Source organism: Arthrobacter sp. GQ119, assembly GCF_059759125.1.
Genome location: NZ_JCAXEA010000013.1, coordinates 1 through 57671, shown reverse-complemented (window position 1 = coordinate 57671; position 57671 = coordinate 1). Strand labels below are relative to the sequence as shown.

General features: G+C 66.0%; 50 protein-coding genes and 1 tRNA gene (1 of these 51 running past the window's edge). 23 read left to right on the top strand and 28 right to left on the bottom strand.

Annotated features, from left to right (window positions below):
- From AC6CH3_RS13230 to ssd, 4 genes are all read right to left on the bottom strand, one after another.
- On the bottom strand, positions 1–596 hold the 5' portion of the coding sequence (locus AC6CH3_RS13230; RefSeq protein ID WP_498132874.1) for a type II secretion system F family protein. The gene continues 16 nt to the left of window position 1, outside the view; 596 of the gene's 612 nt are visible here — the first part of the coding sequence; it begins with the start codon at positions 594–596; the stop codon falls past the left edge of the window.
- Positions 597–678: 82 nt separating this feature from the next.
- A complete protein-coding gene (locus AC6CH3_RS13225) occupies positions 679–1515 on the bottom strand; it encodes a hypothetical protein (RefSeq protein ID WP_498132873.1) in 837 nt (278 codons plus the stop codon).
- Positions 1512–2729 (bottom strand): TadA family conjugal transfer-associated ATPase, encoded by a 1218-nt coding sequence (locus AC6CH3_RS13220; RefSeq protein WP_498132968.1) that lies wholly within the window; start codon positions 2727–2729, stop codon positions 1512–1514. Before AC6CH3_RS13220 ends, AC6CH3_RS13225 begins: the two co-directional genes overlap by 4 nt.
- 86 nt (positions 2730–2815) lie before the next feature.
- On the bottom strand, positions 2816–3874 hold the full coding sequence (ssd, locus tag AC6CH3_RS13215) for a septum site-determining protein Ssd (protein WP_498132872.1): 1059 nt from the start codon (positions 3872–3874) through the stop codon (positions 2816–2818).
- A gap of 314 nt (positions 3875–4188) precedes the next feature.
- Here ssd and AC6CH3_RS13210 point away from each other — a divergent pair, with 314 nt between their 5' ends.
- Together AC6CH3_RS13210 and AC6CH3_RS13205 are read left to right on the top strand one after the other, a co-directional pair.
- On the top strand, positions 4189–5943 hold the full coding sequence (locus AC6CH3_RS13210; protein WP_498132871.1) for a bifunctional 3'-5' exonuclease/DNA polymerase: 1755 nt from the start codon (positions 4189–4191) through the stop codon (positions 5941–5943).
- A gap of 216 nt (positions 5944–6159) precedes the next feature.
- The gene (locus tag AC6CH3_RS13205) at positions 6160–6357 is read left to right on the top strand and encodes a YegP family protein (RefSeq protein WP_498132870.1); all 198 of its coding nucleotides are present in this window, start codon (positions 6160–6162) and stop codon (positions 6355–6357) included.
- 25 nt (positions 6358–6382) lie between these two features.
- Here the strand turns inward: AC6CH3_RS13205 and AC6CH3_RS13200 are convergent, their stop codons facing one another.
- From AC6CH3_RS13200 to AC6CH3_RS13190, 3 genes are all read right to left on the bottom strand, one after another.
- Positions 6383–7060: an NUDIX hydrolase gene (locus tag AC6CH3_RS13200; protein WP_498132869.1), complete on the bottom strand. Its 678-nt coding sequence runs from the start codon at positions 7058–7060 to the stop codon at positions 6383–6385.
- Positions 7057–7842 carry an endonuclease III gene (nth, locus tag AC6CH3_RS13195; protein ID WP_498132967.1) on the bottom strand — a complete coding sequence of 262 codons (786 nt, stop codon included), beginning with the start codon at positions 7840–7842 and terminating at the stop codon, positions 7057–7059. The genes AC6CH3_RS13200 and nth overlap by 4 nt, the downstream gene beginning before the upstream one ends.
- Positions 7843–8028: 186 nt before the next feature.
- Positions 8029–9540, bottom strand: coding sequence for a hypothetical protein (locus tag AC6CH3_RS13190; protein ID WP_498132868.1), 1512 nt, complete (start codon positions 9538–9540; stop codon positions 8029–8031).
- A gap of 408 nt (positions 9541–9948) precedes the next feature.
- Between AC6CH3_RS13190 and acs the strand changes: the two genes are divergently transcribed.
- Positions 9949–11976 carry an acetate--CoA ligase gene (gene acs / locus AC6CH3_RS13185; protein ID WP_498132867.1) on the top strand — a complete coding sequence of 676 codons (2028 nt, stop codon included), beginning with the start codon at positions 9949–9951 and terminating at the stop codon, positions 11974–11976.
- Positions 11977–12145: 169 nt separating this feature from the next.
- Entirely contained in the window at positions 12146–12928 is a 783-nt protein-coding gene (locus tag AC6CH3_RS13180; RefSeq protein ID WP_498132866.1) for a DeoR/GlpR family DNA-binding transcription regulator, read from the top strand.
- A 10-nt stretch (positions 12929–12938) separates the two neighbouring features.
- On the opposite strand, the gene AC6CH3_RS13175 is transcribed toward AC6CH3_RS13180, so the two are convergent.
- Both AC6CH3_RS13175 and AC6CH3_RS13170 read right to left on the bottom strand, forming a co-directional pair.
- A complete protein-coding gene (locus AC6CH3_RS13175) occupies positions 12939–13958 on the bottom strand; it encodes a LacI family DNA-binding transcriptional regulator (RefSeq protein ID WP_498132865.1) in 1020 nt (339 codons plus the stop codon).
- A 14-nt stretch (positions 13959–13972) separates the two neighbouring features.
- Positions 13973–15175: a Gfo/Idh/MocA family protein gene (locus AC6CH3_RS13170; RefSeq protein ID WP_498132864.1), complete on the bottom strand. Its 1203-nt coding sequence runs from the start codon at positions 15173–15175 to the stop codon at positions 13973–13975.
- A gap of 214 nt (positions 15176–15389) precedes the next feature.
- On the opposite strand from AC6CH3_RS13170, the gene AC6CH3_RS13165 reads away from it, so the two are divergent.
- The 8 genes from AC6CH3_RS13165 (at position 15390) to AC6CH3_RS13130 (ending at position 25177) form a co-directional block, all read left to right on the top strand.
- Positions 15390–16328: a carbohydrate ABC transporter permease gene (locus AC6CH3_RS13165; RefSeq protein WP_498132966.1), complete on the top strand. Its 939-nt coding sequence runs from the start codon at positions 15390–15392 to the stop codon at positions 16326–16328.
- Between the two features lie 10 nt (positions 16329–16338).
- Positions 16339–17265 carry a carbohydrate ABC transporter permease gene (locus AC6CH3_RS13160; protein ID WP_498132863.1) on the top strand — a complete coding sequence of 309 codons (927 nt, stop codon included), beginning with the start codon at positions 16339–16341 and terminating at the stop codon, positions 17263–17265.
- A gap of 51 nt (positions 17266–17316) precedes the next feature.
- Positions 17317–18657, top strand: a complete 1341-nt coding sequence (locus tag AC6CH3_RS13155) for an ABC transporter substrate-binding protein (protein ID WP_498132862.1) — start codon at positions 17317–17319, stop codon at positions 18655–18657.
- Positions 18658–18825: 168 nt separating this feature from the next.
- Entirely contained in the window at positions 18826–21009 is a 2184-nt protein-coding gene (locus AC6CH3_RS13150) for an alpha-galactosidase (RefSeq protein ID WP_498132861.1), read from the top strand.
- 95 nt (positions 21010–21104) lie between these two features.
- Positions 21105–22079 carry a UDP-glucose 4-epimerase GalE gene (gene galE / locus AC6CH3_RS13145; RefSeq protein ID WP_498132860.1) on the top strand — a complete coding sequence of 325 codons (975 nt, stop codon included), beginning with the start codon at positions 21105–21107 and terminating at the stop codon, positions 22077–22079.
- Between the two features lie 61 nt (positions 22080–22140).
- Positions 22141–23421, top strand: coding sequence for an ABC transporter substrate-binding protein (locus AC6CH3_RS13140; protein ID WP_498132859.1), 1281 nt, complete (start codon positions 22141–22143; stop codon positions 23419–23421).
- On the top strand, positions 23421–24287 hold the full coding sequence (locus tag AC6CH3_RS13135; RefSeq protein WP_498132858.1) for a carbohydrate ABC transporter permease: 867 nt from the start codon (positions 23421–23423) through the stop codon (positions 24285–24287). Before AC6CH3_RS13140 ends, AC6CH3_RS13135 begins: the two co-directional genes overlap by 1 nt.
- Positions 24284–25177: a carbohydrate ABC transporter permease gene (locus AC6CH3_RS13130; RefSeq protein WP_498132857.1), complete on the top strand. Its 894-nt coding sequence runs from the start codon at positions 24284–24286 to the stop codon at positions 25175–25177. The genes AC6CH3_RS13135 and AC6CH3_RS13130 overlap by 4 nt, the downstream gene beginning before the upstream one ends.
- 89 nt (positions 25178–25266) lie before the next feature.
- On the opposite strand, the gene AC6CH3_RS13125 is transcribed toward AC6CH3_RS13130, so the two are convergent.
- From AC6CH3_RS13125 to AC6CH3_RS13105, 5 genes are read right to left on the bottom strand one after another with little or no spacing between them, the layout of a single operon-like run.
- Positions 25267–26466: a glycerate kinase family protein gene (locus AC6CH3_RS13125; RefSeq protein ID WP_498132856.1), complete on the bottom strand. Its 1200-nt coding sequence runs from the start codon at positions 26464–26466 to the stop codon at positions 25267–25269.
- A gap of 29 nt (positions 26467–26495) precedes the next feature.
- Complete coding sequence (locus tag AC6CH3_RS13120; protein WP_498132855.1) at positions 26496–28007, bottom strand: SLC13 family permease; 1512 nt, start codon at positions 28005–28007, stop codon at positions 26496–26498.
- Positions 28004–28663, bottom strand: coding sequence for a response regulator transcription factor (locus AC6CH3_RS13115; protein WP_498132854.1), 660 nt, complete (start codon positions 28661–28663; stop codon positions 28004–28006). The genes AC6CH3_RS13120 and AC6CH3_RS13115 overlap by 4 nt, the downstream gene beginning before the upstream one ends.
- On the bottom strand, positions 28660–30231 hold the full coding sequence (locus AC6CH3_RS13110) for a sensor histidine kinase (protein ID WP_498132853.1): 1572 nt from the start codon (positions 30229–30231) through the stop codon (positions 28660–28662). Before AC6CH3_RS13110 ends, AC6CH3_RS13115 begins: the two co-directional genes overlap by 4 nt.
- On the bottom strand, positions 30228–30620 hold the full coding sequence (locus AC6CH3_RS13105) for a hypothetical protein (protein WP_498132852.1): 393 nt from the start codon (positions 30618–30620) through the stop codon (positions 30228–30230). The genes AC6CH3_RS13110 and AC6CH3_RS13105 overlap by 4 nt, the downstream gene beginning before the upstream one ends.
- Before the next feature lie 88 nt (positions 30621–30708).
- On the opposite strand from AC6CH3_RS13105, the gene aroQ reads away from it, so the two are divergent.
- The gene (aroQ, locus tag AC6CH3_RS13100; RefSeq protein WP_498132851.1) at positions 30709–31185 is read left to right on the top strand and encodes a type II 3-dehydroquinate dehydratase; all 477 of its coding nucleotides are present in this window, start codon (positions 30709–30711) and stop codon (positions 31183–31185) included.
- 54 nt (positions 31186–31239) lie between these two features.
- Here aroQ and AC6CH3_RS13095 read toward each other — a convergent pair whose 3' ends face one another.
- A complete protein-coding gene (locus AC6CH3_RS13095) occupies positions 31240–32424 on the bottom strand; it encodes a MarP family serine protease (protein ID WP_498132850.1) in 1185 nt (394 codons plus the stop codon).
- Positions 32425–32618: 194 nt separating this feature from the next.
- Between AC6CH3_RS13095 and AC6CH3_RS13090 the strand changes: the two genes are divergently transcribed.
- A complete protein-coding gene (locus AC6CH3_RS13090; protein WP_205652417.1) occupies positions 32619–33296 on the top strand; it encodes a Crp/Fnr family transcriptional regulator in 678 nt (225 codons plus the stop codon).
- Positions 33297–33402: 106 nt separating this feature from the next.
- Here AC6CH3_RS13090 and AC6CH3_RS13085 read toward each other — a convergent pair whose 3' ends face one another.
- Genes AC6CH3_RS13085 through sp36 form a run of 3 tightly spaced genes read right to left on the bottom strand, consistent with a single transcriptional unit; the run spans position 33403 to position 35020 of the window.
- Positions 33403–34314, bottom strand: coding sequence for an NUDIX hydrolase (locus AC6CH3_RS13085; protein WP_498132849.1), 912 nt, complete (start codon positions 34312–34314; stop codon positions 33403–33405).
- Between the two features lie 15 nt (positions 34315–34329).
- The gene (locus AC6CH3_RS13080; protein WP_498132848.1) at positions 34330–34863 is read right to left on the bottom strand and encodes a RidA family protein; all 534 of its coding nucleotides are present in this window, start codon (positions 34861–34863) and stop codon (positions 34330–34332) included.
- A gap of 1 nt (position 34864) precedes the next feature.
- Positions 34865–35020 (bottom strand): Sp36 family protein, encoded by a 156-nt coding sequence (sp36, locus tag AC6CH3_RS13075; protein ID WP_205652420.1) that lies wholly within the window; start codon positions 35018–35020, stop codon positions 34865–34867.
- Between the two features lie 37 nt (positions 35021–35057).
- Here sp36 and AC6CH3_RS13070 point away from each other — a divergent pair, with 37 nt between their 5' ends.
- The 5 genes from AC6CH3_RS13070 to AC6CH3_RS13050 all read left to right on the top strand — a co-directional run bounded on the left by AC6CH3_RS13070 (position 35058) and on the right by AC6CH3_RS13050 (position 42355).
- Positions 35058–37412 carry a transglycosylase domain-containing protein gene (locus AC6CH3_RS13070; protein ID WP_498132847.1) on the top strand — a complete coding sequence of 785 codons (2355 nt, stop codon included), beginning with the start codon at positions 35058–35060 and terminating at the stop codon, positions 37410–37412.
- Between the two features lie 2 nt (positions 37413–37414).
- The gene (locus AC6CH3_RS13065) at positions 37415–38362 is read left to right on the top strand and encodes a metallophosphoesterase (protein WP_498132846.1); all 948 of its coding nucleotides are present in this window, start codon (positions 37415–37417) and stop codon (positions 38360–38362) included.
- Between the two features lie 142 nt (positions 38363–38504).
- A complete protein-coding gene (locus tag AC6CH3_RS13060) occupies positions 38505–40328 on the top strand; it encodes an ABC transporter ATP-binding protein (protein ID WP_498132845.1) in 1824 nt (607 codons plus the stop codon).
- Positions 40325–42190 (top strand): ABC transporter ATP-binding protein, encoded by a 1866-nt coding sequence (locus AC6CH3_RS13055; RefSeq protein ID WP_498132844.1) that lies wholly within the window; start codon positions 40325–40327, stop codon positions 42188–42190. Before AC6CH3_RS13060 ends, AC6CH3_RS13055 begins: the two co-directional genes overlap by 4 nt.
- Before the next feature lie 88 nt (positions 42191–42278).
- A tRNA-Pro gene (locus AC6CH3_RS13050) sits at positions 42279–42355 on the top strand.
- A 66-nt stretch (positions 42356–42421) separates the two neighbouring features.
- Here the strand turns inward: AC6CH3_RS13050 and AC6CH3_RS13045 are convergent.
- Together AC6CH3_RS13045 and AC6CH3_RS13040 are read right to left on the bottom strand one after the other, a co-directional pair.
- Positions 42422–42766: a hypothetical protein gene (locus AC6CH3_RS13045; RefSeq protein ID WP_498132843.1), complete on the bottom strand. Its 345-nt coding sequence runs from the start codon at positions 42764–42766 to the stop codon at positions 42422–42424.
- A 129-nt stretch (positions 42767–42895) separates the two neighbouring features.
- Positions 42896–43090 carry a hypothetical protein gene (locus AC6CH3_RS13040; protein ID WP_498132842.1) on the bottom strand — a complete coding sequence of 65 codons (195 nt, stop codon included), beginning with the start codon at positions 43088–43090 and terminating at the stop codon, positions 42896–42898.
- 129 nt (positions 43091–43219) lie between these two features.
- Here AC6CH3_RS13040 and AC6CH3_RS13035 point away from each other — a divergent pair, with 129 nt between their 5' ends.
- Entirely contained in the window at positions 43220–44482 is a 1263-nt protein-coding gene (locus AC6CH3_RS13035) for a helix-turn-helix domain-containing protein (RefSeq protein ID WP_498132965.1), read from the top strand.
- Here the strand turns inward: AC6CH3_RS13035 and AC6CH3_RS13030 are convergent.
- Together AC6CH3_RS13030 and purD are read right to left on the bottom strand one after the other, a co-directional pair.
- Positions 44479–45426, bottom strand: coding sequence for a phosphoribosylaminoimidazolesuccinocarboxamide synthase (locus AC6CH3_RS13030; RefSeq protein ID WP_498132841.1), 948 nt, complete (start codon positions 45424–45426; stop codon positions 44479–44481). The two genes, AC6CH3_RS13035 and AC6CH3_RS13030, sit on opposite strands and share 4 nt — an antisense overlap.
- Positions 45427–45428: 2 nt before the next feature.
- Positions 45429–46748: a phosphoribosylamine--glycine ligase gene (gene purD, locus AC6CH3_RS13025; protein ID WP_498132964.1), complete on the bottom strand. Its 1320-nt coding sequence runs from the start codon at positions 46746–46748 to the stop codon at positions 45429–45431.
- A gap of 139 nt (positions 46749–46887) precedes the next feature.
- Between purD and AC6CH3_RS13020 the strand changes: the two genes are divergently transcribed.
- The 3 genes from AC6CH3_RS13020 (at position 46888) to AC6CH3_RS13010 (ending at position 49995) form a co-directional block, all read left to right on the top strand.
- A complete protein-coding gene (locus AC6CH3_RS13020) occupies positions 46888–48471 on the top strand; it encodes a molybdopterin-dependent oxidoreductase (RefSeq protein ID WP_498132840.1) in 1584 nt (527 codons plus the stop codon).
- A gap of 80 nt (positions 48472–48551) precedes the next feature.
- On the top strand, positions 48552–49568 hold the full coding sequence (locus AC6CH3_RS13015; RefSeq protein ID WP_498132839.1) for an asparaginase: 1017 nt from the start codon (positions 48552–48554) through the stop codon (positions 49566–49568).
- Between the two features lie 49 nt (positions 49569–49617).
- Complete coding sequence (locus tag AC6CH3_RS13010; RefSeq protein ID WP_498132838.1) at positions 49618–49995, top strand: sterol carrier family protein; 378 nt, start codon at positions 49618–49620, stop codon at positions 49993–49995.
- A 55-nt stretch (positions 49996–50050) separates the two neighbouring features.
- Here AC6CH3_RS13010 and AC6CH3_RS13005 read toward each other — a convergent pair whose 3' ends face one another.
- From AC6CH3_RS13005 to AC6CH3_RS12980, 6 genes are all read right to left on the bottom strand, one after another.
- A complete protein-coding gene (locus AC6CH3_RS13005) occupies positions 50051–50698 on the bottom strand; it encodes a LysE family translocator (RefSeq protein ID WP_498132837.1) in 648 nt (215 codons plus the stop codon).
- Positions 50699–50795: 97 nt separating this feature from the next.
- A complete protein-coding gene (gene dctA / locus AC6CH3_RS13000) occupies positions 50796–52292 on the bottom strand; it encodes a C4-dicarboxylate transporter DctA (protein ID WP_498132836.1) in 1497 nt (498 codons plus the stop codon).
- A 175-nt stretch (positions 52293–52467) separates the two neighbouring features.
- Positions 52468–53244 (bottom strand): SDR family oxidoreductase, encoded by a 777-nt coding sequence (locus tag AC6CH3_RS12995; protein WP_498132835.1) that lies wholly within the window; start codon positions 53242–53244, stop codon positions 52468–52470.
- A 69-nt stretch (positions 53245–53313) separates the two neighbouring features.
- Positions 53314–54804 carry an NCS1 family nucleobase:cation symporter-1 gene (locus tag AC6CH3_RS12990; protein WP_498132834.1) on the bottom strand — a complete coding sequence of 497 codons (1491 nt, stop codon included), beginning with the start codon at positions 54802–54804 and terminating at the stop codon, positions 53314–53316.
- 181 nt (positions 54805–54985) lie between these two features.
- Positions 54986–55729, bottom strand: coding sequence for an aspartate/glutamate racemase family protein (locus AC6CH3_RS12985; protein ID WP_498132833.1), 744 nt, complete (start codon positions 55727–55729; stop codon positions 54986–54988).
- A gap of 34 nt (positions 55730–55763) precedes the next feature.
- Positions 55764–57332, bottom strand: a complete 1569-nt coding sequence (locus AC6CH3_RS12980; RefSeq protein ID WP_498132832.1) for an NCS1 family nucleobase:cation symporter-1 — start codon at positions 57330–57332, stop codon at positions 55764–55766.
- Between the last annotated feature and the right edge of the window lie 339 nt (positions 57333–57671).

The window sequence follows — 57671 nt, the reverse complement described above, 5'->3', positions numbered from 1 at the left end:
ACCAGGGCGAGGAGCACAGGGACGACGCCAAGACAGATAAACGCCGGGAGGGAGCAGAGGCCCAGGGGAATCACCAGTTTGACGCTGAGGGATGCGGCGCGCTTTTCCGCAGAACGGAACCGTTCACGGCGCATCCTGGCAGCCTGGGCGTAAAGGATGGCGGACGATGGCGCACCGGTCAGCGCGGCGAATCCCAGTGCGTCCCGCAGTGCCAGTACTTCGGCGGAGTGCCCCTCGGAACTCCGCCAGGACGTTTCCCAATCAGCCCCGATGGCCAAGGCAGCCACCACAGGCCTCAACGAATTGCGGTACGAAGGTGAGGCGGCCGCCGCGACGAGCTCCAGGGAGCGGCCGATTCCGCATCCTGCGTCCAGCATGGCGGCGACCAGCTCGAGCATCATTGCCGGATCTCGCAGTCCGGCTTCCTGCCAGGCTGGACCCGACCTCCCCGCGTCGTCAGTCATGGTGTCGTCCAGCAGCACGCCGACCTTGGCCAACAGGCGCCTTCGCATGCGTGAGCGTCCGGACAAGGCGAGTGACGCCGCCAACGCCATCAACGACGCAATCAGCACAGCGGACAGTATCGGTTCCGTCATGTCCGTGCCGCACCCCTGCGCCGGGTCAGGTCATGCCGCCCCGCTTCACATCGCAGGCCGGTCACACCATCTCCAAGGACGCTCACGCCACTGCCGCGCCGGCGGCCGCCCGCACGAGCCTGGCGGACCAGATCCGGCCGACGATTGTCAGCAGGACGCCGGCGATCAGGGCCGCGATACCGACAGGCGTGCCGGCCAGCATTGCCAATGGGTCCACGCCGAGGCATATCCCCAGCCCGAGTCCGAGCAGGGGCAGCCACGTCAGCAGGGTGACCGTCGCCTTGGGGCCGGCGAGGGCGGTTTGGCGTGCCGCTTCGGCGTCGTCCTCTACTTCCAGCTGCGCGGCGAACCGGGTCAGGACGTCCGCCAGAGGGCAGCCGCTGGCTTCCGCGATATCGAAGCAGGCGGCAAGGTCCGCCCAGATCCGGGGTTCGTGGCCGTTCGTTCTGTGGCCTGCGGACCGTGCGGTCAGACGTATGGCTTCAGCCACGGGGGAACCACGCAGTGCCGCCCCTCTTGCGGCCGCCAGAATCACCGTCGAGGCCGTGCCGAGGCGCTGGCCATCGGCCGTCCCCATGGCCTGGCCGGATCCCGCGTACACGAGCCACAGTTCGTCCCAGAGCCGGGACGGTCTCCGGCCGCCCTTCAGCAGGGCAGCAAGCTGCTGGACTACCACGGTGAGCGGCACCTCCCCGTCCTTGCCGCGCCTGGCGGCCCGGCGTCCACGGAGGAAGGGACGGCTGCGGTACCGACCGCCTCCGCCGTTTCCGGACCCCTGGCCGCGCGTGCCGGACCCGTGGCCGAGCCCGCCGCGCGTGCTGCCGTGAAAGGCCCTCCGGACCCTGCCGCTCACGCCACGCGGCGGCCGCAGAATCAACCACAGAGCCAGGCCGAGCGCAACCACGAGAACGGCGATCATGCCCCGGCTCCCGTGGGGTGCGGCGGCCGGGGCATTGCAGGATCCAGGCCGAGCCTCCCGGCTAGCGTCTCCCACGCCGGGCCGGTGACCAGCTGACCACCTGTGACCTCCAAGGCAGCGGAAACGCCAAGGTTCCCGGCACTCTGCTGCATCAATCCTATGCAGGCCACATGCCGCCCTTCCCGGTGCCTGGCGACATGGACGACAACGTCCAGGGCACTGGCAACCTGGAGCCGCACGGCATCCGGCCCGAGCCCTGCCAGGGCACCCAAGGCCGTGAGGCGCGCTGGCACGGCACCGGCGGTGTTGGCGTGGATCGTCCCGCCGCCGCCGGTATGGCCGGTGTTCATGGCCGTCAGGAGTTCCCGCACCTCGGCGCCCCGGCATTCCCCCACGACCAGCCGGTCGGGCCTCATCCTCAGGGCCTGACGAACGAGCTCGCCCAGATCCACCGCGCCGCCACCTTCCAGGTTGCCATGCCGCGATTCAAGGGCGACGACGTGCGGGTGCACCGGGTTCAGCTCCGAGGCATCCTCGATCAGGACGAGCCGCTCGCCCGGATGGCACAGCCCGAGCAGCGTGGACAGCAGAGTGGTCTTGCCCGATCCGGTGGCGCCGCTGACCAGGAAGCTCAGCCGACGGTCCACCATCTGCTCCAGAACCGACTGGATCAGCGGCCCGAACATCCCGCCGTCCCTGAGCTCGTCCATGGAGAAGACCTGCTCACGGCGGATCCGGATGCTCAGCAGGGTCCCGGCCGTGGAGATGGGCGGCAGAACCGCGTGAACCCGGTAGCCGCCGTCGAGCCGCACGTCAACGCACGGTGAACCGTCGTCCAGGCGGCGTCCGCCTGCGGCCACAAGCCGTGATGCGAGGGCCCGGAGCTGCGTCTCTCCCGCAAAGGCCACAGGTGCCCGTTCTATTCCCCGCCCCCGGTCCAGCCATACGGCATCCGGCGCATTGACGAAGATGTCGGTGACCGAAGGATCCCTGACAAGCTGCTGCAGCGGCCCCAGACCATTCAGTTCAGCGCTGATGCGTTCAACAGCCGCGAGGGAACCGGCCGTGCCGAGCAGCTTTCCCGTGGCCTGCACGGCCGCTGCCACACGCGAGGGCGTCACCGGCCCGGCATCTGCCATGACAGATTCCCGCACACTCTCGAGGAGCCCGGAATCCAACGCCCTGGGTGCACGCCGCCGCCGGCTTCCCTCCATCGGAGCCGCCCTGCCAGCTGCCGGCCTGGAACCGGAAAATGCGGGATCGGAGAAGGTGCTTCGTCCCGGGACGTCTGAATGCCCGCTCACTGCGCATCCTTGGCCGGCAGCCCGCCGTCGAGCAGCTCGAGGACGGACGCGGCGAACCGGCGAACGCTCCTCCGCTTGCCCTGCTCCAGCAGGCGGCCGAGCTCGGCTGCCCCGGCTGTGCCGCGCACTTCGGGCATGGCGCCATGCAACGGAAGGCCCACGGACTCTGCGATCAGCGTCCCGTCCAGGGCAGCACCTGCCCTGCCGCGGATGACCAGCGCTGAATCCACGGGCGGAAGCTCCTGAAGCAGGCGGGCGGAGGCCACGGCCGCCTTCAACTGTGCGGGGACCACAACAAGCAGGCGGTCGCAGTCCCATGCAAACGTCCGCAGTGGTTCGGCGTTTCGGCCGATGTCTACGACAACAAGTTCATAGCCACGCCGTGCGGCATCGAGCACGCCGCCGGCGGTGGCGGAGTCCACGGCAGGCGGCCGCTCCCTGCTTCCCGGCCATGACAGGAACGAGAAGCCGCCGGCCACGGGCAAGGCATCCGCGAGCTGGCCGGGATCGATGCTGCCGCTCGCGTCAGCGAGATCCGGCCAGCGGAGACCCGGTGATTCTTCCGCCGCCAAGGCGAGTTCGAGTCCTCCTCCCCACGGATCGGCGTCCACAAGCAAGACGCGCACGCCAAGGTTCGCGGCCGCCTGCGCAATCCAGATGCCGGCCGTGGTGGCACCCGCACCCCCGCAGCCGCCGGTGATACCCAGTACCGCGCCGCCCGCCTCCGGGGAGCGCGAACGGCTGAGGTATTCAGCCAGCCAGGCCGCGGCGTCGGGAAGAACGGCGACCCGCTGCGCTCCAATCGCCGCCCCCAAATGCCAAAGGCTGTCCCCTTCCCCGCTAAGACCCACCAGAACCGCTGGTGCCCGGCGCCGCGGGGGCAGCTCACGGATATCACTTCCGACCAGGACGGCAGCAGCGGAATCCCAGTACGGTGCGGCCTCTGCAATGTTGGCGGCAACGCGCAGCGCTCCGCCTGCCGCGGCCACAATCCTTTCCACCTCCCCTTGGAGAAATTCAAAGCCCGTGACCAGCAGCACGTCGTCGGCTCCCACCGGAAGCCACGCGCCCTGACCCGGTTCCGCCTGACCCGGCTCCGGAGGCCGCAACGGCGCGGCCCGCACGGGAGTCTCTGGCAAAGGAAAACCCGCCAACGCCGCCGTATCCGGTCCCGACGACGCTCCTTGATTACGTGCATGATGCCTGCTCATGGAGCAACTCTGGCGGGAACCCGTCCCACACGGCAGCGGCCCACGACGCTATGTGGACAACCCCACTGGATGCAACCATGTGGAGGGGAAGTCGGGCACGGCATGTGAAACATGCGTCCCCGCACGGGGCAGCGACAAAATCAGGGCAGAATAAAGCCATGTTTCTGTTGCTGGCTGCCCACGCTGACGGAGCGGCCCTGCAGGAGCTGACGGCCGACGGCCTTCCGAGCCCGCGCAATCCCCACCCTCGGATCATCAGCCGCGCCGCCATGGCAGCCGCTAACCCCGACGGATCCCCCGGCGGAAGCGCAACTGGGCTTCCCGCCGTCGTGCGTGAACTCGAACAGCAGCGTCCGCGCTGGATCTGGCACCGGACGCAGGACTGGTACCCGGCGCTGCTGGCGGCGGGCGTCGAGCTGGAGCGGTGCTACGACCTCTCGCTGTGCGGCGCGATCCTGGCTCATTCCGAGTTCACCGCGCACACACCCTATGCCCAGCGCGCGGAGAAGGTGACGCAGGACGACGACCTCCAGCAACCCCCGCGGGTGCTCCAGCCGCCCCCGCCGCCAGCCGATCAGGGAGCGCTCTTCGACGATCCCGGATTGCGCGCAGAGCAGTTGCCCGCCATTGAAGACCTGCGCGCCGAATACGCCGCCCAGCAGGAAGCCTTGGCAGGCGCCGCCACGGACGGCAACCGCCGGCAGCGCCTCCAGTTGCTTCTTGCCGCAGAGTCCGCCGGCGCCATGATCGCGGCCGAGATGCAGCACGCCGGCGTGCCCTGGCGTGAAGAGCTGCATGAAAAGATCCTCGCCGATCATCTGGGTCCCCGCCCGCCGGCAGGTCACCGCCCCGCCAAACTGGAGGCACTCAACACCGAACTCCGCACGCTGCTGCGCTCGCCGGCATTGAACCCCGATTCGCCGCAGGAGCTGATGCGTGCCCTCCACCGGAACGGCATAGAGGTGAAGACGACACGGCAGTGGGAACTGAAGGAGTCCACCCACCCCGCCATTGAACCGCTGCTGGCATATAAGAAACTGGCGCGGCTGCACGCGGCGAACGGCTGGGCGTGGCTGGACGCATGGGTCAGGAACGGGCGCTTCCAGCCGGAATACGTGGTGGGCGGCGTTGTCTCGGGCCGGTGGGCGTCGCGCGGAGGCGGCGCGCTACAGATTCCGCGCCAGGTCCGCGGCGCCGTACACGCCGATCCGGGGCACAAGCTGATCGTTGCAGACGCCTCGCAGCTGGAACCGCGGGTGCTTGTGGCGCTTGCACAGGATTGCACGATGGCCGAGGCCGCGAGGGACCAGGACCTTTATGCGGGCATCGCGGCCAAGGGATTCGGCGGCGACCGCGCCAAGGCCAAGATTGCCCTGCTCGGCGCCATGTATGGCGCCACCTCGGGTGAAGCAGGCCGTCTGATGCCGCAGCTGGCGCGCACCTATCCGCGCGCCGTCGGCTTTGTGGAACAGGCAGCCCGCGCGGGCGAGGCGGGGAAAACTGTCACCTCACGGCTCGGCCGCAGCAGCCCGCCGCCGTCCGAACGATGGTTCCGCAGCCAGCAGTCCACCTCAGCTGAGGAGCAGCGCCGCGCCGACTCTCTCGCCCGCTCACGCGGCCGCTTCACGCGCAACTTCGTGGTGCAGGGCTCGGCGGCGGACTGGGCGGCCTGCTGGCTTGCGGAATTACGACGCCGGCTGCGCGCCCTGCGTGCCGGCGGTTCAGCTTCCGGTGAGCTCGTCTTCTTCCTCCACGACGAAGTCATGGTCCACGCCCCGGACGCGGCGGTTGAGAGCTGCGTCCGGGCTATCGAAGACGCCGCCAACGCCGCAAAGGAATTGCTCTTCGGCCGGATTCCGGTGGAATTCCCGGTCAGTGTGGCGATAGTGGACTCGTACGACAACGCGAAGTAGGCCGGGCCCCCAAGGCGGAGAACGGACAGTATACCGTCGGCGGCCGGAACTGAAGTCACATGCGCCGCACGCCGCAACGCAGCGTTTCAGAAAGTAATGTACCCGCGGGTAGTTCGCGCAGGTGCCGAACATCACATTACTCTCATGTGTAACCGGGCAGTGGCAGTGAGTTGGCCCGGCAAGTGCAAGGAAGCATATCAGGGGGGGTCCCGGCCGATGGCGGGCAAATTTGAAGTACACCAGGACAACGAGAAGTTCTACAAGTTCCGGCTCAAAGACGGAGACGGCAACGTAGTGGCGGAGTCGCCACGGTTCAAGAGCCTTTCCGGCGTAGTAGCGGGCATCAATGCCATGCGGGAGAACGCCGCAACGGGAGTCGTGGTGGATCTGCGGCAGCCGCAGCACCAGAGCTAGCCCGCATCACGACCAACCGGATTAGCTACACCTTCAGCGGGTGCAGCCGCGTCCGGTCCCACGGGACGGACCAGCCCAGCTGGTCAAAGAGTTCATTCAGGATCATCCCCGTGAAGCCCCAGACCACAACGTCCTTCACGGTGAACGCCGGACTCTGGAACGTCCGGTCCATCCTCGTGACAGTGGCCATGGCCCGGTTCTCGGGGTCCAGCAGATCCCGGACCGGAACACGGAAGACCTGGGCGGACTCACCATAGTCAACCACATGGACCGGGGACGGCGAGGTCCACCAGCCCAGCACGGGCGTCACGAGGTAGTTGCCGCGCGGCAGCGCCAGCTCCGGCAAGGCGCCGAGCACCTCCACGCCCCTGGGATCCACGCCTGTCTCTTCCTGCGCTTCGCGGAGGGCCGCGGCGACAGGTGATTCGTCGGGATCGATGCCGCCTCCGGGAAATGCCACCTGGCCGGGATGGTCATCCAGCGTGTGTGCCCGCTCAAGGAGCAGGACGTCCAGATCGGCCGGTGCCAAGGGTTTTTCCGATTCCGCCGGCACGTCATCGAGCGCACCGAACAGGATCAGCACGGCGGCCCTGCGTGCCACCGACGGGTCGACTGTCAGCGTCTCCCAGTAGGGGTTGCGGGCTGGTCCGTTTCCCGCCCTGATGGACTCCACCAGACCCACCAGGTCCCGGTGTGCGGTCACGGCGACCTCCGCTGGGAATCCATCCGGATCTCCGCGGCGCGATGGGTCTCCGCGAGGAGCCTGCCCAGCAGCTCTTCGTTGCCCGGTGCAAGTTCGTACTTGAGGAGCTTCGCGGCCTTCGCCGGGTCTGTCTCCCCCATGCCGAAGGCGGGACACCAGTTGGCCACGGCGCAGGCGCCGCAGGCAGGCTTCCGGGAGTGGCAGACCCGCCGGCCATGGAAGACCACGCGGTGTGACAGCATGGTCCAGTCCTTGGGCTCAAACAGTTCGGCCACGTCCGACTCGATGCGGACGGGATCGTCGGAGTCCGTCCAGCCGAAACGGCGCGCGAGCCGCCCGAAGTGCGTGTCCACCGTGATGCCCGGAACGCCAAAGGCGTTTCCCAGCACCACGTTGGCGGTCTTCCGACCGACGCCCGGAAGCGTCACCAGATCCTCGATCCTGCCGGGCACCACGCCGTCGAACTCATCCACGAGCCGGGTGGCCAGCGCCATGAGGTTTTTCGTCTTGGCACGGAAGAACCCGGTCGGCTTGATGATCGCCTCAAGCTCCGCCGTGTCCGCCTCGGCCATGCTGCGCGCGTCCGGGTACCGGGCGAAGAGCAGCGGCGTGATGAGGTTGACCGTCACATCGGTGGTCTGCGCGGAGAGCACCGTTGCCACGAGCAGCTCGAAAGGGGACCGGAAATCGAGCTCGGCATGGGCGTAGGGGTATTGCTCGGCCAGCGCCCGGTTGATTCGCCGCGCCCGCCGCTTCAGGGCCAGCGCCGACTCGCCGGACAGCCGCTTTGCACCGGCGGACGCACCGGCACCGGCCGAAGCCGCCGCGGCCGGACCGGCAACACCCGGACCTGCACCGGCGCTGGCACCGGCAACAGGCGCAGCATCCGCCGGCGGGCCTGCCTGGGCAGGGATGCCGTTCAGCGGTGTGGCGCGGCGGGGCGTGCGGGAGGTGGCCACGGCGGCCCGCTAGCCGCGCTCGATGTTGCTGAGATCGCGCAGAACGCCCACCCGGCCGTCCGTGTGCTGGACCAGGAATTCGTCGCCGCGGTCTTCGAGTGCAAGCACCCAGCCGCCGGGTTCGATGCCGAACAGCGGAGCACCGGTGCGCTCGTCCACGGCGGTGCGGTGCTGTGCCACAGCGAACCAGAAAGCCTCGTGGACAGGCTGCTCCGATTCCTCCGGGCGGCTGGAGGGGTCCACGGTGGCGCCGATCGGTTCCTGGGAGCGCACCGGCTCGTGGGCCTTCACCTGGGGGTGCACGGCGGTGGCGGGCGTGACCGAGGCCGCACGTGCCTCCTCAGCCGGCGCAGCCGCAGATGCCTTGTCAGCCGGTGCAGCTGCACTGGCGACCGGGACTCCGTCCAGCTGGGTCACTTCTGCCGGCGAGGCCGGCTCCGTGTCGGCGGGCCGCTCGGCCGCGGGCTTCGCGGCAGAAGGCACGACGGCGGCGGCTTCAGTTGCCGGGGCCGCTGCCGCTGGACTGGAGGCGGACCATGCCCCGGCAGATGCGGCGCCGACGGCTCCGGCTGGGGCTCCGGCCCCGGGGGTTGCTGCCGCCTGAGCGCCGGCAGCGCCGGCAGCACCGGCAGCGCCCGCAGTGCCTGCAGCAGCCGCGCTGCCGGCGGTCCGGCCACCGGTAGTCTGGCCGGCAGCGTAGGGACCAGCCGCCGTCGGGCTCTGCAGGGACGGCTTTGCGTCGGCAGCCTTGGCCGGCTTGGCAGGCTTGGGGGCCTTTGCCGGCCTCGGCTTCCGCACGGGAACCGCCGACTCCCGCGCCATGACATGGGCGGGCACTTCGGCACGGTCCAGGAAGTCGCCGGCGAAGAAGGGGATGAAGCGCGCCAGCACCGTGGCTGCGAGCAGTACCAGCGAACCGATCAGGGCAACCAGCAGGAACGGCGTGAAGCCCTCGGCGGTGGCCAGGAAGAAGAAGGCCACGGAAAAGGAGGCCACCACGGAGCCGAACTGGTCAATGGACAGTGAGCCGATCCGCACCTTCGTTTCCGGGGCAAGGCGGCGGGCGACGAACAGCGCCGACACAATGAGCGGCAGGACAATTCCCAGGCCGAGGAAGAACAGGCTGCCCAGGTTCCACAGGTTGTACCTGGGCGAGAACATCGGGACCAGCGATGCGACGAAGAGAACCAGCGTGGCCGCAAAGACGGTTACATCGCGGATGGTGAATGGACCGACGACGGCCTCGTTCCCAACCCCGGCGCTCTTGTCCGCAGGCGCATCGGAGCTGCGGGAGGCGTTTTCAGCAGGCTCCCCGACTTTCGGGGTCACCGGAGTTTTCGGGGTCACCGCGTGGGCGCCGGCTCCGGCACCCTGCGCCGCGCCTTGAGTCGCATCCCCGGCTGCGTCCTTGAGTTCCGCTCCACCGCTCCGGGACGGACCTTCAGGCGCCGGATGACCCAGGTCTCGCTGGGCTGGACCCGGCTGGGCCAGGCCCGGCTGGTCGTGGCTTTGCTGATTCATACTGTTCTCCTTAGCGTGGCGGCACCCTAACGGCTGTCCAATACAGGGCGACACCTGATGGCCGGCGCCCTGACCTCGGGGGTCAGGCTGCCTCCGGCCTCTGTCACGAGTCCCTCTCAGCCTAGCCAGTTGCTTGCATGATCACTAGCTGACGGGCCGCGGGAGGGTGCCTGCCAGACGGCGACAGGATGCCTTTGGAGAGACCATTCGTCGCTTAATCCGCACCGCTCACTGTTCGCCGTGTGACGCGGGACACGCCGCAATGGCGGGAAGCGATAGGCTGTTTTCCGGAACAGCTCTTTGCGGTACGTCCGCGACCGGCCGCTCCCCGACGATGCGCTGCGCGGCGGGTGACGGCGGGCCGCGGTCCGCCCGCGCAGCAAAGATCGATGAATGATGAGGTTCACCATGTCCCAAGACACTCCCGGCTCGACGGCCACCGCCGCCAACCCCGCCCAGCAGGGCGACGCTCTTGAAAACCTGCTGCATGAGAACCGCAAGTTTGCCCCCTCCGAGGACTTCGCCGCCAACGCGGTGGTTGGCGCGGAAGTGTATGCCGAGGCCGACGCCGACCGCCCCGAGTTTTGGGCCAAGCAGGCGCGCGGGCTGCTGACGTGGGACAAGGACTTCACGCAGGCTTTGGACTGGTCCGACCCGCCGTTCGCGAAGTGGTTCGTCGGCGGCGAGGTCAACGCCGCGTACAACGCCCTGGACCGCCACGTTGAGAACGGGCTCGGCGACCGGGTGGCCATCTACTTCGAGGGCGAGCCCGGGGACTCCCGCGCCTACACCTACGCGGAGCTGACCGAGGAGGTCAAGAAGGCCGCGAACGCCTTTGAATCCCTCGGCGTTGCCAAGGGCGACCGCGTGGCCGTGTACCTGCCCATGATCCCCGAGGCCGTGATCACCCTGCTGGCCTGCGCCCGCATCGGGGCAGTGCATTCGGTGGTGTTCGGCGGCTTCTCCGCGGACGCACTCCGGTCCCGCATCGAGGATGCCGAGGCCAAGCTCGTGGTCACAGCGGACGGCACCTACCGCCGCGGAAAGCCCAGCGCCCTCAAGCCCGCGGTGGACGAAGCACTGGCGAAAGAAGGCCACACCGTGCAGAACGTGGTGGTGGTCAAACGCAACGGCCAGGACGTGGACTGGCACGAGGGCCGGGACCACTGGTGGGCGGACACCGTCGGAGCCGCGTCCACGGAACACACCGCCGTCGGCCACGACTCCGAACACCCGCTGTTCATCCTCTACACCTCCGGCACTACCGGCAAGCCCAAGGGCATCCTGCACACCACAGGCGGCTACCTTACCCAGACCGCATTCACGCACAAGGCGGTCTTTGACCTGCACCCGGAAACGGACGTGTACTGGTGCACGGCCGACGTCGGATGGGTCACCGGACACTCCTACGTCGCCTACGCCCCGCTCATCAACGGCGCCACCCAGGTCATGTACGAAGGCACGCCCGACTCTCCGCACCAGGGCCGCTGGTGGGAGATCGTGGAGAAGTACAAGGTTTCCATCCTCTACACGGCCCCCACCGCGATCAGGACCTTCATGAAGTGGGGCCGGGACATCCCGGACAAGTACGACCTGTCCTCCATCCGGGTCCTGGGCTCCGTGGGCGAACCCATCAACCCCGAGGCCTGGATGTGGTACCGCGACGTCATCGGCGGCAACGCCGGCAAGCACGGCGAGAAGAAGGACAACCCCGCCCCCATCGTGGACACCTGGTGGCAGACCGAAACGGGCGCCCAGATGATCGCCCCGCTGCCCGGGGTCACCGCGGCCAAGCCCGGCTCCGCCCAGGTGCCGCTGCCCGGCATCGCCGTGGACGTCGTCGATGAAAACGGCAAATCCGTCCCCAACGGCCACGGCGGCTTCCTGGTGATCCGCGAGCCCTGGCCAGCCATGCTCCGCGGCATCTGGGGCGACCCCGAGCGGTTCAAGGACACCTACTGGTCCCGCTTCGAGACCATGTATTTCGCCGGCGACGGCGCCAAAAAGGACGAGGACGGCGACGTCTGGCTCCTGGGCCGCGTGGACGACGTCATGAACGTCTCCGGGCACCGGCTCTCCACCACGGAAATCGAGTCCGCCCTCGTCAGCCACCCGGCCGTGGCCGAAGCTGCCGTCGTCGGCGCCACCGACGAAACCACCGGCCAGGCCGTCGTGGCGTTCGTCATCCTGCGCGGCGACGCCGTGGACTCCGGGGACGAAATCGTCCAGGACCTCCGCAACCATGTCGGCAAGGAAATCGGCCCGATCGCCAAGCCCAAGACCGTCCTCGTGGTCCCGGAACTGCCCAAGACCCGCTCCGGGAAGATCATGCGGCGGCTCCTCAAGGACGTCGCCGAGGGACGCGACGTCGGCGATGCCACCACGCTCGCCGACAACACGGTGATGCAGCAGATCGCGGCCTCGCTGAAGAAGTAGGCGGAATTCCGCCGTGAACTGAGCCCGTCCGAATTACCGGGCGGGCCCGGTTCATGCCCTGAAACCGCCCAATGTTGTTTTTCGAGCTTTCCTGTTCCCTTTTGCGAGGAGTACGCGATGATGGGCAGTGAGAACGCCGACCGCGGTCTTGCCGCCTGAAAGGATCACGATGCTTCCCGCCGCCCGCCACCAATCCATAGTGGACGCCGTCCAGCGCGAGCGGGTGGTCCGCGTCTCGGACCTGGCCCAGCAGCTGGGAGTGTCCCTGATGACGGTGCGCCGCGACATCGAGCTGCTGGAGGAAAGCGGCCAGGTGGAGCGGATCCACGGGGGCGCCAAGCTGCCCGGCGACGCCAGCACGCACGAGCCCGGGTTCGAGCTGAAATCCACTCAGATGGCGGCGGAGAAGCGGGCCATTGCCCTCGAAGCCGCCACCCTGGTGCACGAGGGCATGGCCGTGGCCCTCAGCGCAGGCACCACCACCTGGGCACTGGCCAAGGAACTCGCCCATGGACCCCGGATCACCGCCGTGACCAATTCAGTGAAGATCGCGGACCTCTTCCACCACGCCTCGGCCACAGGCTCGGGGCGCCACGCCTCCACGGTGATCCTCATCGGAGGCGAGCGCACGCCGTCGGACGCCCTGGTGGGTCCCATCGCCACGGCGGCGCTGCGGCAGCTGCACCTTGATCTGTTGTTCCTGGGCGTGCACGGCATGGACGAGGAGGCCGGCTACACCACGCCGAACCTGTTGGAAGCCGAAACGAACCGCGCCTTCGTGGCCGCATCCCGCAAGGTGGTAGTCCTCGCCGACCACACCAAGTGGGGCACCCAGGGCATCAGCACCATAGCGAAGCTTGAGGACGCCGACGAGGTGATCAGCGATGCCGGCCTGTCACCCGACGCCCAGCGGATCCTCAGGGACCGGGTCAGCCGGCTCCGGCTGGTCTAAGGTACGGCTCTCACGGGCAGCCGCAGGACTGCCTGACCAGCAGCCTCGTCGGGAAGACGCGGTGCTGTCCGGGGCTGCCCCGGTCCGCTCCGACGAGCGCGCGGACGGCGGCCTCCGCCATGTCACGCACGGGCTGCTCCACGGTGGTGAGCGTCGGCCACGAGTATTCCGCGTCCTCTGAGCCGTCGAAGGAGGCAAGTGCGATGTCCCCCGGGACGGAGAGGCCCGCCTCGTGGAGCGCGCGGAGTATGCCGATGGCCTGCATGTCGGAGCTGGCAAAGATGGCGGTGGGCCGGTGTCCCGACGCCAGGAGCCGCTGTCCCGCCGCGTAACCGCCAACCCGGGTGAAGGCACTGCGGGCAATCGGGCCCTCCGGCAGCCCCGCGTCCTTAAGCGCCTGCAGCCAGCCGTCTTCGCGGGCGTCCGCTTCGTTGCCGGTGGTGGTGCCCATGGCCAGCCCGATGTTGGTGTGGCCATGCCCGATCAGGTGTTCGACGGCGGTACGGGCACCCTTGGCAAGGTCCACGCCAACCGTGGTGACGCCGGCCGAACTCCCGCTGTGGCTCAGGAGCACGGACGGGATCTCCGCGGTTTCCAAATCGGCCAGGTCCGGCTCGAACAGCACGCTCGCCAGCACCACGCCGTCCACCTGCCGCGCCGCGAGGTTCCGGATGTTCCTGCGCTCCTTGGCCAGATTGCCGTCCGAGTTCGTCAGCACCAGGGCGTACCCGAGCGCGGCCGCCGCATCCTCCACGGCATGGGCCAGCATCGAGAAGAAAGGGTTGCTGTTGTCCGGGATGACCAGACCGATCGTTTCGCTGGACCCCAGTTTCAGGGCCCTCGCAGCCGCATTGGGACGGTAGCCCAGTTGCCGGATGGCGTCCTGGACCTTCGCTTCGGTGGCCGGCGCCACCTTCTTCGGCCCGCCATTAACTACATAGCTGACGACGGCGGTGCTCACCCCGGCGTACCGGGCAACATCCTTGCGGGTCACTTGGGTCCGCGGGGCGGGCACTGCAGGAATGGTCATGGTGTCCATGCTAGCTACAGCACGACCGGGGCATCTCCAAAGTCGCGGATGGGCAGGCGCTCACCGTTCCTCCGGGCCGATTCGTGGGCCACGATGCCGGGCAGCGTGAAGCGCGCAGCCGTCCATGCGTTGACGGGCGGCAGGGACCCGGTGTTCACGGCCGTGACAAAGTCGTCCACCAGGAAGTGGTGGCTGCCTTCGTGGCCGTTGGGAGCGCCGCGGAATTCCTCTGGAAGCCGGCTGCTGTCATGCACCGGGGCCAGTCCGGACACGAAGGCGTCCCGCAGTTCGGGTGCCACGTTGGCGAGTGAGGGATCGTCCAGGGCCATGCTGGGCCTGGACTCCATCTGCTCGGAGATGTCGTGGACGTTGGCCTTGTCCTGCCAGACGGTCACCTTGGCCAGCTGCTCGAAGCTGGCCTCGGTGCCGAAGAAGCGGAACCGGGACTCGCGGATGTGCGAGGGGTAACCCACCCGGCGCATTTCGTTGGTCCGCATGGCGCCGCCGTCGTTCAGTTCGAACAGGGCCGTCGCGTTGGAAAAGTCGTTGCCGAACATGCTGACATCCTTGTCGAACACCCCGTCCTGGCGGTCGTCCCGGACGCCGACGCAGCTGACGCTCACGGCGTGGGCGGGCAGCGCGCCCAGGACCCCTCCGATCGCGTGGGTCGGATACAGCATGGGAGGGTAGCTGGCGGTCTCCTTCCAGCGCTCTCCCCCGCTGTACTGGTAGGCGTCGTAAAAGCCCAGGTCCATGTCGTGGACATAGTCGCCCTCGGAGTAGAACACCCTGCCGAACCTGCCGGCCTCGTGCTGCCTGCGGGCGTAGACGGTGGCCGGGTTGTAGTAGCTGGTTTCACCCATCATGTACACGTTGCGGGTCTCACGCACGGCGTCGATGATCCTCGCGATCTCATCTTCGGTGATGGCCATGGGCACGGCCGAATAGACATGCTTTCCGGCCCGGAGGGCCCGCTCAACCAGCGGGCCGTGGGTCCACCGCTGCGTGAAGATGGCGACGGCGTCGACGTCGGACGCCAGCAGCTCCTCGAAGCTGCCGAGGGAACCGGCGAGGCCATACCGCGCGATGGCCTCGTCCGCGCGCTCCGCCCGCTCGTCCACGACAAAGACCTCACTGACTCCGGGGTGCAGGTTGAAGAGATGGGCGAACTGTCCCCCGAACTGTCCGACGCCGACTACTCCGATTGAAAACGCCATTGTTCCTGCCTTCCCGGCCACAGGCGCACCGTCGAGCGGTGCGCGATTTGCGTTGCAGCACAGTCTTTCAGCGATATCTACTCGAGTCAACACTTGCAACGTTGCAGAGATCTTGGAGTGGGATTTCTTGGAAATATTCCTTGCACTCCCATTTCTACTCGTGTAGATTCGGTGGCGATTGTTAGTTCCATCACACACCCAGGAAGGGTCGATGATGACCACCCTTACCAAGAATCCCCCAGCCGGGGACCAACAGCTGCGCGACCCCATCAGGCGGCGGCTGTCCGGCCTGGGCGACCTCAGGATTGCGCTTCTGTTCATCCTCCCCGCGATGATCGGTTTCATTACCTTCTTCGTCGTGCCCACGGTCCGCGGCGTGTACCTGAGTTTCACGGAGTACAACATCCTCGGAGATCCCGAATGGATCGGTTTCGACAACTACGCAGCGATCGCCAAGGATCCGCTGTTCTGGAACTCCCTGGCCGTCACCGGGCAGTACGTCCTCATCAACATCGCCCTCCAGACAGCCCTGGCGCTTGGACTGGCCCTCCTGATGCACCAGGTCGCCAAATCCACCATCGTCCGCGGGACCCTGCTCCTGCCCTACCTGATGTCCAACGTCATCGCGGCCTTGCTCTGGTTTTGGATGCTGGATTACCAGATAGGCGTCGTGAACCAGTTCCTCGAATGGACAGGGCTCTCCCGCGCCGCATTTTTCGGCAGCGAAGAGTGGGCCATCCCCACGCAGGCCCTGATCAACACCTGGCGCCACATGGGCTACACGGCCCTGCTGATCTTCGCCGGCCTCCAGGCCATCCCGCAGCACCTCTATGAAGTAGCGAACCTGGACGGCGCTTCACCCTTCCAGACCTTCCGCAAGATCACCTTGCCCCTGCTGCGCCCGGTCATGGTCCTGGTCCTCGTCGTCACGGTGATCGGTTCCTTCCAGGTCTTCGACACCGTGGCCGTAACCACCCAGGGCGGCCCGGTCAACGCCACCCGGGTCATTCAGTACTACATCTATCAGCGGGCCTTCACGGAGTCGGACTTCGGCTACGGATCCGCCATCGCCGTCATCCTCTTCCTCATCCTCGCTCTCGTGGCCTTCATCCAGATGAAGTTCCTCCGGGGCAATGAGTCGGACCTGGACTAAGGAACCCAGCATGAACACCACCACCACCAGCCACGCACAGCAGCCCGCCGCTGCCCGCCGTCGCCCGTTCAATGCCCGCCGAGCGGTGGCCTGGGCACTGCTCATCCTGGCCATCGCCGTTTCCGTACTGCCGTTCCTGTGGGTCCTGCGCACAGCCCTGTCCACCAACAGCGCGCTGGCGTCCCAATCGGCCAGCCTGCTGCCGGCGGACTTCACCTTTGGCGCGTTCAAACGCGTACTCGGCCTGCAGAGCCCGGCCGAGGCCGTCGCGGAAGGCGGTTCCGGGGCCGCCATCAGCTTCTGGCTGTACCTGCGCAACTCGATCATCTTCTCTTCAATCACCACCGCCGGCGCCGTGTTCTTCAGCGCGATGGCCGCCTACGCCTTCGCCCGGCTGCGCTGGAAAGGCCGGAACGCCGTCTTCAGCCTGTTCCTGGGCACCATGCTGGTTCCGCCGATCTTCACGGCTCTGCCCAACTTCCTGCTGATCAAGAACCTGGACCTGCTCAACACGATGGTCGGCATGGTATTGCCCTACGTCTTCATGACCCCCTTCGCCATCTTCTTCCTGCGGCAGTTCTTCCTGAACATGTCCCGTGAAGTCGAAGAGGCCGCCATGCTGGACGGTGCCAAGCATCTGCGCATCTTCTTCCAGATCGTGCTGCCCAACGCCGCCGCGCCGCTGGCCACGCTGGCCCTGCTCACTTTCATCGGCCAGTGGAACGAATACTTCTGGCCGCTGCTGGTCGGTTCCCAGGATGACGTACGCGTCCTGCAGGTAGGCCTGGGTGTCTTCAAATCACAGTCCCCGCAGGGGGCACCCGACTGGTCCGGCCTGATGGCCGCCACGTTGATTTCGGCGCTGCCGGTCCTGGTTCTCTTCGCCGCCTTCGGCAAGAGAATCGTGAACTCCATCGGCTTCTCCGGCATCAAATAGTCCTCTTTCCGCCCTCAACCAACCCCCTCCTGCCCCTCCGAAAGGTCCATCATGAAAAGAACCCTCGGCGCCATCGCCGCCGCCACGATCGCACTGTCCCTGTCCGCCTGTGGCGGCGGTTCCTCCGCCGGCTCGTCCGAAGCCAAGGGCGAAATCAACTACTGGCTCTGGGACGCCAACCAGCTCCCCGCCTACCAGCAGTGCGCCGACGATTTCACCAAGGCCAACCCGGACATCAAGGTCAAGATCACCCAGCGCGGCTGGGACGACTACTGGAGCACGCTCACCAACGGCTTTGTGGGCGGAACGGCACCCGACGTGTTCACCAACCACCTCGGACGCTACGGGGAGCTGGCCGAGAACAAGCAGCTGCTGCCTATTGATGAAGCAGTGGAGAAGGACAACGTGGACCTTGCTGCCTACAACGAGGGCCTCGCGGACCTCTGGGTGGGCCAGGACGGCAAGCGCTACGGACTGCCCAAGGACTGGGACACGATCGCGCTGTTCTACAACAAGGCGATGCTCGCCAACGCAGGCATCTCCGAGGACGAGATGAAGAACCTCACCTGGAACCCGGAGGACGGCGGCAGCTACGAGAAAATCATCGCCCGCCTGACCATTGACAAGAACGGCAAGCGCGGGGATGAGGCCGGCTTCGACAAGAACAACGTCGCGGTGTACGGCCTCGGGCTCAACGGCGGCGGTGATTCCTCAGGCCAGACGGAATGGAGCTACTTGACCAACACCACCGGCTGGTCCCACACGGACAAGAACCCGTGGGGCACGCACTACAACTACGATGACTCCAGGTTCCAGGCCTCCATCGACTGGTTCGCGGGGCTGGTTGAAAAGGGCTACATGCCCAAGCTGGAGACCACCGTCGGCGCGAGCATGGCAGATACCTTTGCAGCCGGGAAGTCGGCCATCAATGCACACGGGTCCTGGATGATCGGCCAGTACACGGGCTACAAGAACGTCAAGGTGGGCATCGCCCCCACCCCTGCAGGACCGGAAGGCAAGCGTGCCAGCATGTTCAACGGCCTGGCGGATTCCATCTGGGCAGGCACCAAGAACCCCGCCGCCTCGGTGAAGTGGGTCGAATACCTCGCCTCGGCCGCCTGCCAGGATGTCGTCGCGTCAAAGGCGGTTGTCTTCCCGGCGCTGAAGAGCTCCTCCGACAAGGCAGCGGCAGCGTTCAAAGCCAAGAACGTGGACGTCACAGCCTTCACCGAGCACGTCAAGAACGAGACCACGTTCCTGTACCCCATCACTGACAACACCGCCAAGGTCAAGGGCATCATGGAGCCTGCCATGGACGCCGTCGTATCCGGCAAGGCATCCGCCAGCTCCCTGACCCAGGCCAACGAACAGGTCAACGGCCTGTTCAAGTAGGGGCACTCCCCCAAAAGCTGTGACTGCGGATGTGGCCGCAGCCACCCGGCCCGGATGCCGCCGTTTCCTCCTCGCGGCGGCGGCATCCGGACCACGCCGGCTCCACCCGCTCCACCACCGTTCCAGCGCCACCTTGCGCACACCATGATTACCGAAAGAGACTTACTTATGGATCCCCTGCACCTCCATTCCGCCGGCACCAGCCTGGTGATCAGCTTCAGCAGCGGGGAGGCCGAGGTCATCCACTGGGGAGCCGACCTTGGCGGCGAACTCCCGGACCTGTCGATCCTCACCGAGGCCATCCCCCACTCCGCCATCGACGCCACCGTCCCCGCGGGATTGCTCCCCCAGGCATCCTCCAGCTGGCGCGGACGGCCGGCGCTGCGCGGCCACCGCATCGCCGACGGCGTCTCCGGCCTCGATTTCTCCGTTCGCCTGCGCGCCGTGCGCGCAGCAGTCAACGGCAACTCTGCCGCCGTCGTTCAGCAGGATGCCGATGCCGGCATCACCGTCGAATCCACGCTCGCGCTTCACGACGGCGGCCTGCTGGAACTGCGCCACACCGTCACGAACAGCGGAACCTCACCGTTCCAGCTGGACGAACTGGCCACCGTCCTCCCGGTGGCCCCGGACGCCGTCGAACTTCTCGACCTGACCGGACGCTGGTGCCGGGAACGGCATCCCCAGCGCCGTCCCATCCAGCAGGGCACCTGGGTGCGCAGCGGCCGCCACGGCCGCACCGGCCACGACTCCTCACTGCTGTTCGCGGCCGGCTCCGCCGGCTTCGGCAACCGACACGGCAAGGTCTGGGCCACGCACCTGGCCTGGAGCGGCAACCACGAACAGTTCGCTGACACCCTCGCGGACGGGCGCACCACGATCGGCGGCTCCGAACTGCTGGGCCCGGCCGAAGTGGTCCTCGAGCCCGGCGCCGGCTACACCACGCCCACGCTCTTCGCCGCCTACTCGGACCGCGGCCTCGACGGCATCAGCGAGGCGTTCTACAGCTGGTTCCGTTCGCGCCCGCACCATGTACTCCCCGCCGTTGGCGGCGGCAAGCCGCGGCCCGTGGTGCTGAACACCTGGGAAGCTGTCTACTTCGACCACAACCTGCCCACGCTGATAGAACTGGCGGACTCGGCCGCCGATCTGGGCGTGGAGCGGTTCGTCCTGGACGACGGCTGGTTCCGCGGCCGCCGCGACGACACAGCCGGCCTGGGCGACTGGTTCGTGGACGAGACGCTCTGGCCGGACGGGCTGACGCCGCTCATCGAGGCCGTCACGTCCCGCGGGATGGAGTTCGGCCTGTGGGTGGAGCCCGAGATGATCAACCTCAACTCCGACGTGGCACGCGCGCACCCGGACTGGGTCGTGGGGCCGGCCGCCGTCTCCCATAAGGACGGCGGGCGCCTGCCGCTGGCCTGGCGGAACCAGCACATCATCGACCTGGTGAACCCGGAGGCGTGGCAGTACATCTTTGACCGGATCGACGCCCTCCTGCGCGAGAACAACATCAGCTACCTGAAGTGGGACCAGAACCGGGACCTCACGGAGCACGGGCACGCCGGACGCTCGTCAGTCCACGAGCAGACCCTCGCTGCCTACCGCCTGTTCGACGAACTCCGCAAGGCCCACCCCGGCGTCGAGATTGAAAGCTGCTCATCCGGCGGGGCACGCGTGGACTTGGGCATCCTGGAGCGCACGGACCGCATCTGGGGTTCGGACTGCAACGACGCGCTGGAGCGGCAGACCATCCAGCGGTGGACCGGCATCGTGGTTCCGCCCGAGCTGGTGGGCGGACACATTGGCCCCACCACATCGCACACCACCGCCCGCACGCACGACCTCTCCTTCCGCGCCATCACGGCTCTTTTCGGCCATTTCGGCATGGAGTGGGACGTCCGGGAGGTCCAGGGCGGGCAGCGCGAGGAACTCAGGCGCTTCATCGCGCTGTACAAGGAACACCGCGGGCTGATCCACAGCGGCCGGATGGTCCGCGCGGATGTCCCTGACGATTCCCTCATGCTGCACGGCGTGCTGGCAGCAGCCGGTTCCCTTGCAGCCGGCACGACGGCGGCCCTGTTCGCCTTGGTGAGCACCCGCACCTCGTTCGCGGAACAGCTGGGACGCGCCACCCTTCCCGGGCTCGAGGCGGCACGCCGCTACCGCGTGGAGGCCATCTTCCCGACGCCGGGGGACGCCGATTACGTGCACACCTTCACGCAGATCCAGCCGCCGGCCTGGCTCGCTTCCGGGGCAGAAGCCAACGGCCGTTTCCTGGCCGAGGTGGGACTCGCGATGCCCAACCTCAACCCGGAGCACGCGCTGCTGCTGAAGGTTACGGCCCTCTAGGCATCGAAAGTCCACATTGCGGATTGCCCCGCCGTTCCCCCTCTCCGGAGCAAGCGGGACGGCGGGGCGGCCCGCGCTTATCCAGAGGAACGCACATGAGAATTCTGGTTACAGGCGGCACCGGGTACATCGGCTCCCACACCGTTCTTTCCCTGCAGGAAGCCGGCCACGACGTGGTGGTGATCGACAATCTGGTGAACTCCAGTGAGGAATCGATGCGCCGCGTAGCCGGGCTCAGCGGGAAGACCCCCGAGTTCCACCCCGTGGATCTGGTGGACGAAGCCGCGGTGGAAAGAGTGTTTTCCGCCGGCGGCATCGACGCCGTCATCCACTTCGCCGGCCTGAAGGCGGTCGGTGAATCTGTCCGCGAACCCCTCAGGTACTACTACAACAACCTCGTCGGCACGCTCAACCTCATTCGGGTCATGGAGCGGCACGACGTCCGCTCCCTCGTGTTCAGTTCATCGGCCACCGTATATGGGGAACACAATCCCGTCCCTTATGCCGAAAAAATGGAGATCGGCGCCAACAACCCCTATGGCAGGACCAAGGAGCAGATCGAGGACATCCTCTCGGACCTCGGCGACGCGGACCCCCGTTGGCACATTGCGCTGCTGCGCTACTTCAATCCGGTCGGCGCACACCCCTCCGGCCGCATCGGCGAGGACCCGCAGGGCATCCCCAACAACCTGGTGCCCTTTATCGCCCAGGTTGCCGTCGGGCGCCGCGGGAAGCTGATGGTCTTCGGCGGCGACTACGACACGCCGGACGGGACCTGCCTGCGCGACTACATCCACGTGGTGGACCTTGCCGAAGGCCATGTCGCCGCCCTGGACCACGTGACTGACCGCGCCGGCGTATTCCGCTGGAACCTCGGCTCAGGCAGAGGCTCCTCGGTGCTGGAGGTCCTGCGGTCCTTCGAAAAGGCAGTGGGCCGCCCCATCCCCTACCAGACCACGGCACGGCGCGCCGGTGACCTTCCCGCATTCTGGGCTGATGCCACGTCCGCCCTCGCCGACCTCGGCTGGTCCACCACCAAGACCGTGGACCAGATGTGCGAGGACCACTGACGCTGGCAGAAAAACAATCCCAACGGGTACGCCGGCTAGGACCGCAGGGACGGAGAATCCCATGATCACCCCGGGCAGTCACACTGCCAAAGCCCTGGCCGCCGCGCTTGCCGCGGCCTTGCTGGCCAGCTGCGCCGCGCCGCCGGCAGAGAACGAAGTCACGCTCCGTTTCTTCCAGTTCAAGCCCGAAGCGGTACAGGAATTCGCCGGTCTCATCGACGAGTTCGAAGCCGCGAACCCCGGCATCCGGGTGCTCCAGGACAACGTCCCGGATCCGGACACCGCCATCCGGACACTCCTGGTGAAAAACAAGACACCGGATGTGCTGACCCTCAACGGAAACGCCAGCTTCGGCCTCCTCGCCGAGGCCTGCGTGTTCGCCGACCTCAGTCAGGAACCGGCTGCCAAGAAGATCCTTCCGGCAGTACAGGACATCCTCAACGCCAACGGCCGCTGCGATGGCTCCGAGATCAACGGACTGCCGATGGCCAATAACGCGAGCGGAATTCTGTACAACCCGGAGATTTTCGCCAAATACGGGGTTACCGTGCCGCGGACGTGGAACGAGCTGATCGCTGCCGCCGAGACGTTCAAGGCCAAGGGGGTCGCACCGTTTTATATGACCCTCAAAGACGCCTGGACCACATCCCCGGCACTGGTCAACCTTGCCGCCCAGCTGCAACCCGAGGACTTTTTCGACCGACTCGACGCAGCCGGAGACGTCCGCGAAGACAGCCCGGTGTCGTTCAGCAAGGACTACCAGGAAGTGGCGGACAAACTGTCCAAGCTTTTCAGCTACGCCCAGCCCGGCGCTGCCGGCGTCGACTACGCCACCGGGAACAAGGCCTTTGCCGACGGCAAGGCGGCGATGTACCTCAACGGCAGCTTCGCCGTGCCGGCCATCCGAGCGGCGAACCCCGACGCCAAAATCGCTTCGTTCCCCTACCCCGCCACGAACGATCCCGCCAAGACCACGGTGGTGTCCGGCGTCGACGTGGCGCTGGCCATGGGCAGGGAGACTCCCCACCGGGCCGAAGCCCAGAAATTCATCGATTTCCTTCTGTCCAAGGAGGTTGTCGACAAATACGCGAAGAACCAAAGCGCCTTCGCGCCCGTGCAGGACGCGGCTCCGCAGCAGGACCCGGCCCTGCGGGGCATGGCCCCCTACTTCACCGCCGGCAAGCTCGACGGCTACATGGACCATCGGCTGCCGCCGAGCATCCCGCTGGTCAACATCACCCAGCAGTTCGTCCTGGACGGAGACAAGTCCCGCTACTTGAACACGCTGGACAACGAATGGTTCAAAGTCGCAGCCCGCACGCCCAACCGAGGTGACCAGTAGTGACGCATTCCACCAAGGCCTTCTACTGGATGGCCGTTCCCGCGCTGCTGCTCTTCGTTACCCTGCACACCGTTCCGGTGGTCACGGGCATGTTCTTCAGCCTCACGGACTATGCCGGCTACGGAAAATGGAACTTCGTTGGATTCCAGAACTACCTCAGTCTTTTCAAGGACGACAGGGTCCTGGCCTCCTACGGATTCACCTTCCTGTTCGCCATCACGACGACGGTGATCGTCAACGTGCTGGCGCTCGGAATGGCCCTGCTGCTCCACGCGAGGATCAAATTCCGCACCGCGTTCCGCGGCATCTTCTTCATCCCGAACGTGCTGGCCATCCTCATCATCGGCTATGTCTTCAACTTCATCTTCTCCAACTCGCTCCCACTGCTGGGCCAATCGCTGGGAATCGACTGGCTTTCGACCTCGATCCTGGCCAACAAGGATCTGGCCTGGCTGGGCATCGTGGCGGTCTCGGCCTGGCAGTCCATCGCGTTCAGCGTCATCCTGTACCTCGCCGGCTTGCTGACCATCCCGGCGGAGCTGTACGAGGCGGCGGGCCTGGACGGCGCGGGCTACTGGCGGCAGTTCAGCTCCATCACCTTCCCGATGATCGGGGCGTTCTTCACCATCAACATGGTGCTGGCGCTTAAGGGCTTCCTGCAGGCCTTCGACCAGATCGTCGCCCTCACCGGCGGCGGTCCCGGGACTTCCACCGAATCCGTCGCCATGGTCATCTTCCGAGGCGGCTTCCAGGGCGGGGAATTCGGCTATCAGATGGCCAACTCCGTGGTGTACCTGTTGGTGATCGTGGCAGTGTCCGTGATCCAGCTCCGGACACTCCAGCGCAGAGAGGCGGACTTCTCATGACCATCCCAACCGAGACCGCTGCAGCAGCCCGAACCGCAACGGCTACCCGCGGCCTGCGGCGCCGCGGCAGGCGGCTCGACGGCGTGAACTGGCCGCTCACAGCCCTGACGGCGGTCCTGGCACTGACCGTGCTCATCCCGCTCTACCTCACGGTGGTCACCGCGCTCAAGACCCCGGACCAGCTGGGAGGCTCTGGCTTCGAGTGGCCCAACCGGGTCCGGCTGGAGAACTTCTCCGACGCCTGGAACCTTACCAACTTCCCCCGCGCCCTGCTGAACTCGGCAATCGTCACCGTAGGTGCGGTGGTCCTGACCATCCTGTCCAACTCGCTGGTGGCCTACGCGATCGCACGGAACCTTCACAAGCGCTTCTTCAAGTTTCTCTACTACTTCTTCGTCTCCGCCCTCTTCGTGCCGTTTCCGATCATCATGCTGCCGGCCACCAAGGAAACCGCACTTCTGGGCCTCGACAACCCGGTGGGACTGTTCCTGCTGTACACGGTCTACGGGCTCAGTTTCAACGTGTTCGTCTACACCGCTTTCATACGCTCCATCCCGCGCGAACTGGAGGAAGCGGCAACGATGGACGGCGCCTCCACCTGGGGCATCTTCCGGCGGATCATTTTCCCGCTGCTCACCCCGATGAACGCCACCGTTGGGATCCTGACCTGCATCTGGGCATGGAACGACTTCCTGCTGCCCCTCGTCATCCTCTCGGACCCCGCGGCCCGGACTCTGCCACTGGCCCAGTATGTGTTCCAGAGCCAATTCACCACCAACTACACAGTGGCCTTTGCGTCCTACCTGATGGCCCTGGCGCCACTGCTGCTGGTGTACCTGCTCGCACAGCGCTGGGTGATTTCAGGGGTCATGCGCGGCTCCATCAAGTGACCGGCACCCCGCGGCGGCGCCGTAGAACCCGGCACGACGGCCGGCGCCGATTACGGGCACCGCGCCCGGCGGGGCCCGCGATGGTCCGCTCAGGCCACGTTACCGAGACGTGAAGAGATCGCCGATCCGAGCAGGAGGACGCGGAAGGTGCGTTCGGTGGCTTCGCGCAGGAGGGTCGCACCTTGCGCGACTGCCCGGTCCAGGTTCATGGGAATGGGAATGATCCCGGCTATCGCATCGATCCCGGCAGAGTGGACATCGCTGGCGTCCTTGCCGATGGAACCGGCGAGGGCGAGGACAGGGACCCCCGCTGCCTGGGCGCGCCTGGCAACCTCCGCTGGGACCTTCCCACGCGGCGTCTGGAAGTCAATGGCTCCTTCGGCGGTGACCACCAGGTCGGACTGGGAGATCCGGGCGTCCAGATCCACGCCGGCCAGGCCTGAGTCCAGAAGCAGTTCAAAGCGCGGCACCAGATTTGCCCCAATCGCTGCAAGCCCGGCGCCCAGCCCTCCGGATGCGCCCGTGCCGGAACCCGTCCGGAGATAATCCTCGGACAGGCCGGATGCGGCCGCCAGCACGAAGGCCCAGCGATCGAGGCCAGCGCACAGTGTTTCGACCTGCTCCTCGGTGGCACCTTTTTGGGGTCCGAACACCCGGGCAACACCCTGCGGCCCGCACAAGACGTTGAACGGGTTGACTGCGAGGTCGATCCGGCAACCGGCCAGACGCTCATCCAGCTCAGCGAGATCCACGCCTGCTGCCCCGGCCAGCGCGGCCCCTCCTTCGGCCAGTTCCCTTCCATCTGCGGCAGGAATGCGGGCGCCCAGAGCACGAAGGGCTCCCGCGCCGCCGTCGGACGTCCCTGAATCACCGCAGCCGACGATGATCCGCTCGGCACCCTCGTCCAGCGCGGCCAGCATCAGTTCGCCGACGCCACGTGTGGTGGTGCACCCGGGATTGCGGCTCTCCTTAGGCACGAGGCGGAGCCCGGCAGCGGCGGCCATCTCCACCACCGCTGTCGGCCTGTCCGTTTTGCCAAGCATGGCAAAGTGGGCTTCGACAGGCGTCCCGGTTGGACCGGTGACGCGTCGGGGCACAATCCGTCCGCCGGTAGCCGCTGCCAGTGCAGCCGCGGTCCCTTCACCGCCGTCGGCCAGCGGAACGGTGGTCACGTGGACGCCCGGGATCACGCGCCGGATCCCCGCCGCTATGGCGGCCGCCACTTCCACGGCATCGAGGCTTTCCTTGAAGCCGGACGGTGCCACCAGAATGCGTTGCGGAATAGACATGACCATTGGAGCCACCTTCGCTGGGTAATTTAGTGGGATGTGAAAAGTGGGAGGCCCATCGCGGGCCAAAGCAGGAAGCTGAAAATCAGGACCAGGACGGCGTTCATCGGGCCAAGCCACGCGGAGAGACGGAGAAGATCGCGCGGTCTGTAATTGATCTCGCCGTCTGTTTCGGCGAACAGTGCGACCGGTTTTGCCGAGCCCGTCAGCGTGTGGCAGAAGCCTGCGGCGGCGGTCGATGCAAAGGCCGCGGCCATGGGGTCCACGCCCAGCGGTCCGGCCGAGGCAACCACGATGGGAATCAGCACCGCAGAGCGGGCCGAGCGGGACTGGATCACGAGGTGGGCAGCTGTTGAGATGGCGACAATCACCAGTACGAAGACAACCGGGCGCGCGGTTCCGAGGCCTGCCACCGGGGCGAGCAGGGACGAGGCCAGCCACTCTGCCGCTCCGGACGTGACCAGGCTCGAGCCGAGGGCCAGTGTGGCGGCCATGAAAATCAGCATGGACCAGGGCACCCTCTTCAGGGCAGCTCCCAGCTTGACCGAGCCATAGTACGGCGATGACACCACCAGCGCTCCGATGAGGGCCACGATGGCCGGTTCCAATCCGTGCACAGGCTCCGTGCACCACAGGACCACGATCGCGCCCAACAGCAACAGCGACCTGTTCTCGTCCAGGTCAAGGGGTCCCTGGAGCCGGGACGCCGACTGGCCTTGAAGTTGTGAGGTTGTGATTTCCAGGCCTTCTGCCCTGTCGGCCCTGCTCGTAAACAACCGCAGCACCAGTTCCGTGGCAAACGCTGAAGCAACGACGGCAAGCGGCAGTCCCAGCAGAAGCCAGGAGGCGAAGTCGAATCCCTGATGGCCTGCGGACACAAGGACCTGGCTCGTGATCAGATGAGCACCGGCGCCGAGGAAGGAGCTGACGGCCGACAGCAGTATCACGGTCGGAAAGAGGATGGACAGCATTTTCACGACAGACCTTCGGTCCCTCAGCGTACCGCGAAGGGCAAGAAAGATAGGAAGGGCCAAGGCCGCCCGACCGGAGGTTGCCGGAACCGCGAAAGCCGTGACAAGAAGGCCCATTGAGGTCAGGTGGGCCAACTGCCGCACGCTGCGGGCTCCCGTAATCACGAAGGCTGCGCCGCGTTCGGCAAGTCCGGTGGACGCAACTGCACTCGCAATGACGAAGGCAGACATCAGCAGCCAGACTGATTCTTCACCTAGTGCATCAAACAGGCTCTGCGTCGGTAGTGTTCCGCAGATGACCAGGGAAACTGCAGCCCCGAGTGCCACATAGGTGTCTTCCACTCTGGTGAAGATCCAAAACCATACTGAAGCAATGAAGATGCACAGTGTTATGGCGGCATCCGCTGCCAGGCCGTCGCCATTGACTGCGTTGAGGATCAGGGCAGCCATCGCGCCCAGCGCCAGGCAGGAGGAAATGACCGGAGCGGGCGAGAGAACGCGGGCCGGGCGGGCCTGCCGTTGCAGGGCTTTGGACTGCCGCTGGGACGACTCGAAATAGACGGGGTTCATCGCAACCGATATCCGGCCCCGCGTACGGTCTCCAGCCGTTCCGATCCAATCTTGCTGCGGAGGGCCCTGACGTAAACGTCCACGACGTTTGAGGCCGGATCGAAATCGAGGTTCCAGGCATGGGAAATCAGCTGGTCCCTGGTGAGCACCTGTCCGGGGTGCCGGAGGAAGACCTCCAGCAGGGAGAACTCCCTGGCGGTAAGGTCCGCCGTAGCGTCGCCGCACCGGACCCGGCGGCTGCGAAGATCGAGTTCCAGATCGTCGTGGCTGAGCTTGAGGACCATGCCGGGTTCCGCGTCGTCCTGCAGCCTCAACCGTATCCGCGCGAGCAGTTCCGCGAACTGAAACGGCTTTGTCATATAGTCGTTGGCCCCGCTCTCCAGGCCGTAAACAGTGTCAGCCACGGAATCACTGGCCGTGAGCACAATGACGGGAGTCTTTGCACCTTCGCCCCGGAGCTGGGCCAGAATCTCGAAGCCGGACAGGGTGGGCAGGCCAATGTCCAGGATCACCATGTCGAATTCGCCGGAGCGGGCCAGCAGCAGGGCGCTCGCCCCGTCTTCCACGACGAGCGACGAGTATGCTGCGGCGCGCAGGCCCTTGTCGATGAACTCAGCGATGCGGCGGTCATCTTCGGCGATGAGAATGCGGCTCATGCCCGCTCCTTCGGTAGGTCGCTGGGGGTGCAGTCTGATGAAACCGGGGCCGGGATGGTGAGCCCGAATGTGGCGCCCTTGCGGGCGTTGCTCCGCACCCAGGCCGTGCCGTCGTGTGCCTCGGCGATGCTGTGAACTATCGCCAGGCCCAGCCCTGCGCCCGGCCGGGAATGGGGGACGGCCCCGGCGGCTTCACCGCGGTGGAAGCGCCGGAAGATCGCTGCCGCCTCTTCCGGAGCGACTCCAACACCCGCGTCGGCGACCCAGATGGTGAATGTGCGGGCGGCTCCGCTTCCCCTAAAGGCCGAGCCGAGCGAAACTGTGGAACCTTCGGGGGAATACTGGCATGCGTTGGTGGCGAGCTGCAGGACGGCCTGCGTGATGCGTTGCGCGTCAACGCTGATTTCACCTTCGGCAATTTCCAGCAGCGGCCAGCCCCGGGGACCGAGGGTCTGCGCTTTCGCCTCGATATCCAGGAGCAGAGAGGCTGCGTCTGTGGGCCGCAGGTTGGTGAAGCCGGGTCGGTCCACCTTGGCCAGCAGCAACAGGTCGGTGACAATCCTGCCCATCCGTGCCAGCTCATCGTCAACGAGAGCAAGGGTTCTGCGCCTGTCCTTCGGGTTGTCCTCCATCAGTTCCAGATGACCCCTGATGACCGTAATCGGTGTCCGAAGCTCATGGGAGGCATCATCGACGAATGCACGCTGTGTCCGGTAGGCACTTTCCAGGCGGTCAAGCATTGTATTGAAGGTGTGGGCCAGCGCGGCAATGTCATCATTCCCCTGAACAGGAACGCGGGCCGTCAGATCGGTTTCTGAGATGTCTGCGGCCACCCGGTGCACTTCCCGGACAGGACGCAGAATCTGTCCCGCCACCAGCCATGCGATGCCAGCAGTGACCGCAAGTCCTCCCAGCGATACAAAGAAGATCGTGACCGTCGTGCTGCCCACCTGCTCATGGCGGAGCGACATGTAGTCCCCGACGATCAGGTAGCCCGTCTCGTTGCCGGAAACAATGGGCAGCCGCGCCCAACGCAGTTCGCCGGCACTGGTTTGGGTGATTCCGGAGGCTGCGGAACCCGTCCGAATGGCGGCCAGGAGCTCTTTGTCCTGGGGAAGCGAGTGCCCGATTGCCAACGGTGCTCCCGCTCCGGTAGACGTGTACAGGACGCGCTGCCCCACGCTCCCGACGATCGCCTCACCCTGGGCGGCGGATTGCCGGCTTAAATAGACCTCGAGCATTTTCTCGATCGAAGTGAACGGCTTGGTCGTCGTCGGATCGACTCCTTCCTTGGAGAAGGCCCGGAATTCCTGCAACTCCTGCGCAATCGCATCATGGGCCTGGGTGCTGGCCTGATTCATCATCAGTGACCGCACGGTCAGAAGCACCGCAAGAAGGGTCAGGGCGGTGGTCAGGAGTATCCAGCCCGCAATCCGCCAACGGGCGGGGACCGTGGAGCCCATCCGACGGCGAGGCGATGCCTCGCGCGGGTGACGTGCAGGAACCGGCGGGACGGTGCGGGGCGGGACGACGGCGGGACGCGCCCCGACTGCTTGCGTTTCCGTCATTCGTCATCTCCCCCGAGGTCGTCATCATCGTTGTCGATGATGACCGGCGGCGCCACTGGCGCCGGGACTGGAGGTGCAACGGGCGAGTGCGGTGACGTAGCGGGCGGCGGGGCAGGGGCCAAGGCCGGTGGTGCTGGTGCTGGCCGAGCAGGTGCCGTGGACTTCGGCTTACTTGGTTTCGACGGCGGCGGGACGTCCGGAGGTTCGGCGCCGGAGGTGGGTTCCAGTGCCGGCGCCGGCGCCGATCCTGGCCTCGACTTGAGCTGCACCGGCTGGGTGTTCACGTCCGGCGCCCCGGCCGGAGCCGAGACAAGGTCACCACCCAAAGCGAGCAGTACCGGCACACCAAGCAGTGCAAGGATCATCATTGCCCGTCGCATCATTCGCATGCCTTCATCGTGGCATCCCGTCATGAAGGCGTTGTGAAGCCACCATGAAGATGTCTTCATGGCGGTTCAACGCGATAGATTTGCACCCATGACTGAAGCCCTTCCCGCCAGCGCAGCCGGCCGCGGAACCATCCTTGTCCTCAACGGCCCCAACCTGAACCTCCTCGGCACCCGCGAGCCGGAGAAGTACGGCACGGCAACCCTTGCCGACGTCGAACAGCTCGCCAAGGACGCCGGCGCGGCCCACGGCCTCGACGTGGAGTGTTTCCAGTCCAACCATGAAGGTGCCCTGGTGGACGCGATCCACGCCGCGCGGGGCAAGGCAATCGGCATCGTGCTCAACGCCGGCGCCTACACCCACACGTCGGTGGCCATCCGGGACGCCATCTCGGCGGTGCAGATTCCCGCTGTGGAAGTCCACATCACGAACGTGCACGCCCGGGAGGAGTTCAGGCACCATTCGTATCTCTCGGATATCAGCAAGGCCGTCATCGCCGGAGCCGGAGTCATGGGCTACCGCTTTGCCGTTGAGTATCTCGCCGACCTGAATGCCGGCAAGGCCTGACCAGCCCAGGCAAAGGCGTCGCTACTGCTGAATGCGGTGTTGCTGGATGCGCCGCTACTGCTGGATGCACTGCCCCGATGACACAGCGTTGGTGAGTTCCGGCGCCTGGGTGGCCACCGGGCGCAGGTCGATCATGGGGATGGCAAAGCCGAGAGCAGCGTCGGAGGTGGCCTTGGCGAAGATCACGCCGGCCACTTCGCCGCCGGTGGTCAGCAGCGGCCCGCCGGAGTTGCCCGGCTGAATGTCGCCCGCAAGCTTGTAGACCTCGTCCGGCACCGGATTGTCGCCGTAAATGTCGGGCACCAGCACGGTTGAAATGCCTTGGACGGTGGCCGGCTTCGACTGGAAGGGGCCGCCGTGGGGATAGCCCGCAAAGGCGGCGGCGGTGCCGGCGGGAAGATCCGGGCTCAGCGGCAGGGCGGCGCTGGGCAGGCCGTCGACGGCGAGCACCGCCAGATCGCGTTTGCCGTCGAAGTAGACCACGCGGCCGGGCATCGCGCCGCCGCCTGGCACCTCAACGACGGGCTGCGACACGCCCGCCACGACATGCGCGTTTGTGACCACCCTCCCCGGCGAGACGACGAATCCGGTCCCCGTCTGGTTCTGGCCGCACTGGAACGCGCTGCCGGCGATCTTCAGGACCGACCCGGCCGCCCGGTTCAGGGCAGGGGTATCGGTGCTGGCATCCGGAACTGGAACCTGCTGCGGCTGCCCGATGCCCTCAATCAACCGCGGAATGCGGTCGCCGATCACCGCCGAGCGCAGCTGCGCCATGGTGGCCTTGACGGGGTTGGGGGTCATGCCGTCAATGAACCGGATGACCCGGGAGTCAGCCAGCTGTTGGGAAACGAACGGCACGCCGAGAGCGCCGATGCTGAATGCCAGCATCGACATGACGAGTGCCGCCACCACGACGTTCACGGCACCGCCTACCATCCGGTCCACCGCGCGCAGCGGCTTCAGACGGACGGCGCTGCGAATGCTGCGGCCGATGGTGGTGCCCAGGGCGTTGCCCAGCACCACGAGCACTATGGCGGTGGCGATGATCGCGGTGAGCCGCCAACTGCTGTCCTCGACGAGCTCGCTGACCAGAGGCACGGAAAGGAAGGCAGCCACGGCACCGGCCGCGAAGCCGGCGATCCCGCCGACTGTCACCAGGAAGCCGTTGCGGAGGCCGTAAATCAGGTAGGACAGGAGCGTTAGTATCAACGCAAGGTCCAGAACGGTCAGGCCAAACAACGGGGTCTCCTTACAGCCACTTACGCCCGATTGTACTGGCGGAATCTGACAGTTTGCCGTGGGCGTCCCGTGACCTTCATGGGCGCCGGCCGCCTTATGGGCCCGGTTCTGCTGCCAAGTACGCCACAGATCGGTAAAAATTCTGAAACAATGGCACAAGCGCCCCAGCCGACACATTTTAATCAGGAGAATTCATGGACATCGAGGTATTGCGCCGCGCGCCCCTTTTCGCCACCCTGGACGACGAGGCTTTCCGCCTGCTGACGGACGAGCTCACAGAGGTTGACCTGTCGCGCGGGGCATCGGTTTTCCGTGAAGGCGACCAGGGTGACCAGCTCTACTTCATTGTCTCCGGCAAGGTAAAGCTTGGCCGCACCTCCCCCGACGGCCGTGAATCCCTGCTCGCGATCCTCGGCCCGGGCGAGCTCTTCGGCGAGATGGCACTCTTCGATCCCAGCCCCCGCACGGCCACTGCCACGGCTGTCTCCGAGACCCGCCTGGCCGGACTCCGGAACGAGAGCCTGAACTCCCTGCTGCGCACCCGCCCCGAGGTTTCGGCGCAGCTGCTGCAGGCCCTGGCCCGCCGCCTGCGCCGCACCAACGACTCCCTGTCCGACCTTGTCTTCTCGGACGTTCCCGGGCGCGTGGCCAAGGCACTCCTGGACTTGGCCGACCGCTTCGGCCGCCCCGCCACGGACGGCGTCCTGGTAGCGCACGAGCTCACGCAGGAAGAACTGGCCCAGCTGGTCGGCGCCTCCCGCGAAACGGTGAACAAGGCCCTGGCCGAGTTCGTCCAGCGCGGATGGCTCCGCCTCGAAGCCCGCGCCGTCGTCATCCTGGACATGCAGCGCCTCCGCCAGCGCTCCCGCTAAACAGCTCACGACGCGCAAAGTTCCGCGCGACACGCAAAAGGTCTGGCGCTACGGGGATTCCCGTCGCACCAGACCTTTTGCGTGTCGCCAGGTAATTGGTGCGTCGTTACCGCTCACGCTGGGGCTCGTGGGCCACCGTCTTCGCGGCTTCGACTTCCAGCATGAGCCGTGCGTCTTCCTCGACGAGCCGGGGCTGGTAGACGTGCGGCGTGCGTTTGTAGCTGAGATAGGCGATGCAGCCGGTCGCGGCCGCCATTTTCTCGAGCATGATTTCAGAGCCCGGCACCATGAGCTGCCCGAGGGTCAGCCCCACGGTGTTTTCCTGGCCGACCTCATCACCGAGTGCGGTGGTGTCGCGTTCGGCGATGATGTTTGTGGCACACACCCACCTGCCCCATACGCCCTTGCTCTCCAGAAGCGTGGGCTGCTGGTTCATCGGGACTGTGGCGGCGAAGTAGCGGGTGTTGAAGCGGTGGTGTGCGAAGTCCGGGCTGAGCCAGTTCACCAGCGGCTTGAGCAGGTCCGTGCGCAGGGACAGTCCGCGCTGGGCCAGCACCTCCGTGAAGGACTTTTCCTGCGAAGCAACCGCTTCACGCACTTTCATCCACTCGGACGTGGCCGTGCCTTCAACAGTGGAGGACACGTCCTGCCCCGCCAGGAGCACGCCGGTTTCTTCGAACAGCTCACGGATAGCGCCCACAACGTGGCGGCGCGCCAGCCCGACGTCGTCCGTTCCCATCTGCTCGGCCCAATGCTGGGGCGAGGGGCCCAGCCAGCCGAGGGCGTCGTCGTCGGATGCATCCAGGGACCCGCCGGGAAAGGCGAGGACGCCCAGCGGCGAAGACCCGGGCCGGTAGCCCAGCCAGGTCTCCAGGCCGTTGGGCGAATCACGCAGCAGGACCACCGAGGAGGCGAAGCGCGCCGCGCGGGGCGTCCGTTCTCCGTGTTCAAGCCAGCTTCGCGCCGCCCCTTCGAGTTCGGGCGGAAGGGCAAAGAGGCGGCGTGCTAGCTGCGGCAAGGAAACGACCGTGCCTTAGCTGAATTCCGCAATCAGCTCGACCTCAACGGGTGAGTCGAGCGGCAGGACTGAAACGCCGACGGCGGAACGGGCGTGCTGCCCCGCGTCACCGAGGACACGGCCGAGGAGTTCTGAGGCGCCGTTGATGACGCCCGGCTGGCCGGTGAAGGAGGGGTCCGAGGAGACGAAGCCCACAACTTTGACGATGCGGGTGATGCGGTCGAGGTCGCCGATGACGCTCTTGACGGCGGCCAGAGCGTTGACGGCACAGACGGCGGCGTACTCCTTGGCGTCCTCCGGGGACACCGTGGGCTCGTCTGATGCGCCTTCGCTGCCGGCCGCAACCTTGCCCGCAGCTGGGAGTTTGCCGTCAATAAACGGCAGCTGCCCCGACGTGTAAACGTGGCTGCCGGAAATGATGGCAGGAACGTAGGCGGCCACCGGAGCGGCCACCTGCGGGAGCGTAATGCCAAGCTCGGCGAGCCGCTGCTCGACGGCGGATGTCGGCGCCGCCGCGGCGCCGGATGCAGTTTCCTGGGGAGTCGTCATGCTACTGCTTCTCCCTCTTCAAGTAGGCCACCAGGCCGTTGCCTTCGGGGCCGGGGACAACCTGGACAAGCTCCCAGCCGTCCTCTCCCCACTGGTCCAGAATCTGCTTCGTGGCATGGATGATGAGCGGAATCGTTGCGTACTCCCATTTGGTCATGAACTCCAGCCTAGTCCTTGCCGGTAAACTGGAGAACATGGTGACTCGTAGGAACCCCATATTCGACACGGCCACTACCCTCGGAAAGATCTTTGCTTTCCTTGGCGTGAGCGCTATTTGCGGCGTCCTGGTGGCCGGCCTGCTGGTTCCGGCGGCCGCCGTTTCAGGCAGCTCGGCGAGCAGTTCGATCGACTTTTTCGACACTCTCCCGGCAGAGCTGCAGGTGGACCCGCCCAGCCAGTCAACCAAGGTCCTCGCCGCGGACGGGAGCGTGATCGCCAACCTGTACGCGGAAAACCGCACCCGTGTTCCGCTGGAGCAGATCTCCCCGTATATGAAGGACGCGGTGATCGCCATTGAGGACAGCCGGTTCTACGAGCACGGCGGAGTGGACACCACAGGCATCCTCCGTGCCCTGGTCAGCACGGCCCGCGGCAACAAACAGGGTGCCTCCACCATCACCCAGCAGTACGTCAACAACGTCCTCAACGCCAACCTTGAAGCGGAAGGCAACTCCGACGAGATCAAGCTCAACGGCGTTAACAAGGGCGTGGGCGACAAACTGCGCGAAATGAAGCTCGCCATTGCCCTGGAAAAGAAGTTCACCAAGGATCAGATCCTTGAGGGCTACCTCAACATCGTGTTCTTCAACCGTGACGCCTACGGCATCGAAGCCGCGTCCAAATTCTTCTTCAGCACCAACGCGAAGGACCTGACGCTCCCCCAGGCAGCGCTGCTCGCGGGCCTCGTCAACAGCCCCTCGGCTTTCGACCCCATCTCCAACCCGGAGAATGCCAAGGTCCGCCGCGACCTCGTGCTGAACGTCATGCTCGGCCACGGCAAGATCACCAAGGCCCAGCACGCCGCCGCCATAGCCACCCCGGTCAAGCCCAAGATCACTCCCGCCCGCCAGGGCTGCGCCTATTCTCCGATTGCTCCGTACTTCTGTGACTACGTCCTGCACCTGCTCCTCAACAACCCGGCCTATGGTGCGGACCCCGAGGAACGCGAAAAGAAGATCTTCCGCGGCGGCCTGACCATCAAGACCACCCTGGACCCGAAGGCGCAAAAGGCCGCGCAGGACCAGGTCAACGCTGCCGCCGGCTCCAACCCGGACAAGTGGGGCGCAGCCCTCGTCTCCGTGGAGCCCAAGACCGGCAAGATCACCAACATGGCCCAGAACACCTCATGGTTTGCCGGCAAGGGAAAGTTCGACAGCCAGATCAACTTCAGCGTCGACCAGTATGACGACAAGGGCAATGACCTCAACGGCCTCGGTGGCGCCCAGCCCGGCTCGACGATGAAGCCGTTCACGTTTGCCCAGTGGCTGGAGGAGGGCAAGTCGATGAACACCATCGTCAATGCCTCCCAGCGCCGCTACGGGCAGATGTTCCCGTGGCGCAACACCTGCCCCACGCCCACGGTCGGTTGGTATGACAGCACCAACGGCACCGACGATCTTCAGAACGCCGAAGAGGGCTATTACCGCCCGATGACGGTCCTGGATGGTCTGAAGAACTCGATCAATACGGCCACCTTCGCCTCGGCTGCGCAGGTCGACCTGTGCGGCATCCAGAAGATCGTGGACGCCGTCGGGCTCCACGGCGGCCTTCCGCTGCGCGACAAGGATACGAACGCCGTCGTCGACGCGAATCCCAAGATCACCATGACCACGCTTGGCAACCTGCTGGGTTCCACGCAGACGGCCCCGCTGACCATGGCCAGCGCCTTTGCCACCTTCGCCAATGACGGCAAGTACTGCGCCCCGATCGCCGTCACCTCGGTGACCGACCAGACCGGTGCGCAGCTCCCTGCACAGTCGACACAGTGCCGGGACGCCCTCAAACCAGAGGTTGCCCGCGGTGTGAACTACGCGCTCCAGAAGGTCCTGAACGAGGGATCCGGTTCACTCATCCAGCCCAGGATCTCCACTGACACCACCTTCCCGATTGCGGCGAAGACCGGTACGTCCAACAACAACGGTTCCACCTGGGTTGTCGGCCACACCATGGGCCTTGCCACCGCCTCCTGGTTCGGTGATGCGCTGGGAGCGCAGGACAGGGCAGGTCAGAATGTCACAGTGAACGGCAAGTTCTACACCGGTATTGACGGTTATATGATCGCCGGCCCGATGTTCTCGCAGTTCATGGCCCAAATTGCACCGGCTTATGGCACCGAACCCTTCCCGGAACCACCGTCCAACCTGCTCTACGGCGCCCCTCAGTACCAGCCGCCGGTCCAGAACATTCCACAGCCGAACAATCCACAGCCGCCGAGCAACCAGGAACCGCCCAGCAAACCGGAGCCCTCAACCGGTACCGGCGGCTCCGGCGGCTCCGGCGACTCCGGCGACTCCGGCGGTAATGACTCCGGTAAAAAGGAGAATGACTGACGTTGATTGATACAACACAGTTGGCAAGCCGCGCGCGAGGCATCGCGCGCGGCTTTGCCGTCACTGCCGCAGCCGGAACAGCCGTGGGCCTGGCCGCCACAGGCTACGGCCTCTGGGAAAAGAACCAGTTTGTGTTGCGGAACGAAACGCTGCCCATCCTGCCTGAGGGCCAGGACCCGTTCCGGATCCTCCATCTGAGCGACATCCACTTTGTTCCGGGGCAGAGGGCCAAGTGGGAATGGCTCCGGTCGCTGGCCGAGCTGAAGCCGGACCTCGTCGTTAACACGGGCGACAACCTGAGCCACCCCAAGGCCGTGGATCCGCTGCTCACTGCCTTGGAGCCGCTCATGGAGTTTCCTGGCGTCTTCGTCCCGGGCTCGAACGATTACTATGCTCCCAAGCTGAGGAACCCGGCGTCGTACCTGCGGGGGCCGTCCACGCTCAAGCGGGATACCGAGGAGCTGGACTGGCCTCGCCTCCGCTCCGGCTTTGGCATGGGCGGCTGGGTGGACCTGACCAACCGCCACCAGTCGGTTGTGCTCAGGGGCATGCGGTTCGATTTCTCGGGCGTGGACGATCCCCACCTGAAGCGTGAACGCTACGCGGGCTGGCCCAGGGGCACCAGGGGTCAGGACTCCAACGCCCACCTGCGCGTGGCGGTCATCCATGCCCCGTACCAGCGCGTGCTGGATCACTTCACGGAGGACGGCGCCGACCTCCTCCTCGCCGGCCATACCCATGGCGGCCAGCTCTGCATACCCGGCTACGGTGCCGTCATCGCCAACTGCGACATTCCGACGTGGCGGGCCAAGGGGCTGCACGACTGGCACAGCAACGGACATACGACGCCGGTCAACGTCTCGGGCGGCATCGGCACCTCGCGCTTCGCTCCCGTCAGGATCGCCTGCAAACCCGAGGCTGTCCTGCTGACGCTGACACCCCGCGCCTGAGCTGGCTCACCTGAATGAGCGCCTCGACGTCGCCTGATTTTTGACGCCGCCTGCGTTCGGCGTGCCGTGTGAACCGCGCGACCCGTAGCATAGGGTAGTTGCTACGGGACACTACATACGCACCTGAGTTCGAGAAGCGGGCATGGCAAAGCAGACTTCGTTTTTCAGATCCGTCAGCCGGCTCTATCCCCATGTGAAGCCGATCCTCCCCCGGCTGCTCATGGGGCTGCTGTGCGCACTTTTGGCCAGCGTGGTGGCCCTCACCATCCCGCAAGTGCTGCGGGTGCTGATCAATGAATCGCTCCGGCCCGGCGCCACCACGGAGGCGGTGTGGTCCTCGGCCGGCGTCATCCTCGTCCTGGGGATCGCCGAGGCCGGGCTCGTGGCGCTCCGCCGGACGTTCGTCATCAACCCGGCCACGACCGTCGAAACGCGGATGCGGGTTTCGTTGTACAGCCATCTGCAGGACCTCACCGTCTCCTTCCACGACCGGTGGGGCTCGGGGCAACTGCTCTCCCGCGCCATGACGGACCTGAACCTCCTGCGGCGCTGGATGGCCTTTGGGGCGATCATGCTGGTGGTCACCACACTGACCGTGGTCATCGGCGCCGCCGTCATGTTCGCCATGAGCTGGCAGCTGGCGCTGATCTTCCTGGCGGCTGCGGTGCCCATCATGATTTACGGCTTCCGTTTCCGGACCCGCTTCAGCAAGGTTGCCCGCCGCAGCCAGGACCAGGCCGGCGACCTCGCCACCACAGTGGAGGAATCAGTCCACGGCATCCGGGTCCTGAAGGCCTTCGGCAGGAGCGGCGAGGCGCTGGAAACGTTCAACGGCCAGGCCGAGGAACTCCGCCAGACCGAGATCGCCAAGGCCAGGCATCAGGCAACGTTCAGCATGGTGGTCACCCTCCTGCCGGAGCTGGCCCTCGGCACCGGGCTGGTGGTGGGAATCCTCCTCGCCGCCGATGGGCAGCTCAGCATCGGCGCGCTCGTTGCCTTCTTCGCCACGGCGGCCGTCATCGCAGCACCCGTGGAGTTCTCCGGAATGCTGCTGGCCATGGCCCTGACGGCGAAGAGCGCACTGGACCGCCACTTTGACGTCATGGACGCCGAGAACACCATCACCAGCCCTGCCAATCCCGCGCGGCCCGCCGAGCTGAACGGCGCCCTGGCCTTCCACAACGTCACCTTCGCCTTCGAGGACGCCCCGGACAAACCCATTCTCAAAGACGTCAGCCTGGACATCCGCCCCGGGGAAACCATGGCGCTGGTGGGCGTCACCGGCAGCGGCAAGAGCGCCCTGCTGCAGCTTGTTCCGCGCCTCTATGACGTCACCCAGGGGTCCATCACGATCGACGGCGTGGACCTGCGCGACTTCAGCGTCGAGGAACTGCGCAGCGTGGTGGGCGTTGCTTTCGAGGACACCACGCTCTTCTCCAATTCCGTCCGGGACAACGTGCTGCTCGGTGTCAGGAAAAGCGCCGCCGGCGACGATTGCCTGGAAGCCGTCCTGGACGAAGCCCTCGACACCGCCCAGGCCCACTTCGCCTATTCCCTGCCGGACGGCGTGGACACCCTGATCGGCGACGAGGGACTGAGCCTGTCCGGCGGACAGCGGCAGCGGATTGCCCTGGCACGGGCCATCGCGGCCAAGCCCAAAGTCCTGGTGCTGGACGATCCGCTGTCCGCCCTGGACGTCAACACCGAGGAATTGGTGGAAAGCCGCCTGCGGGAGGTTCTGGCCGGCACCACGACACTGATTGTGGCGCACCGTCCCTCCACCGTCACGCTGGCCGACCGCGTGGCGCTGCTCGAGGACGGACGCATCGCCGCAGTCGGAACACATGCCGGACTGCTGGCGGCCAATCACCATTACCGGTACGTCATTGCCAGCCTGGAGACTGAGCCCCGGGACCTCGACACCGAACTGTCCGCCCTGGACGACGCCGAGGAGGCCATCCCGTGAGCACCACAGCGTTCGGCACAGCCAACGAGGACAACGCCCACCTGAGCAGGAGCGACAGCAAAGCCGTACGACGGCGGTCGCTCGCCTTACTGGCGTCGCTGATCCGGCCCGTCCGGTTGCGTTTCTGGCTCACCATCGCCACGGTGGTCCTCTCCCAGGCGGCGCGCGTCGCCGGTCCTGCGCTGATCGCCTTCGGCATCGACCACGCACTTCCGGCGCTGCGCGCGGGCGACAACATCCCGCTCGTGATGACCGGCGTCGCCTACCTCGCGGCGGCACTGGCGACCGCGGGCCTGACCGCCCTCTACGTGACATCTACGGCGAAACTCAGCCAGGCTATGCTGCTGGACCTGCGTCTCCGGGTGTTCCGGCACACGCAGCGGCTCAGCCTCGAGTTCCACGAAAAGTACACCTCTGGCCGGATCATCGCGCGGCAGACGTCGGATCTGGAGGCCCTCCGCGAACTCCTCGATTCCGGAGTCAGCTCCCTGGCATCTGGCCTGATCTTCATGGTCCTCACTGCCGTCACGGTCTTTGCCCTTGACTGGCGGAGCGGGCTGATGGTGCTCGCTGCCGGTGTCCCGATGTTCTTCCTGGCCCGCTGGTACCAGATGCACTCGCAGATCGCTTTCCGGGAATCCCGCGTGGTGTCTGCCCGGCTGATCGTGCACTTCGTGGAAACCATGACCGGAATCCGCGCCGTCAAGGCTTTCCGGAAAGAACGCGACAACGCCGCCCAGTACGGGGAACTTGCCGAGGAGTACCGTAAGGCGACCGTCCGGTCGATCAACCTGAACGGCGTCTTCCAGCCGGGGCTGGTGCTGATCGGCAATATCTGCGTGGCCGCGGTGCTGCTCTTCGGAGGCTTCCGCGTGCTCAACGGTGACCTCGCCGTGGGGGTGCTGCTGGCGCTGATGCTGTCCGCCAAGCGCTTCTTCCAGCCTGTGGACCAGATGGCCATGTTCTACAACTCCTTCCAAAGCGCGCAGGCGGCACTGGAGAAAGTGTCCGGCCTGCTCGAGGAGGTGCCCACGGTCCGCCCGCCCCGGAACGCAGTGGACCTGCGAGAGGCGCGCGGCACCCTTGAGTTCAAGGATGTGGAGTTCCGGTACGGCAGCGGCCCGCTTGTCATCCCCAGGCTCAACCTCAGCATCCCGGCGGGCCAAACGGTGGCACTCGTCGGGCAGACCGGCGCGGGCAAATCCACCCTGGCCAAGCTCATCGCCCGCTTCTACGATGTCTCCTCCGGCTCAGTCTCGCTCGACGGCGTGGACCTGCGGCAACTCAGCACCGCGGATCTGCGGCGGAACATTGTGATGGTCACGCAGGAGGCGTTTCTGTTCAGCGGCTCCGTGGCGGACAACATCGCACTCGGCCGGCCGGACGCGTCACGGGAGGAAATCGAGGCAGCGGCGAAGGCGGTGGGCGCCCACAAGTTCATCCTGGAACTTCCGGAGGGCTACGACACCGACGTCAACAAACGCGGCGGCCGCGTGTCGTCGGGCCAACGGCAGCTGATCAGCTTCGCCCGCGCCTTCCTGGCCCGGCCCGCCGTGCTGATCCTCGATGAGGCCACGTCCGCGCTGGACATCCCTTCCGAGCGCCTGGTGCAGAGCGGCCTGGCCAGGCTGCTGCGGGGTGGACACTACGGCGGTACAGAACACGACGGCGGCATGGCGCACAAAGGTGGGCGGCGGACCGCGCTCATCATCGCGCACCGGCTGTCCACCGTGGAGACCGCCGACAGGGTGCTCGTGGTCCACGACGGCCGCGTGGTGGAGGACGGAACGCCGGAGGAACTGATCGGCGGCGGAGGCCGCTTTGCCCGGCTTCATGGTGCGTGGAAGGACTCGCTGGTGTGAGATCGGTGTTTCTCGTGGCGGGCACGGCCACGATTTCGCATGTGCCCCTCCCATCCGGTATTCTTGTTGAGTTGCTTTCGCAGCGGATCGGGATGTAGCGCAGCTTGGTAGCGCGCTTCGTTCGGGACGAAGAGGTCGCAGGTTCAAATCCTGTCATCCCGACCAAAAGAAAAGAGGGTCTCCCACGGGAGGCCCTCTTTTCGCATCTGTGCCGTCAGGCGGCCGGCCGGTTCAGAGTTCCTGGTTGGTGATGTTGGGCCGTGCCTGTCCGTCTCCCAGCAGCGGGATCCGGGGGCGGTCTGCGCCACCGTCCTCCAGGTAATCGCCACGGCTCTCGTAGCTCTGGACAGTGTTCACATAGCGGTGGCGCAACCGCAGGCCGATCGCGAAAAGCACCAGCGCCTCCAGCAGCGCCGCAATGCCGATGATCCCCCAAACAAAAGATCCGGCGTCGGCCGTACCGCTCAGCACGCTGAGGACAGATGTCCCGGCAACCGCCGCCACGATGAGCGAGGTGCCGGCGATTGTCCAGAGGAAGTACGCCCGCTGCAGCCCGTTGGTCCTCTGCCGTTTCATGGTGCCTGCCTCTGTTCATGTATCCCGATGGAGCAGTTCGCTGATGCCGGCAATGTAGCGGCAAAAAGAAAATGGCTCCGGGACATGGTTCGCGCATGTCCCGGAGCCAGGTGTCCTGAGGAAGCCTTGTTACATTGGATCAGGCCAGTTGCCGATCGTCATGTAGTTCGCGCCGTCGAAGCTCATCGGATCGGGCCAGTTCCCAATGGCAACGGCTGTGCCCGCGTTGTCAGTGGTAGAACCGGCAGACAGAACGGCCGGGGCCGTGGCGGAGAATGCGAGTGCCCCTGCCAGTGCGGCAGAGGCTGCAATCTTCTTCAACATGTGAGTTCCTCAATACGAGTCGGATTCGTTACTTAGTCAGCACAGTCCTTGTTGACATACATTGTAAAATGTTTTCCACAGGGGCTGTCAACCATGGTGTACAACGCTGTCCGGAATGAGGAGGATCCCGTGGGGAACGGTTTCGGAGAGAAGCTCCGAGCAGAGCGGCTCGAGCGTGGCCTGACCCAGGCGGAACTGGGCAAGGACCTATACTCTCCAAGCTATATCTCGCTGCTGGAAACCGGTCGCCGGGAACCGACAGCGGACGTCATCGAGGAGCTTGCCCGCCGGCTTGAGCTCGCACCCAAAGCGCTTGAGGCCTGGAGCCAGCCCATCTCGGTCAGCGACGCCGAGTACGTTCTCGCCGGCCTCTACGCCCGGCAGGCCTGGGACCTGCGTGATTATGCCCTGGCCGCTGATCATGCCGCCGCGGCTGCCCGGATCGCACTTGAAGGCAGGAACACCAGCGCGTGGTGGAACATGACCTACATGCAGGCAGAGTGCCTCATGAAGCAGGGCCAGCTCAAGGAATGCCAGAAGATCATGGAGCATCTGCTGGAGCATCCCATGGCCACCGAGTCCGCGGGCCTGGGCGTGCGTGCCCGCCAGATGCTCGCCGCGCTGTGCCACGGGCAGGGGCAGCTCGCCGCCGCCGTCGAGCACGCCCAGCGGGCTGTGGAACTGTGCGCACAGCTGCCCAAGGGCTCCACGCTGATCATCGGCGCGCTCCGCGCCCTGATTGGTGCACTCGCCGAGAGCGGGCGGCTGGATGAAGCCTGGACGTACTGCCAGGACATGAACGAGCAGATGGATGAGCAGTCCATGTCCCAGCTGGCGGGCGAGGTGGCCTGGGTCATCGGGAACGTCGCGTTCATGCGCCACGACTACACCGAGGGCATCAGGCACCACGAGCGCGCCGCCAAGCTGTTGTCGCCCGCGAACGACATCGATCTTTGGGCCCGCTTCAACAAGGCCTCTGCTGCCGTCCGGCTCTCGTCCGGGATCGTGGAGCCGGAAACGCTGTCCGCCATAGAACGCGCCGAACTTGCGCTGTCCATCGTGGGCGGCAACAAGACCGACCAGCTCGAGGTGGCCTTCATCCGCGCCCGCTGGCTCTACCTCACCGGCGACATCGTGGCCGCCGTGCAGAAGCTGCGCGAGATCCACGCGGAGCGCTCCGCACTCGCCAAGCACACGGCCGGCGAGGTCTCCCTCCTGCTGGGCAAGTCGCTGAAGGCGGCCGGCGAATCAGAGGAAGCGCTGGCGCTCCTGCAGGAAGCCCAGAAGGAGTTCAGCGCCGCAGGCGCCCAGGACCGCGTGCAGCAGGCCCTGGACGCCATGCTCGAAATCAGGCTGGCGCAGCGCCGCGCCGAGGCATCCGAAGCGAGCTAGAACGTCCGGCCGGTGAGCTTTTCGTACGCCTCAACATAGCGGGCCCGGGTGCGCTCCACGACGTCCGCGGGCAGAGCAGGCGGAGGCGTGTTGGCTGCCTTGTCCCAGCCGGATTCGGCCGAGGTCAGCCAGTCACGGACATACTGTTTGTCGTATGACGGCTGGGCCTGGCCTGGCTTGTACGTCGAGGCGTCCCAGAACCGCGAGGAATCCGGGGTGAGGACCTCGTCGCCCAGCGTGATGGTGCCGTTCACCACGTCGTAGCCAAACTCCACCTTGGTGTCGGCAAGGATGATGCCGCGTTCGCGGGCAATCTCCTCGGCCCTGGTGTAGATCGCCAGGGTCAGCTCACTGAGCCGGCCCGCGATGTCGTCGCCCACCATGGACACGACGGCGTCATAGGTGATGTTTTCGTCGTGCTCCCCCACGGCGGCCTTGGCCGACGGCGTGAAAATCGCCTTCTCGAGGCGGGACCCGTCCACGAGCCCTTCGGGGAGCGGAATGCTGCACACGGTGCCGGACTCCCGGTACTCCGCCAGGCCGGAGCCGGTGAGGTAGCCGCGCGCGATGCATTCCACCGGGAACATCTCCAGCTTCTTGCAGATCATGCCGCGGCCTTCCACGGCGGCGGGCACGCCGTCCGCCACCGTTGATGCCAGCACATGGTGCTCAACGTCCAGCTGGTCGAACCACCACAGGCTCAGCTGGGTGAGGATGCGGCCCTTGTCCGGGATCTCGCTGCTGAGCACATGGTCAAAGGCGCTGATGCGGTCGCTGGCCACCACGAGCACGCAGTCCTGACCATACTGGTCATTGATCGACGGGTCCGCGGGTTCGTACAGGTCGCGGACCTTGCCGGAATAGACGTGCGTCCAGCCCGGAAGGTCCAGGGTTGAGGTGTCCAGTCCGCGCTTGGGACCGGCATTGTTCTGGGATTCAGCCACGGTCATGCCTTTGCTTTCGGGGCGGATTCGGTCTGGGCAGCGGAGCTGCCGGCCAGCTTGATTTCACCGCGGGCCGCCTTGCCGCCGATGTCCCGGCGGAACTGGGCGCCTTCCAGCTGGACCAGTTCCACGCCGTCGTACGCTTTTTCCCGGGCTTCCACGAGATCGGAGCCTAGCGCCACCACGGCGAGGACGCGGCCACCGGCGGAGACCACCTTGCCTTCGTCGTCCAGCTTGGTTCCGGCGTGGATCACGTGAACGCCGTCGAGCTCGTCGACCTTTTTGAGGCCGCGGATGCGGTCGCCCGTGCGGGGTGTGTCTGGGTAATTTTCGGAGGCCACGACGACGGCGACGGCGGTCTCCCTGGACCAGCGCAGCTCCTCTGCCTTGTCCAGTTCACCCTTGGCGGCTGCCAGGAGCAGGGAACCGAGCGGCGTCTTGAGCCGGGCCAGCACGGCCTGGGTTTCGGGATCCCCGAAGCGGACGTTGAATTCGATGACACGGGTACCGCGGGAGGTCAAGGCGAGGCCGACGAACAGGACGCCGACGAACGGCGTACCGCGGCGGGCCATCTCGGTAATGGTCGGCTGGGCCACGCGGTCGATGACTTCCTGGACCAGGCCCTCCGGTGCCCATTCGAGCGGAGTATAGGCACCCATGCCGCCGGTGTTGGGGCCTTCGTCGTTGTCGTAGATGCGCTTGAAGTCCTGCGCCGGCGAGAGTGCAACAGTATTGCGGCCGTCGCACAGGACAAACACAGAGACCTCGGGGCCGTCCAGGAACTCCTCGATCACCACTGTTCCGCCGGCGTCGAAGCAGCTCTGGGCGTGGGCCAGGGCGTCGTCGCGGTTGTTTGTGACCACCACGCCCTTGCCGGCGGCCAGGCCGTCGTCCTTCACCACATACGGGGCGCCGAAGGTGTCAAGGGCAGCTGCGGCTTCCTCCGCGTTGCCTGCCACGAGGGCCATGGCCGTGGGGACCCCGGCCTCGGCCATGATCTGTTTGGCGAAGGCTTTGGAGGCTTCCAGCTGGGCGGCAGCCTTGCTGGGCCCGAACACCGGGATGCCCGCAGCGCGGACGGCGTCGGAAACACCGGCGGCGAGCGGAGCCTCGGGTCCAACAACCACCAGGTCGACGTCGAGCCGGGTGGCGAGCGCCGCGACGGCATCCGGATCGTTCCCGTCAATGGCGTGCGTGGGGACGAGCCTGCTGATGCCGGCATTGCCCGGAGCCGCGTGGACTTCGGAGACATTGGGGTCTGCAAGCAGGGAACGGACAATGGCGTGTTCGCGGCCACCGGGGCCAATGACGAGTACCTTCACAGTCTCCAAGCGTACTTCGTGGACACCCCGGGCTCCTAAGCTATGTCGCGGCCGGCTCTGCGGCACTGCGTGCCGCACCGGAACAGCATCGGAACGGCACCGGAACAATCCCGGGGGGCCGCCGCTACGAACCCAAGGCATGAAGAAGCTGATGAAGTGGCTCAAGGGCCCGACCGCCCTGGCGGCGCTGGCCGGCGTGGCGGCGGCCGCCGTCGTGCTTTCCGTTGCGGAACTGACGGGAGCGTTCTTTACGGCCAGGGCAATGCCCTTGCTCGCGTTGGGCTCCACCTTCATCGATTTCACTCCGCCATGGCTGAAGGACTTTGCGATTGCCACGTTCGGCACCAACGACAAGGCGGCACTGTTCGCGGGCATGGCCCTGACCATCTTCGTGCTCGCATGCGTGTTGGGCGTGGCGGCATATCGGAGGTGGGCGCTGGGCGTGGCCGGGGTGCTGCTGATGGGCGCGGTGATGGTGGCGAGCGTGGTGACCCGGGCAGGGGTGGCGCCGGCGGATGCCCTTCCCACCCTGCTGGGAACGCTCGCCGGGCTGGCGGTCCTGCGGCAACTGGCCTCCCGGCTGTGGCGGCTGCAGCCATTTCCCGCCGCCGACGCCCCCGCCGGCGGGGGCGCCAAGGAGCCCGGGCACACGGCGACGTCCCGGCGGGCCTTCTTCGCCGCCACCGGTGTGGCAGCGGTTGCCGCAGGCCTTGCCGCCACCGGGGGCAGGCTGCTCAGCGCGGCCCGCAGCAACATCGCCCGGGCCCGGGAAGCACTGCGGCTGCCGGTTCCGGCGCAGGCTGCCCCTGCCCTTCCGGCCGGCCTGCAGTCCGCCACCCCGGGCGTCACCCCGTGGCTGACGCCCAGCGCAGACTTCTACCGGATCGACACCGCCCTGAGCGTGCCGGAGATAAGCGTGGATGACTGGGAACTCCGCGTGCACGGCCTGGTGGAGCAGGAAATCCGGCTCACGTTCCAGGACCTGCTCGACGCCGACCTGATCGAGTCCCATGTGACCCTCACCTGTGTCTCCAACCCGGTGGGCGGCAACCTCGCCGGCAACGCCAAATGGCTCGGCCTGCCCATCCGCGACGTCCTCAACCGGGCACGCCCCAAGGACGGGGCGGACATGGTCCTCTCCACCTCGATCGACGGGTTCAGCGCTTCGACTCCGCTGGAAGTCCTGCAGGACCGCCGCGACGCCATGCTGGCCATCGGCATGAACGGCGAGCCGCTGCCGCTGGAACACGGCTACCCCGTGCGAATGGTGGTCCCCGGGCTGTACGGCTTCGTATCCGCGACCAAGTGGGTGGTGGACCTCGAAGTCACCCGCTTCGCCGACAGCAAGGCGTACTGGACGCAGCGCGGCTGGTCCGAACGCGGCCCCATCAAAACCATGTCCCGGGTGGAGGTGCCGAAGTCCTTCGCCGTGGTCAAGGCCGGGCGGGTGGCGGTCGGGGGCACGGCCTGGGCACAGACCCGCGGCATCGCCAAGGTGGAGGTCCAGATCGACGGCGGTGACTGGGCGCCGGCGGTCCTTTCCGGGGAAGCGTCGGTGGTGACATGGCGGCAATGGTCCTTCGCGTGGGATGCCACGCCGGGAGCCCACTACATCAAGGTGCGCGCCACGGACGGCACGGGCGAAGTGCAGACCGAAAAGCGCGCCGATCCCGTGCCGGACGGTGCCTCCGGGTGGCAGTCCGTCATGGTCACGGTCGAGTAGGAACGAGCGGGGCCATGACTATGAAGCACAGCCGGAATGGCTTTGAAGGGAATGCCAATCCGGCACCATAGACTGGGGCCATGCCCCTAAATCCGCATGCCACGTTCACCGTGGCGTCCGCCGTCGAACTCGCGGTCATTGAACGGAGCGGCTTCATTGAGTCCCGGCACATCGGGGCCGCAGTGGTCCTCTCCGGAGACGGCAACATCGTTACGGAACTCGGGGACATCACCACGCCGATTCTGGCCAGGTCCACGCTCAAGCCGCTGCAGGCCCTGGCGTCCATGCAGTCCGGTGTTTCCCTGCGCGGCGCCCAGGTGGCGGTCGCCTGTGCCAGCCACACCGGGTCCCTGGACCATATGGACGTCGTGGAAGGAATGCTCAAGGCAGCCGGCGTCAAGGAAGACCAGTTGCAGTGCCCGGAGGCCTGGCCGCAGGATGAGACGGCCCGCACCTGGCTCACCCGCTCCGAAAAGGGCAAGTCCCGGCTGGCCTTCAACTGCTCCGGCAAGCACGCCGCCTTCCTGTGGGCGTGCACGGAGAACGGCTGGGACACCCACAGCTACCTCGAGCCCAACCACCCCCTGCAGCAGCGCGTCCGCTCCGTCATCGAGGAATACTCGGAGGAGAAGATCGCCCACCTCGGCATCGACGGCTGCGGCGCCCCGGTGGCCGCCATTTCCCTGACGGGCCTGGCCCGGGCCTTCTCCCGGCTCGGGAAGGCGCCAAACGACAAGAACTCCAACGCCCGCGCCGCCACGATCGCCACGTCCATGCTGGACTATCCGTGGGCGGTCCAGGGCAAAGGCGAGGCCAATACCATCGTCATGGAAGAGCTGGACGTCATTGCCAAGATCGGCGCCGAGGGCGTGCTCGTCCTGGCCACGCCGCAGGGTGTCTCGGCCGCCGTAAAGGTGCTGGACGGCAACCTGCGGGCCACGTCCCTTGTGGGACTGACCCTCCTGGCCGCAGTGGGAGCGGTGGACATCCCTGGCGTGTCCAGCGTGCTGGAGAAGGTGGTTGAACCGGTCCTCGGGGGCGGACGTCCGGTGGGCAAGATCCGGCTGGGCCACGCCGTGTCGGCCCTGCTTGACTAGTCCCTGTTCCCCGCAGCATCAAAGGCCCACAGCATTAAAGGAGGCGGCGATGGCGGTTGCGCGTCGCAGAATTGACATCGAAAGCGGCAAAGCGGCACTGGCGGAGTGGCTGGAAGCCAGCCAGCCGTCGTCGGGCGCTGCGGTTCCGCGCACAGTGATCGCGACGGCGGTGCGGTACTCCCTCGAAGAGGTCACCGCCCGGGCGCCCGGCAATTCCGTGGAGGTCCGGGTTCCGCCGTTCGGCGTCACGCAGTGCGTGGAAGGCCCGCGCCACACGCGCGGCACTCCCCCGAACGTCATCGAGTGCGACGCCGCCACCTGGCTGGCCGTGGTGACCGGCACGTTAAGTTGGGCGGACGCCGTGGACGCCGGGCGCGTGGCGGCCTCCGGGCTCCGCGCGGACCTCTCCGGGCTGCTGCCGCTCTGAATCACACCTTCCCTCCAGCACGCGCGCGTGCCGGATGCCACCGGGGGGGCTTGGGCTAGTGCGGCTCCAGTGCCAGCCGGGCGCCAAAGCCGATGAGCACCGTTCCGGTGATGCGGTCGATAATCCTGATGGACCGCGCGCTGCGCAGCCACTTCGAAGCGAAGCCCGTGCCGATGATGATCAGCGTGAACCAGCCCATGGCCATGATGCCGTGCACCGCAGCAAGCAACAGCCCCATGGCCAGTGGAGACATCCCGGCGGGAATGAACTGCGGAATGGTTGCAATGTAGAACACGCCGACCTTGGGGTTGAGCAGGTTGGTGGCCGCCCCCTTGAGCCAGGAGCCCCACAGCGTGCCGTCGTGGGCCGGGGCAGAGTCTCCGGCCGAAAGGTGATCCGCTGCCCCCTTGCGGCTGATCGTCTTCCGGATCAGCGATGCTCCCAGCCAGGCCATGTATGCGGCCCCAGCAAGTGTTAATGCGCGGTAGGCGATATCGGATGCGGCCAGCAGTGCCGAGGCGCCGACGGCGGCAGCGGCTCCCCATGCGAGTGCACCGCTGCAGACTCCCGCTGCCGTGGCGAAGGCGGCGGCCCTGCGGCGCGTGAGGCCTGCGCGCAACACAATCGAGGTGTCGATGCCCGGGACGAGGGTCAGGAGACCTGCCACAACAGCAAAGGACAGCACGGCCTGGGGAAAGGTCATGGCGCCAGTGTATGGGCCATGCCGCCGGCGCGGGAAAAGCGCAGACCCCGCCCCGGGGTTTCCGGAACGGGGTCTGGCTGCGGTCAGCGCGCTGCCGCTATTCGTGGTGGATGGCCGCCGAGCTTCCCGTGGAGGATGCAGCCCTGGTCATCTGGAACTCGGGGATGTCCTCCGGATTCGGGCCCCCGCGGAACTTGGGTGACGGCTGGCCGCCTTCGCTGATCCGCTCAAGCTCCTGGTCCTCGAAGTCATCCTCGACGCCGAGCATGATGGCGGAGTCGTGGTTCGTGATCTCGCCCTGGAACGCGCGGACCATGACACTGCGGTCGAACTGGCCCTCCCATTTGGAGACAACGAACGTGGCCACGCAGTTGCCGAGGAGGTTGACCACAACGCGCATGGAGTCCATCAGCCGGTCCGCGCCCAGCAGAAGGGCGACGCCGGCCACCGGGAAGATTCCCAGCGCCGCCGCGGTGGCGGAGAGTGCCAGGAAGGAGGACCCGGGAACGCCCGCCATGCCCTTGGAGGTCAGCAGCAGGACGCCGAGGGCCGCCAGCTGCTGGCCCAGGTCGAGATTGTGGCCGAAGGCCTGGGCGAGGAACAGCAGCGAAATCGAGAGGTAGATCGCGGCGCCGTCGAGGTTGAAGGAGTAGCCCGTGGGGACCACCAGACCGGTGGTGGCGCGGGAGCAGCCGGCATTCGTCAGCTTGGTCATAATGCGCGGCATGACGGCCTCCGTGGAAGCCGTGCCGAGGGCCAGCAGGAACTCCTCGCGGGTGTACTTCATGAACTGCCACAGCGGGACCCGGGCGAAACTCCAGGCTACGAGGAACAGCAGCCCGATGAAGACGATTGCCGCGCCGTAGCAGGCAGCGATGAGCATTGCGTAGGTGCTGAGAGTGCCGAGACCGTACTGGCCGATGATGAAGGCCATGGCACCGAAAGCGCCGATCGGGGCCACCTTCATGATCCAGGACATGATCTTGAAGATGAGCTCGAGGACGGTTTCCATGAGGCTGATGACCGGCATGCAGCGGTCGCGGCCGATAACCACGATCGCGGCCCCGAAGAAGACCGAGAAGAAGAGGACCTGCAGCAGGCTGTTGCTGGCGAAGGCTCCGATGACGCTCGTGGGAATGATGTCCAGGATGAAGTGGGCGGCATCCTTGGGCGCCGCGTTCCCGGTCTTGGCGTCCAGCGCCTCCTGGGACAGGGTGCTCGGATCGATGTTCAGGCCGGCTCCGGGCTGAACGATATTGCCGACGACCAGGCCGAAGACCAGGGCGAAAAGCGTAGCCGCTGTGAAGTAGAGAAGCGCCTTGACTCCTACCCTTCCGACCGCCTTGACGTCGCCTACGGCTGAAATTCCGGTGACAATCACCAGGAAAATCAGCGGCGCGATGATCATCTTGATGAGCTGGATAAATCCGTCACCCAGCGGCCTCAGCTGGGAGCCAAGGTCCGGCCAGAAATGCCCTATGAGAACACCTGCCACGACGGCGATCAGAATTTGGAAGAAGAGCGACCTGTACAGGGGCTTCTTCTTCGACGGCGCCGAACTCGCCTTCAGCGCCGAGGAATCTGGGATCTTCATTGATCTGTACCTATTCAATCGGGGACAGCCCCGGAAATCGGGGTCTGATTCCAAAGTAACCCCGCTCACACTATTCCGCAAGAGGAAAATTCAATTCCATAATGCGGAATCTATGGATGACCGAGGGCATGCGAAAAGCCGCCGCGTCACCGCGGCGGCAAAGAGTCGGTCGCTGTCAGCCGCGGCCGATGAAGGGCATGCCGGCGGCGGTGATCACCACTGAGCCCACGCTCGCAGAGGACGGCATTCCCGCCATCAGCAGCACGGCGCGCGCAGCGTCCTCCACGGGAAACATGGGTTCAACCCTGCGCGTGCCGTCGGCCTGGAGCGCGCCGGAACCGACGCCGATGGTGTCCATGATTTCGGTGGCGGTGTTGCCGATGTCGATCTGGCCGCAGGTGATGCCGAAGGCGCGGCCGTCCAGCTCAATGCTCTTGGTCAGCCCGGTCATGGCGTGCTTGGTGACCGCATAGGCCACGGTGCGGGGCCGGGGCGAGTGAGCCGAGATGGACCCGTTGTTGATGATCCGCCCGCCCTGCGGCTGCTGCGCCTTCATGGCCCGGACGGCCGCGCCGGCGCACAGCAGCGAGCCGGTGAGGTTCACCGCCACCGTGGCGTCCCAGTCATCGAGGCTGATCTCATCCACCGAGGCCGCCGGGCCAAAAATGCCGGCGTTGTTGAACAGCACATCCACCCTCCCCCACCGCCGGAGGACGGCAGCGAAAAGGCGCTCGACGTCGTCGGGCACGGTGACGTCGCACGGCACCGCCAGCGCGTCCGGGTGGCCGCCCGCCGCTTCCAGCAGCTGCGGCTCCCGCCGGCCCGCCAGTGCCACCCGGTAACCCTCGGCCAGCATCTGCCGGGCCACGGCCCTGCCGATGCCGGATCCGGCCCCGGTGACGACGGCGACCCGTCCTGGCTGTCGCTCTGCGGCCGGTGGCGTTTCGCTCATGCGGTGCTCCTGTTGTTGCTGGCGGCCTGCGTCGACGTTGACTTACCGGAAAGCGGGGACACTCCAGCCTCAACGGTCATCATCGGAGGTATGTACGACGAACGTCCGCATCGCCATCCAGTGGAAGAGACCGCCCAGGGCGGCACCCAGGATCCAAGCGAACCCGCTGAGCTGTGCGACTTGCGGCAGCCACACGGCAAGGACCGAGAATACCGCCGCCAGCGCGAAGGCTACGAGCGCACGGCGGTTCCATCCGCCGCTGAAGTAGTAAGCACCCTGGGGGGAGGTCGAGTACAGGTCATTGAGGTTGAGGCGTTGCCTCCGCACGAAGTAGTAGTCGGCAATGATGATGCCGTAGAGCGGCGCGAGTACCGCTCCGAGCGTGTCGACGAACTTTGGTAGCCCAATCGTCGAGATGACCGCTACCCAGAGCGCCCCGATAATGAATCCGGCGACCGCAGTGATCATACCCGCCGTGCGGAATGAGATCTTGGCAGGACTGATATTCGACAGCGAGTAGGAAGGGGGGATGAAGTTGGCCACGACATTGATTCCAAGGGTCGCCACCAGGAAGGTCACGGCAGCCAGCACGGTAAGGGGAACGCTGTCCACGAGACCAACGATGTCGGCCGGATTGGTCAGAGGTTCTCCTCGGCCGTCCTGATAGAGGAGGTAGGCCCCCGCCGTGATGAAAACGGAGAGAAAGGTAAACAGGGCGAGGCTGAGCGGCAGGCCTGTCAGGTTGCCAAAGCGCATGGCCCTCTCCGTACGGACGTTCCGGGCAAAGTCACCGAAGTTGATAACGACCGCGGCGAAGTAGGCAACCATGGTGCCGGTGACTCCTGCGAATGCCGAGAAAGCAGCCCAACCTGTGACATCGGCCCGGGAGAAAACACTGCCGACTGCTTGGGGCAGCTCCGCACCAACCTGTACCCAGATCGCCACCAGCAGCGCGATCATCACGACGTAAACGGCAGGTCCGGCGATGTTGAGGAAGTGGGCGATGCGTTCGATGCCGCCAAGGAAGAGCAAAACCTGCATGGCCGAGGCGAGCACATATGAAAGCCACGAGACCCAGTCCAGGCCCAGGAACTCGGCGCCTCCCGGCCTGCCGAGAAGGGCGTTCAAGGCCAGTGAAATCGCCGTCGAAGCAAAGTATGTCTGGGCCCCGTACCAGAAGATAGCGACCACGGCACGGACAATGGCCGGGAACTGAGCACCACGCACGCCCATGGATGCGCGCGCAAGCACGGGAAAGGGAAAGCCGTACTTGACGCTCGGCCGGCCGCTCAGGTCGACCAGGACCTTGATGATAAATCCCGAGAGAAGGATGGCCGCGAAGACAAACCAGCCGTTGATGCCCGCAGTAATGAAGAGACTCGCGGCCAGGGTGTATCCGGCCAGACTCTGGATGTCGTTCGACCACACATTGAAGATGGCAAACCAGCCCCAGGTCCTTTGCGACGCGGGCAGCGGGGCGAGATCCTCGTTATAGAGGGATGGATCTGCACCGGTCAGAGTCAGGTCGGCGTCCTCGAGATCGTTGTTGCGGGCAGTCATGGCAGCCTCACTCTGTGCTTTGAAGGGTACAGAAGATTACGCATCGTGGAAGATTTATTTCACAAAGAATAGAACCGGGGCCACTACGAGTCAATGGGTAGCCGGCAAGGGGTTAGGGGCGGGAGAGCCCCCGCCCGGATGGCTCCGGACGGGGGTCTGGCGTTCAGGCAGGATCCGTTACTTAACGGGCGGCGAAAATCTCTTCTCCGGTCAGCGGCCAGCCTGTAACCGTCTTGGGGCGGGGCGGGGCGTAGGTCCGGACCTTGGAAGTGGAGAGCCGCATTCGGACCAGCGATTCGGCAATGGTCACCGCTGATGCCACGCCGTCCACCACCGGGACGCCTGCGCGCTGCCGGATCTGCTCATCCAGGCCGGCCATGCCGCCGCAGCCCAGGACGATGACCTCCGCCTTGTCCTCCCGGACTGCCAGCAGCGCCTGTTCGATGATGGCTTCGACGGCGCGCTCCGGCTCTTCCTCGAGCTCCAGGACGGCCATGCCGCTGGCGCGCACCGAGGCGCAGCGCGCTTCGAGGCCGGCCAGCTTCAGCCGGTCCTCGATGAGCGGCACGGCACGGTCAAGGGTGGTGACCACCGAATATTTGTGACCGAGGAACATGGCCGTGCTGGCCGCGGCCTCAGTGATGTCGACGACCGGCACGTCCAGGAGCTCCTGCAGGCCCTCCCTGCCGTGTTCCCCGTAACCGGCCTGGATGATGGCGTCGAACGGCTCCGGATAATTGACAACCCGGTCCATCACGGCGATCGCGGCGAGGTAGCTTTCGAAGTTGCCTTCGCAGGAATCGGCGCCGAACCGCGGCGTAATCCCGATGATCTCCGTGCCGGGGGCCGCAATGCTTCGCGCCTGGGCGGCGATGGAATCGGTCATGGACTGCGTGGTGTTCACATTCGCGACAAGAATGCGCATTGGTTCTCCTTATTCCGTGCTCTCGCGCCGGGTCTTAGTGGATGCTGGCGACCGCAATGGCTTCGCCGTCGACGTCTTCCAGCCGCTGCGATCGGTCCGCGATGACGAAGTAGACCGCCGCAGCGATGCCGGCCGCAAAGAACCAGGCAAACGGGGCGGCGGCGCCCAGCGCGGGGACGAACGCTATCAGGAGTGCGACGGCGGCCGCGGGGACCATAGCGGTAATCGCCTTGGGGTTGAAGCCCCTCTTGTAGTAGTACGCTCCGGCCGGGTCTTCGGTGTAGAGCTCGGGGACGTTGACCCTGCCGCGGCGCAGCAGCCAGTAGTCGGCCATGACGACGCCGAACAGCGGGCCAAGCAGTGCCCCGAGGCCGCCCAGGAAGTAAACAATCACGAGCGGATTGTTGTAGAGGTTCCAGGGCAGGATGATGAGTCCGATCGTGCCGCTGACCCAGGCCGCCTTGCGGAAGTTCAGGTGCTTCGGGAAAAGGTTGGTCAGGGCATAGACCGGGGCCACGAAGTTGGCCATAAGGTTCACGGCGATGGTGAGGATGAGCAGCGCGAGGCAGGCCAGGACCAGGAACAGTGTGTTCGGAATGGTTTGGACGATGTCCGAGGGGCTTTCGATGACTGCCCCGTTGATCTTGAACTGGCCTCCTGCCATGACCACGACGATTGCGCCGAAGAGGAGCATGTTGATCGGGATACCCCAGAAGTTGCCACGCACTACCGCCTTCTTGGAGACGGCGGACCGGGTGAAGTCGCAGAAGTTCAGGACAAAGGTTCCGTAGATGGCCACCCACAGCGCGCCGCCTGCGAATATGGTCCGCCACATGTCCGCGCCCTCGAGGGCATTATCCGGAGCCCAGGCGACGGCGCCGCCGGCTTCCACGAAGATCCAGATCGCGATGGCCGCCATGGTCACCAGGATGATGGGGCCCGCGAAGGCCTCGTATTTGCGGATCATTTCCATGCCAAAGCTGACGATGATCAGCTGGACGATCCAGAGGGAAACGAAGGCGATCCAGCCGAGCGTGGAGAGGCCGAGGATGGAGTTGTTGTCCATCTCCTGGAGCGACGGAATCATCGCCACGAGCATCACCCGGAGCACCACCGACGCCAGGTAGGTCTGGATGCCGAACCAGGCGACCGCCACCGCGCCGCGGAGGAGGCTGGCAATCTGGGCTCCCCTGATGCCGAAGCTGATCCGGCTCATGACGGGGAACGGCACGCCGGTCTTTACCCCCATGAAGCCTGAAAAGCTGAGAAGTGCGAAGAGCAGGACCGCACCGACTCCCAAGGCCAGGAGAATCTGCCAGCCGCCGAGTCCCAGCGCAAAGAGCCCGATGGCGAAGGCGTAGTTTCCAAGGCTGTGGACGTCGTTGGCCCACAGCGTGAAGATGCTGTAGCTGGTCCACCGGCGGCCTGCCCGCTTGGTCGGCGCCAGGTCGATGTTGTAGAGGCTGGGGCTGATGGTGCGCCCGGCAGCGGCGCTTGCTGTTTCACACAGGGCTTCAACGCCCGTTGCGGGATGGACCGGCTGGCCCGACAACTCTGTCGGGGCGGGAGCCGTTTCGACGCCGACTGATGGGGTCGTCTGCATCTGGATCTCCAGTTCTAAAGGAAGGTGTCTGGGTTTTGCCTGTGAGGGGAGTTTTGCTTCCGAGGGGAGCCCGGAGCTTCCCGAGCCTATTTCCGTAATGCGGAAGCTATGTTTTGAAGAGTGGAATAACTCTATGACGTGAGTCACGTCCCGGTCAAGGGCGCTTCGCTCCGGCCGCCGGTCACAATTGGTCGGCGGCTTCATGCGGCACGGCGGCACGCCCTCCGCGCGGCGGCCGCCTTGACCATCGGCGGCGCGCGAGCATAATCTCGAATAGCAAGAATGTTTTCTCACAATACGAAAACAGAGCCCAAGCATTCAAAGATGAAACGAGGCTGC

Coding starts and splice junctions, on each gene's coding strand:
- AC6CH3_RS12985 (WP_498132833.1), bottom strand. CDS start 55,729: ATGCGCATTCTTGTCGCGAATGTGAACACCACGCAGTCCATGACCGAT.
- galE (WP_498132860.1), top strand. CDS start 21,105: ATGAGAATTCTGGTTACAGGCGGCACCGGGTACATCGGCTCCCACACC.
- AC6CH3_RS12995 (WP_498132835.1), bottom strand. CDS start 53,244: ATGAGCGAAACGCCACCGGCCGCAGAGCGACAGCCAGGACGGGTCGCC.
- AC6CH3_RS13015 (WP_498132839.1), top strand. CDS start 48,552: ATGCCCCTAAATCCGCATGCCACGTTCACCGTGGCGTCCGCCGTCGAA.
- AC6CH3_RS13115 (WP_498132854.1), bottom strand. CDS start 28,663: ATGAGCCGCATTCTCATCGCCGAAGATGACCGCCGCATCGCTGAGTTC.
- AC6CH3_RS13090 (WP_205652417.1), top strand. CDS start 32,619: ATGGACATCGAGGTATTGCGCCGCGCGCCCCTTTTCGCCACCCTGGAC.
- AC6CH3_RS12990 (WP_498132834.1), bottom strand. CDS start 54,804: ATGACTGCCCGCAACAACGATCTCGAGGACGCCGACCTGACTCTGACC.
- aroQ (WP_498132851.1), top strand. CDS start 30,709: ATGACTGAAGCCCTTCCCGCCAGCGCAGCCGGCCGCGGAACCATCCTT.
- AC6CH3_RS13110 (WP_498132853.1), bottom strand. CDS start 30,231: ATGACGGAAACGCAAGCAGTCGGGGCGCGTCCCGCCGTCGTCCCGCCC.
- AC6CH3_RS13040 (WP_498132842.1), bottom strand. CDS start 43,090: ATGTTGAAGAAGATTGCAGCCTCTGCCGCACTGGCAGGGGCACTCGCA.
- AC6CH3_RS13010 (WP_498132838.1), top strand. CDS start 49,618: ATGGCGGTTGCGCGTCGCAGAATTGACATCGAAAGCGGCAAAGCGGCA.
- AC6CH3_RS13165 (WP_498132966.1), top strand. CDS start 15,390: ATGACCACCCTTACCAAGAATCCCCCAGCCGGGGACCAACAGCTGCGC.
- AC6CH3_RS13070 (WP_498132847.1), top strand. CDS start 35,058: ATGGTGACTCGTAGGAACCCCATATTCGACACGGCCACTACCCTCGGA.
- AC6CH3_RS13205 (WP_498132870.1), top strand. CDS start 6,160: ATGGCGGGCAAATTTGAAGTACACCAGGACAACGAGAAGTTCTACAAG.
- AC6CH3_RS13150 (WP_498132861.1), top strand. CDS start 18,826: ATGGATCCCCTGCACCTCCATTCCGCCGGCACCAGCCTGGTGATCAGC.
- AC6CH3_RS13155 (WP_498132862.1), top strand. CDS start 17,317: ATGAAAAGAACCCTCGGCGCCATCGCCGCCGCCACGATCGCACTGTCC.
- AC6CH3_RS13190 (WP_498132868.1), bottom strand. CDS start 9,540: ATGAATCAGCAAAGCCACGACCAGCCGGGCCTGGCCCAGCCGGGTCCA.
- AC6CH3_RS13225 (WP_498132873.1), bottom strand. CDS start 1,515: ATGATCGCCGTTCTCGTGGTTGCGCTCGGCCTGGCTCTGTGGTTGATT.
- AC6CH3_RS13160 (WP_498132863.1), top strand. CDS start 16,339: ATGAACACCACCACCACCAGCCACGCACAGCAGCCCGCCGCTGCCCGC.
- AC6CH3_RS13170 (WP_498132864.1), bottom strand. CDS start 15,175: ATGGCGTTTTCAATCGGAGTAGTCGGCGTCGGACAGTTCGGGGGACAG.
- acs (WP_498132867.1), top strand. CDS start 9,949: ATGTCCCAAGACACTCCCGGCTCGACGGCCACCGCCGCCAACCCCGCC.
- dctA (WP_498132836.1), bottom strand. CDS start 52,292: ATGAAGATCCCAGATTCCTCGGCGCTGAAGGCGAGTTCGGCGCCGTCG.
- AC6CH3_RS13105 (WP_498132852.1), bottom strand. CDS start 30,620: ATGCGAATGATGCGACGGGCAATGATGATCCTTGCACTGCTTGGTGTG.
- AC6CH3_RS13080 (WP_498132848.1), bottom strand. CDS start 34,863: ATGACGACTCCCCAGGAAACTGCATCCGGCGCCGCGGCGGCGCCGACA.
- AC6CH3_RS13020 (WP_498132840.1), top strand. CDS start 46,888: ATGAAGAAGCTGATGAAGTGGCTCAAGGGCCCGACCGCCCTGGCGGCG.
- AC6CH3_RS13125 (WP_498132856.1), bottom strand. CDS start 26,466: ATGTCTATTCCGCAACGCATTCTGGTGGCACCGTCCGGCTTCAAGGAA.
- sp36 (WP_205652420.1), bottom strand. CDS start 35,020: ATGACCAAATGGGAGTACGCAACGATTCCGCTCATCATCCATGCCACG.
- AC6CH3_RS13045 (WP_498132843.1), bottom strand. CDS start 42,766: ATGAAACGGCAGAGGACCAACGGGCTGCAGCGGGCGTACTTCCTCTGG.
- AC6CH3_RS13210 (WP_498132871.1), top strand. CDS start 4,189: ATGTTTCTGTTGCTGGCTGCCCACGCTGACGGAGCGGCCCTGCAGGAG.
- AC6CH3_RS13175 (WP_498132865.1), bottom strand. CDS start 13,958: ATGACCATTCCTGCAGTGCCCGCCCCGCGGACCCAAGTGACCCGCAAG.
- AC6CH3_RS13180 (WP_498132866.1), top strand. CDS start 12,146: ATGCTTCCCGCCGCCCGCCACCAATCCATAGTGGACGCCGTCCAGCGC.
- AC6CH3_RS13005 (WP_498132837.1), bottom strand. CDS start 50,698: ATGACCTTTCCCCAGGCCGTGCTGTCCTTTGCTGTTGTGGCAGGTCTC.
- AC6CH3_RS13130 (WP_498132857.1), top strand. CDS start 24,284: ATGACCATCCCAACCGAGACCGCTGCAGCAGCCCGAACCGCAACGGCT.
- AC6CH3_RS13140 (WP_498132859.1), top strand. CDS start 22,141: ATGATCACCCCGGGCAGTCACACTGCCAAAGCCCTGGCCGCCGCGCTT.
- AC6CH3_RS12980 (WP_498132832.1), bottom strand. CDS start 57,332: ATGCAGACGACCCCATCAGTCGGCGTCGAAACGGCTCCCGCCCCGACA.
- AC6CH3_RS13060 (WP_498132845.1), top strand. CDS start 38,505: ATGGCAAAGCAGACTTCGTTTTTCAGATCCGTCAGCCGGCTCTATCCC.
- AC6CH3_RS13220 (WP_498132968.1), bottom strand. CDS start 2,729: ATGGAGGGAAGCCGGCGGCGGCGTGCACCCAGGGCGTTGGATTCCGGG.
- AC6CH3_RS13120 (WP_498132855.1), bottom strand. CDS start 28,007: ATGAACCCCGTCTATTTCGAGTCGTCCCAGCGGCAGTCCAAAGCCCTG.